The organism is Paludisphaera sp., assembly GCF_037189885.1.
Classification (GTDB): Bacteria; Planctomycetota; Planctomycetia; order Isosphaerales; family Isosphaeraceae; genus Paludisphaera.
Map to the genome: position 1 here is coordinate 1 of NZ_JBBCIR010000019.1, position 54977 is coordinate 54977.

Here is a 54977-nt window from a genome sequence, read left to right on the forward strand (position 1 = left end):
CGTCTCCTCGACGGAGATGTTGGCGGCCTTGGCCGTCTCCTCGATGGTCGGCTCGCGGCCCTTCTCCTGGAGCAGCTTCTTGGAGACGTTCCGCAGCTTGGACATCGTCTCGATCATGTGGACCGGGATGCGGATCGTGCGGGCCTGGTCGGCGATGGCCCGGGTGATCGCCTGGCGGATCCACCACGTCGCGTAGGTGCTGAACTTGTAGCCGCGGCGGTACTCATACTTGTCGACGGCCCGCATCAGCCCGGTGTTCCCCTCCTGGATCAGGTCGAGGAACGACAGCCCGCGGTTGCGATACTTCTTGGCGATCGAGACCACCAGCCGCAGGTTGCCGCCGGACAGCTCCCGCTTGGCCTGCTCGTACTCCTTGAACCGGGCGCTCATGACCTCGACGCGACGCCGGAGGCTCTTGGGGCTCTCCAGCGTGATCCGCATCAGGTCCTTGAGCTCCTTCACCAGGTTGGCCCGGTCCTCCTTGCCCCCCCGGCCGGCGCGGTGCTCGCGGAGCAGGAAGAGCAGCTCGTTCATCCGGACGGCGATCTGCTCCAGCCGCTTCATCAGGGGCTGGACCTTCTGGGTCCGGATCGACAGCTCCTCGACGAGGTTGACGGCCTTGAACCTACGCCGCTTCAGGTCGTTGATCAGCCCCACGCGGGCCGAGTTGTCCCGCTCGCGGACGAACGACTTGAAGTCGCGGACGTTGCACTCCATCAGGTGCGCCAGCGTGGCGAGGTTGTGCGGCATCCGGCCGAGGATCTGGTCCTTCTCCAGGTTCTCCGTGACGGAGACCTTGACCGTCCGGTCGAACGGCAGCTCCCCCTCGGCGACCTTCTTGAGGACGTCGACCACCAGCGCCAGGGCGAAGTGACACTCCAGCACCTTGCGGCGGAACTTCTTGCGCGTGACCTCGATCTTCTTGGCGAGGTTGATCTCCTGCTCGCGGGTGAGCAGGGGGATCTCCCCCATCTGGGTGAGATACATGCGGACGGGGTCGTCGATCCGGCGGGAGATGTCCTCCAGCTCCTCGGCGGTCAGCTCCCCTTCCTCCTCGGCCTCCTCGCCCAGGTCGTCGGAGTCCTCGTCGAGCTCGCCGGAGGCCAGCAGGCGCGCCTCGGCCTCGTCCTCGGTGACCAGCTCGACGCCCAGCTCGTCGAGGGTCTCCAGGAGCCCGTGGATGCGCTCGGGGCCGTTAGGGTCATCGGGCAGGGCGTCGTTGACCTGATCGAAAGTCAGGAATCCACGTCGCTTGCCCAGTTCGAGGAGGGCCTTGACGCCCTCGTCCGGCTTGTCCATCATTCCTCCCTCACGCACGATACGTCGGATCGGGACGCGTATTCTTCTTATCTGGAAGTCCCAGCCCGCTGGGTCAGTAGTCTTCGGTATTCCAGTTGCAAAGCTCGATGTGCATCGGGCTCGGCCAGCTTGTCGGTCTCGTCGAGGGCCTGCTTGAGGTCCCGCAGGCGGGCCAGGCGCTCGCGCTCGGCGAACAGGGCGAGGGCGTCTTCCAGCCGGGTCTCCCAGGAGCCGATGGGGAACTGGACCTCGTCCAGCGGCTGCGGCTCGGGGCGTCCCAGGCCTTCCTGGAGCTCGTTCAGGTGATCCAGGACCGCCAGGGCCCGCGGGTCCTCGAGGTCAGCCTTGAGGGCCTCGAAGTCGGGCGCCTCCCCCCTCCCGTGGATCTCATAGGCGGCGTCAAGGATCATTCGGGCCAGATCGTCTCGGATCAAGGCGGGGGGGACGCGGACGACGAGCGTGGCGACCAGGTCGGGCCGCCCCACCACCGCCGCGACGAACTCGCGATCGATGGGGTCCATCGCCCGCGCCAGCTCGATGGCGGGAGGCGTCGGGGCCGCGTCGAGGGCGGGGGCGGGAACCTCCTCCTTCGTCGCGCCCTTCCGACGCGCCGGCCGCCGTAGCGACTTCAGCCGGGCCTGGAGCGACGCCACCGGCAGCCGAAGCGCCAGCGACAGCTTGTCGAGAGCCTTCTTCAAGGCGACGTCCTGAGCCGACCCCGGCGGGGACGGCGGCACCCGGGCGAGCACGCCCAGCACCCACTCCGAGGCCTGGCGGGCCCCGTCGATCGAGTCCAGGTCGAACCGCGCCCGCGCCCGGCCCAGGATGAAGGACAGCGGGTCTCGGGCCTCGTCGGCCAGCGTCCGGAATGCGTTGGCTCCTTCGCTCAAGAGGAAGTCACAAGGGTCCAGCCCCGAGGGGAGCGACAACACCCGCACGTCAAGTTCATGCCCCAGGAACACCTCGAGCGCCCGCTCCGCCGCGGACTGGCCCGCCTCGTCACCGTCGTAGACCAGGCAAGCCCGGTCGGCCAGCCGCCGCAGCAGGGGGACGTGGTCGTCGCCGAACGCCGTCCCCAACGTCGCCACGACGTTCGTCAGCCCGACCTGGTGAGCCGCCATCACGTCGGTGTACCCTTCCATAACCGCGACCCAGCCCGCCTCGCGACACGCCGCCCTCGCGAGATCCGCGGCGTAGACGAGCCGACGTTTCTGGAAGAGGGGCGTCTCGGGGCTGTTAACATATTTTGCGACACGAAACCCCCGAGACGAAGCCGCCCTCTCCGCTTCCGGCAGGATCCGCCCGCCGAACCCCACCGGACGGCCCCGTTCGTCGTGAATGGGAAAGATCAGCCGACCCCGAAACCTCGCGTGAACCCGCCCCGACGCATCCTCCGCGGAACTCGCCAGGCCGGCCTTCTCCAGCAGGTCCTTCGAGTAGCCCTTCCGCCTCGCCTCCTCGAACAGCCAACCCGGGTCGTCCGGGGCGTACCCCAGGCGGAACCGGGCCGCCGTCTCCGCCGTCAGCCCCCGACCCTCGACATAGCCGCGAGCCGCTTCATCCCTCTCCAGGGCCTTCGAGAACAACTCCTCCGCCCAGACCAGAACCCCCCGGAGATCGGCCTGGGAAGGCCCTTCCGCGCGCCTCGACGCCCCCGGACCTTCCAACGTCACCCCCGCGCGCTCGGCCAACGTCCGCAACGCCTCGGGGAACTCGACGCGATCCATCCTCTGAACGAACTCGAAAACGTCGCCGCCGATGTTGCAGACCCAGCACTTGAAGGTCTGCCGATCCGGGTTGACTTCCAGGGAGGGATGCCGATCGTCATGCCAGGGGCAAATCGCCTTGTAGCGCGAGCCGGCTCGATGGAGGGCCAATCCGTAGTCGCCGACCAATCTCACGATGTCCACCGCGCTCTTGATCGCGGACTTCGCGGCATCGAATGACCTGGGCACCAGACTCTCCTAATCGCTCCGACGCGAGCCCGGATCCATGGTTCGCACCGTCGCCCTCGCCGTGCGAGTTCGAGCGTGCCCTCGCGCCTCGGTCGCCTTCGTGCCCTAACAATCGGCTGCTAGCGGATTCAACGAAATTATAGTCCACGACCAGATACCGTCAAGTTTTCGGACACCCCGGCCGACGGCGATCCAAATTACCCTAACTCGTCACCCATTTGATCCTTAGGCAGACCAGCCCGGGACGGCCAACCAGTATCCATACGGACACCAAATCGAGGCCAGGAGAAGCTCACGGTCCCCCAACCCTCTCCAAAAAGACGCGGGGAACTCAAAATCAAGCAACGCAAGAGTCCCGCAAACCAGGTGTCCAAGTCAAGGGTCGAGGCATGATTGTCGAGGAGGAAGCGAGAACCGAGTGACGCTCACGCGACGCGTGAACGCGCTCGGTTGTCGCTGACTCGAGGAGATCATGGAGCCGTCACGGAAGACCACGGAGTCGAGCACCGGACGGTCGCCGGAACCGCGAGACAGCGACGTCTCACGGTAAAAAGGAATGCCTTGTCGGCTCAGCCCAGCCCGTCGACGATGCGGGAAGCCGTTCGGGCCATGTCGTCGCCCGAATAAGCGTCGCGCGGCCAGGGCCAACGGACCGGATCGCCCGAGAATCGAGGGATCAGGTGCCAGTGGCAGTGGTCGATCTCTTGTCCCGCGACGCGACCACTATTGATCACGACGTTGGTGCCCTCGGCTCCGAGCGCGGAGGCCAGGGAGCGAGTCAGCCGGGGCAGGAGGGAGCCGACGTGGCCGGCAAGGTCATCCGGGAGGTCGCCAACCAGGACGTGGTGAGCCCGGGGGATCACGAGGAGATGACCCTTGACGACCGGGTTGATGTCCAGGATCACGATGGCGTCATCGGTCTCCAGGACCCGGGTCGAGGGGATATCCCCGGCGACGATACGGCAGAAGACGCAGTTCGAGTCGCGGCTCATGCAAGGGTGCCCCGAGGTTCGAACGAAGAAAAGCGTCCGGGCGAGTCCCGGACGCCTTTCGAGAATGTCGGGGCGATCAGGCGTTGGCTTCCGCCACGACGGGGCGGGCCGGGGCCTTGATCGTCTCGTCCTCGCCGAGCAGCATGATGACCGCCATCTCGGCGGCGTCGCCCTGGCGGACCTTGGCGAGCTTGTAGATGCGGGTATAACCGCCCGGACGGTTGGCGAACCGCGGGCCGATCTCGTGGAACAACCTGTAGGCGACGTCCTTGTTGTTCAGGACGGCCAGGCTTCGCCGGAACGGATCGAGCTTGAAGCCCCCCCTCGCGGAAGTGATCAACTTCTCGACGTAGGGCTGGAGTTCCTTCGCCTTGGGGACGGTCGTGGTGATCTTCCCGTGCTCCAGGAGCGCCGTGGCCAGGTTGCGCAGGAGCATGCGGCGGTGTTCGGGGGAACGCTTGAACTTGCGGCCGGCTTTCTTGTGACGCATGGCGGCTTCTTATCTGATCGAGGGGACTTCGGGATACGGGACCGGCCGCCGGGTCGCCGGGGCCGGGGGCCGGAGCACGTCGCGAAGGCCGGTCAGTTCTTGGTGGAGACGTTCATTCCCAGGTCGAGCCCGATTTCGTGGAGCTTGGCCCGGACCTCCTTGAGGGTGGTCTCGCCGAAGTTCCGGACGTTCAGGAGCTGGTCCTCGGAACGGGACACCAGGTGGCGGACGGTGGTGATCCCCTCGCTCTCCAGGCAGTTCGTGGCCCGGACGGAAAGCTCCAGCTCGGCGAGGCTCATGTCGAGCTTGCGCTCGAGCTCGGCGTCGACGGGCGCGTGGGCGTGGCCGTCGTGGGGGCCAGCCTCGCTGGGGAGGCCCGGGCCCGGCTCGTTGTACTGGACGAAGGGATTCAGGTGCTTCCGCAGGATCTTGGAAGCCTCGACCAGGGCCATCTCGGGGTTGATGACGCCGGTCGTCCAGATCCGGAGCAAGAGCTTGTCGTAGTTGGTGCGCTGGCCGACGCGAGTGTTCTCGACGTGGTACTCAACCCGCTGGACGGGGCTGAAGCTGGAGTCGATCGGGATGATGCCGATCTCCAGGTCGTCGGTGTGGCCCTCGGCGGCGGTCTTGTAGCCCCGGCCGTTCTCGACGGTCATCTCCAGGTGGAAGGGGACGTCGTCGGTGAGCGTGCAGAGGATGTGGTCGGGGTTGATGATCTCGATCGACTCGTCGTGCAGGATGTCCGCGGCGGTGACGACGCCGCGGCGGTCGCGGTCGATCCGGATCGTGCGGGGGTGCTCCGAGTGGTTCTTCACCACCAGGAGCTTGATGTTCAGGACCAGGTCGGTGATGTCGTCGACCATGCCCGGGATCGACGAGAACTCGTGCTGGACGCCCTGGATCTTGATCTTCGTGACCGCGCTGCCTTCCAGGCTGGAGAGCAGCACGCGGCGGAGGCTGTTGCCCACGGTGTGGCCGAAGCCGCGTTCGAACGGCTCGACGTGGAACTCGCCGAAGTTATCGGTGAGGGTCTCGCGGTTGCAGACGACGCGACTGGGCAATTCGAGGCCGCGCCAACGGATACGCATCATGAATCCCCCTGGTGGTGCTCTCGCTCCGGGAGTGCTGGGCTCAACGGCTCAGCAACTCGACGATCAACTGGGGCGTGACCGGCAGGCCGATGTCCTGGATGGACGGCAGGCGGCTGACGCGGCCCTCGGGGGGATCGCTGCTGATGCGGTCGAGCCAATCGGGGATCGGGGCGAGGAACTCGGCCTGCGAGCTCTCGAGCGCGAGGTTGCGCGACTGCTCGCGGTTCTTGACCGAGACCTGGTCGCCGGGCTTCACGAGGTAGCTCGGGATGTCGACCTTCTTGCCGTTGACCAGCACGTGCCCATGGCGGATGAACTGCCGGGCCTGGGGGCGGCTGACGGCGAAGTGGAGCCGGGCCACGACGTTGTCGAGGCGACGCTCCAGGAGCGACATCAGCAGGTCGCCGGTGTTGCCCGTCTTGCGGGCGGCCTCGGCGTAGTACTTGCGGAATTGCCGCTCGAAGATGCCGTAGAAACGCTTGACCTTCTGCTTCTCGCGCAGGCGGATGGCGTACTCGCTCGCCTTGCCGCGGCGGAACTGGTGCATGCCCGGCATGCCGTCGCGGCGGACCACGGCGCACTTGTTGGTGTGGCAGCGAGCGCCCTTCAAGAAAAGCTGCAGGCCTTCACGGCGGCAGAGCCGGCAGACGGGTCCTGTATAACGTCCCATGGTGGATCCAGCGAACCTCGAACTTGGATGGTGTATGAGTGGGGCGAAGGCGGCTGCGAGGCGGCGGGGCTACGCCTCGACCGATCAGACGCGACGCTTCTTCGGGGGGCGGCAGCCGTTGTGCGGCAGCGGGGTGACGTCCTCGATCGCCTTGATCGACAGGCCGGAGGCCTGGATGGCGGTGATCGCGCTCTCGCGGCCGGAGCCCGGGCCCTTCACCTTGACCTCGACCTCCCTGACGCCGAACTTCGTCGCCGAGGCGGCGGCCGTCTCGGCGGCGCGCTGGGCGGCGAAGGGCGTGCTCTTGCGGCTCCCCTTGAAGCCGACCGTCCCGGAGGAGGCCCAGCAGAGGGCGTCCCCGTTGGGATCGGTGATCGTCACGGTCGTGTTGTTGAACGTCGCCTTGATGTGCACGACCGCGCGGCTGACATTCCGCCGCGTCTTCCGCTTCTTGGCCTTCGCCACGGGTCCTACGCTCCTCGTCTGCCGGATTCGATTCCCAACGACGCGAACGAGCGCCCCGCGCCCGCCCGACTCGATTATCGCGCGCCTCCGCCCCGCGCCCGTTCAAGGACGCGGCGCCAACTCAGCGCATTTCCTTGACGCCCTTCTTGCCGGCGACCGTCTTGCGCGGACCCTTCCGGGTGCGGGCGTTCGTCCGCGTCCGCTGGCCGCGGACGGGGAGGCCCTTGCGATGCCGCAGGCCGCGGTAGCAGCCGATCTCTCGGAGCCGGCCGATGTTCTGCTGCACCTGGCGCCGAAGCTGGCCTTCCACGGTGTATTCGTTGTCGAGCAGATTCGCCAGCTTGGCGAGCTCGTCCTCGGTCAGGTCGCGGGCGCGCTTCTCGGGGTCGACCCCCGCGCGCTCGCAGATCTGGTCCGCGAGGTACGAACCGATCCCGTAGATATAACGCAGCGAGATCACAGTCCGCTTGTCGTTAGGGATGTCCACGCCCAGGATACGAGGCATTCCGTCGGTCTCCGTCGATCACGCTGGTCCAGGAGGGGGATCGGCCGTCCGCCCGCCGCGTCGGCCCTCATCTCGCCGTCGCGGCCGGGCGTCCTCAGCCCTGGCGCTGCTTGTGCCGGGGGTTGGAGCAGATCACCAGGACCTTGCCCTCGCGCCGGACGATCTTGCAATTCTCGCAAATCCGCTTCACGCTCGATCGTACTTTCATGGCCGTCGCCGCCTTCGTCTCTGTCCGTGCCTGTCGTCTCGCCACCGCCGCCGCCACGCCCGGCGGAGCCGCTGTCGCGGCGACGGCCGGGCAAGCCGGTGGGACGCGACCGGCGCGTCCCGGCGACATATCACGATCGTCGCTCCACGGCCGCGCGTCGATCGGGGGTCACCGAACCGACGACCCTCCCGGACGAGCCGGGAAGACCGGAGCCAAGCGGCGAGGGGGGGCCACGATTCCCGTGGCGACCGACCCAGGCCTCAATGATCGTCCTCGCCTCGCACGTCGAGCGCCCTCGTCTGGAGGGAGTGGGCGTGATCTCGTCGAGCGGGCGACGGGGAATTCGACTATCCTAACGCTCGTCCTCCCGATCCGCAAGGGCCGTCGCGCCCCATTCGTCAAGATTATTCCGGCTTCGAGACCCGGGAATCTCCGTCGCGTCCCTCTCATCCCTCGTGGTCAGGGAAGCGTCAGGACCTGGGGTCCATCCGGGGTCATGGCGATCGTGTGTTCGAAGTGCGCGCTGGGACGTCGGTCCTTGGTCTCGACCGTCCAGCCGTCTTCCAGCGTGCGGACTTCCTTGGTCCCCATCGCGACCATGGGCTCGACGGCCAGCACCACGCCGGGCTCCAGCCGGATGTCGTGCTTCCGGAGCGCCTTGCTCACGAAATTGGGGACCTGGGGCTCCTCGTGCATGTCCTTGCCGATACCATGCCCGACGAAGTTCTCGATTACCGAAAACCCCTGGCTCTTGACATACTGCTCCATGAGCGAGGCGACCTCCGACCAGTATCGGCAGCGGCCCATGGCGCGGATGGCGAGTTGGAGGGTCTCGGCCGTGACGTCGAGGAGCTTCCGAACCTCGGGGGAGACGGCGCCGACGGCCCAGGTGAAGGCGGAGTCGCCACACCAGCCGTTGAGGCGACAGCCGGTGTCCACGGCGACGACATCCCCCTCGCGCAGCGGGCGGTTGTTGGGGATGCCGTGAACCACCTGCTCGTTGACGCTGGAGCAGATGACGGCGGGGAAGGGGGGCTTCCCCTTGGTGGAGCAGGGATAATTCAGGAAGAGCGGGGTGGCGCCGGCCGCTCGAAAAACGTCGGCCACGGCCGCGTCCAGCTCGACCGTGGTGACCCCTGGGACGACAAGTTTGCGGACCTCGTCGTGGGCCTGGGCCACGAGGCGTCCCGCTTCTCGCATCAGGGCGATTTCGCGAGGACTCTTGAGCTGAATCGTCGGCGGCCGCCGGCCCGGCGCCGCGGCGGGCTTCGACCCCGCGGCCCCCTCGGGGCGGCGGACCACCCCGGAGAGGAACGACGGCAGCGAGGGACGGCGACCCGGGCCGCGTTGCGATGTCACGATGCGCGCTCCCTCGGCGTCACTTGCGGTTCACCAGGCCCGCGTAGTTCCGCATGACCAAATGGCTGTCGATCTTCTGCACGAGGTCCAGACAGACGCTCACGACGATCAGCAGGCCCGTCCCTCCGAAGAACTGCGACACGGTGAAGTCGACGTTCAGGAAGTTCTGGACCAGGGAAGGAACCACCGCCACCACGGCGAGGAACGCCGCGCCCACGTAGGTGATCCGGAGCATCACCTTCTCCAGGTAGTCCGCCGTGGGACGGCCGGGACGATAGCCCGGGATGAAGCTGCCGTAATCCTTCAGGTTGTCGGACATGTCCTTCGGGTTGAAGGTGATGGCCGTCCAGAAGTAGCAGAAGAAGTAGATCAGGACGATGTTGCAGACCGTGTACAGATAGCTCTGCCGCTGGAACGAGTCGGCCAGGTCCTGGATTACGGTCGCGAACATGGAGCCGATCGACCAGGCTTCCGTCTTCAAACCGGCCGTCGCCTTCGCGAGCCCGTTGAAGATGAGCGACGGGAAGATCAGCAGGCTAGAGGCGAAGATGATCGGCATGACGCCGCCCTGGTTGACCTTCAGGGGGAGGAACTGCCGGCTCCCGCCGAAAACGCGGCGCCCGCGGACATGCTTCGCCGATTGGGTCGGGATCCGCCGCTGGCTCTCCGTGACCGCGACGACGCCAACGATCACGCCCACGAAGAGGATCGCCAGAAGGGCGAGCTGGATGATGCCCAGCTGGCCAGGCTCGGGGGTCAGACGCGTCGAGGCGCTCTGCCAGAGGCCCTGCAAGGCGACGGGGAACCTAGAAAGGATGCCCGCCATGATGAGCAAGCTGATGCCGTTGCCGATGCCGTACTCGTCGATCTGCTCGCCGACCCACATCAGGAACACCGTGCCGGCGGTCATGATGCAGACGCTTACCAGCCCATGCCAGAAGTCGCGATATTGTGGGAGTACCACTCCCATTTGATCGCTCATCATGTACTGGACCCAGAACGCCGATTGCACCACGCATATCACCACAGTCGAGTATCTTGTATACTCGTTGATCCGTTTCCGGCCGCTCTCTCCTTCCTTCTGCATCGCCTCGAGCGCCGGGACGACGCTCCCGAGGAGCTGGAAGATGATCGAGGCGGAGATGTACGGCATGATGCCCAGGCCGAAGATCGTGCTCATGCCGATCGACGTCCCGCCGAACATGGCGACGGTGCCGAACATCTTGCCGGCGGCGTTGGTGGAGAGTTGCTCCTCCCAGTTCCGCAGTTGGGCCTGATTGACGATCGGCAGGGGGACGTAGAAGCCGATGCGGTAGATGGCCAGCAGCAGGGCGGTGAACAGGATCTTCCGCCGCAGTTCGGGGATCTTGAAGATGGTGATCAGCTTGTCCACGCGCGATCGCTCCGCTGGGGCCGTGGTTCGTCTTCGGGTCCGGTCGGCCGGAACGGGTCCAGTCCGCTCGCGAGGCCCCGGACCCCAAGGTTGGGGGCGGGGCCTCCGCTCAATGCTCTCATAGGACCGCCGCCCGGGCGACCATCGCCGTGCCCGGGTCGGGGGTCGGAGTCAGGAAGTCGCGGCCTCGTCGCCGGCGGTCTTCTTGACCTTGCCGACGTAGGGGACCGTGACGGCCTTGCCCCCAGCGGCCTCGAGCTTCTGGACGGCGGCGGCGCTGAACTTGGAGGCGCGGACCTCGAAGGCCTTGGTCACGTCGCCGTCGGCGAGGATCTTGATCCCGTCGTGATCGTAACCCTTGACCAGCCCGACCGACCGCAGGGCGGCCTCGTCGATGACGCCCGCCTCGGTGAAGACGGCGTCCAGGTCGACCAGGTTGACGGTCGCGAAATGCTTCTTGAACGCGCCGTTCACGAACCCGCGCTTGGGGACGCGCCGGGCCAGGGTGATCTGACCACCCTCGAAGAGGGCGCCGAGCTTGAAGCCCTGGCGGGACGAGTGGCCCTTGTGACCCTTGCTGGACGTCTTGCCGTGGCCGGATCCGACGCCGCGGCCGACGCGCTTGCGCTTTTTACGGCGGTGGATCCCCTGGGTGATGTCGTGGAGCTGCATCAGATCTGGACTCCCCGGAGGCGGGCGATCTCTTCCTTCGTGCGGAGTTGGCCCAGGCCCTGGATGGCGGCCTTGACCAGGTTAAGCTTGTTGGTCGAGCCGAAGCTCTTCGTCAGGACGTCCTTGATCCCGGCGGCCTCGACGACCGAGCGGACGGCGCCGCCGGCGATGACGCCCGTGCCCGGGCTGGCCGGCATCATGAGGACGCTCGCCGCGCCGAAACGGCCGACGACGGCGTGGGGGATGGTCGTCCCGCGGAGTTTCACCGTCTTCATCTGCTTGTGGGCGTCCTTGACGCCCTTCTCGACGGCGGGCGGGACCTCGTTGGCCTTGCCGTAGCCCCAGCTCACCTGGCCGCGGCCGTTGCCGACCACGACCAGCGCGTTGAAGCTGAAGCGACGGCCGCCCTTGACCACGGCCGCGCAGCGGCGGATCGAGACGACGCTCTCCGTCCATTCGCCGCGGTCGCGGTCGCGGTCCCGGCTTCGGCTATCGGTCGACACGGGGGATGCTCCTTACGATCGGATCTCTGCCAGTATGATTTGGGGGGGCCGAAGCCGTGGGGGGACGCTGCCTCAGAACTGGAGGCCGCCCTCGCGAGCGGCCGAGGCCAGGGCCTCGACGCGGCCGTGATACTTGTAGCCGCGGCGGTCGAAGCAGACCTTCTCGACCCCGGCCTTCTTGGCGCGGTCGGCGACGAAGCGGCCGACGATGGCGGCGGCCGCCTTGTTGCCGCCGTACTTCACCTCGGCCTTGACCTCGGGGTCGACCGTGCTGGCCTGGGCCAGGGTCTTGCCGGCGAGGTCGTCGACGATCTGGGCGTAGATGTGCTTCGAGCTGCGGAAGACGGCCAGGCGGGGACGCTCGGGCGTCCCATTGAGCCGCTTGCGGATCCGGCGCTGGCGGCGCAGGCGTCGCGTCTGGACCAGCAGGTGATGGTTGGCGGTGTCCACGTGAACGATCCTCTCGCTGGGGGCGGCCTCCGCCCCGGTCCCGGCCTCGGCTTGTCTCTCTTAAGTCGTCCCGCGCCGCGTTACTTCGAGCCGAACGCCTTGCCCGCCTTGCGACGGACGGCCTCGCCCTCGTAGCGGATGCCCTTGCCCTTGTACGGCTCGGGGGGCCGGACCCGGCGGATCTCGGCGGCGAACTGGCCCACGGCCTGCTTGTCGGCCCCGGTGACGACCACGTGGGTCGCGTCCGGCACGGTCACCGTCACGCCGTCGGGGGCCTCGAGGACGACCTGGTTGGCGAAGCCCACCTGGAGGACGATCGTGTTCGCCTTCTTCAGCTGGGCCTGGTAGCCGACGCCGACGATCTCGAGCTTCCGAGTGTAACCGTTCGCCACGCCCTCGACCATGTTGGCGACGAGGCTGCGGGTCAGGCCGTGCAGGGCCCGGCTCAGCCGCTCGTCGTTCCGGCGGGCGACGGCGATCTCCTTCTTGTCCTCGTCGAAACTCAGGCTGACCTCGGGGCGGTGAGCGTAGCTCAGCTTGCCCTTGGGGCCCTCGACGGCGATCGTCGAGTCGGCGATCGCCACTTTCACGTTGGCCGGCACGACGACCGGCTTGCGACCGATGCGGGACATGGCTCCGTCTTCCTCGTTCTTGCGACCGTGATGGTGGTTCGTACCCGGGGGCGGCCGAGATCAGTAGATCATGGCCAGGACTTCGCCGCCGACCTTCTGGTCGCGGGCGCGGCGGTCGCTGATGACGCCCCGGGGAGTGCTGAGGATCTGGATGCCCATGCCGCCCAGAACCGGCTTAAGCTCCTTGTAGCCGCGATAGACGCGGCGGCCCGGCTTGCTGATGCGGTCGATCTTCGTGATCAGCCTCTCGCCGTTGGGGCCGTACTTCATGTGGAGGCGGAGGGTGCGGGCCGGGGTGGTCTCGATCTCCTCGAAGTCCCAGATGTAGCCCTCGTCCTTCAGCACCTGCGCGATCCCGCGCCTCATGTTGGACGCGGGCATGTCGAGGGACGTGCGCTCGATCCGGACGGCGTTGCGGATCCGGGTCAACATATCGGCGATCGGGTCGGTCATCATGGCGGGGAAGCCTTCCTGAACCGTCGCGGGTAACGACCCCCACGGGGCGTCGGCGCGGCGGGCGACTCGGACGGACGCGGCTGTTCTGTTCGGGGTACGGGGCGTTCCGGGGGGCCCGACGGCGTGGCCCGGCGGTATCTCACCAACTGGCCTTCTTCACGCCGGGGATCAGGCCGCGGCTGGCCAGGTTCCGGAAGCAGATGCGGCAGATGCCGAACTTGCGGTAGTAGCCGCGGGGGCGGCCGCAGAGCCGGCAACGATTGCGGTGCCGCACCTCGAACTTGCGGGGCGTCTCGGACTTGATCTTCTGGGCCTTGGTCGACATGCTCGTCCTTCCGGGACCGTGGAGGGGACGCCTCGCGGCGTCCGGTCAATCCTCGCGTCGGTGGTGTTCGGATCCGGTCACTGGCCGCCGGCGCCGCCGGCGCGGGAGCCGGGCTGGCGGAAGGGGACGCCGAAGAGGCGGAGGAGTTCCCGCGCCTGGTCGTCGTTCTTCGCCGTGGTCACGATCGTCACGTCCATCCCGTGCGTGTGCTGGATCCGGTCGGCGTCGATCTCCGGGAAGACGACCTGCTCGGCCAGGCCCAGGCTGTAATTGCCGTGGCCGTCGAAGCTGTTCGGGTTCAGCCCGCGGAAGTCGCGGATACGGGGCAGGGCGATGGCCACCAGGCGGTCGAGGAACTCGTACATCCTCGCCCCGCGGAGCGTCACCTTGCAGCCGATGTCATTCCCCTCGCGAAGGCGGAAACCCGAGACGGAGACCTTGGCCTTCGTGATCACCGGCCGCTGGCCCGCGATCTTGCCGAGGCTCTCGGCCGCCGACTCAAGGATCGTCTTGTCCTGGGTCGCCTTGCCGACGCCCATGTTGACCACGATCTTCTCCAGGCGGGGGATCGCCATCGGGTTGTCGAGGCTGAACTTGGCGGCGACCGCCTGCTTGATCTCGTTCTTGTACAGTTCTTGGAGGCGAGCCATACCCGTAATCCTGTCAGTTGCGGTCGGCGGGTCGCGGGGTCTCCGCCGTCCCGGGGTCACGCCCCCGGCGGCCGACGGCGCCGGTCCTTGCTCAGCGGGCCTGGGCCTGCGCCTTGGCGTAGGCGTCGGCGTGGGCCTGCTTCTTCGGGCCCAACGCGCCGAGCCCGGTCTGGCACTTGCGGCAGTACCGCTCCTTGACGCCCTCGGCGGTCAGCCGGGCGCCCTGGCGGACGCCTCGCTCGCACTTGGGGCAGTACAGCATGACGTTGGAGACGTCGACGGGCATCTCCTTGGAGAGCCGGCCCCCCTGCGGGTTCTTCTGGCTCGGCTTCAGGTGCTTGTAGACCCGGTTGACCCCCTGGACGACGACCTTGTTCTTCGAGGGGATGGCCCGCAGCACCTTGGCGATGCGGCGGTTCCCGGGGCTCCCCTTGTCGTCGCCGGCGATCACTTCGACCTGGTCGTCTTTCCGGATGTGCATGGTTCGCTCGCTATGGGAGGCGGGACGCCCCGCCGGCGTTCGGGCCAGGGCCGAGGGAGTTCAGACGACCTCGGAGGCCAGGCTGATGATCTTCATGAACTGGCGGTCGCGCAGCTCGCGGGCGATCGCACCGAAGATGCGGGTGCCGCGCGGGCTCTTCTCGTTGTCGATCAGCACGACCGCGTTGCGGTCGAACTTCACGTAGCTGCCGTCGCCCCGGCGGGCCTGGTTCCGCGTCCGGACGATGACGCAGCGGACCACGTCTCCCGCCTTCACGTCGCCGCCCGGCGAGGCCTTCTTGACGCTGGCGATGATGATGTCCCCGAGGCCCGCGACGCGCCGCTTGTAGTGCGAGGCGCTGCCGCCGAGGACCTTGATGCACATCACTTCCTTGGCGCCGGAATTGTCGGCCACGTCGAGCCGGGTCTGCATCTGGATCATGGTACGCGAGCCTTTCGTCGCTCAGGGGGGGCCGTCACTCGGCGGAAGGGGCGGCCGGGGCCTCGCCCTCGCCGGCGAGCGCCTGCTGGGCGCCCTTGCGGATGATGCGCACCAGCCGCCAACGCTTGAGCTTCGAGAGCGGCCGGGTCTCCATGATCTCCACCACGTCCCCGACGTGGGACTCGTCCCCCTCGTCGTGGGTGTGGCAGACGGTCCGCCGCTTCATCAACTTGCCGTACTTTTCGTGGGGGACCAGCCGCTCCACGACGACCCGGCGGGTCTTGCTCATCTTGTCGGAGGCCACCACGCCGACCTCGGTCTTGCGGGGGCTGCGGGCCGGCGCGGGCTTCGCGTTGGCGGGGCTGGGCTGGCTCATCGTGCGTGCTTCGATTCCCTGGGGTGCTGGGGCCGCGCCGGTCGCCGACGCTACCCCGTTGTTCAGGAGGCGGCCGGGGCCGAGGCGGCGGCCCGCTCGCGCTGGATTTGACGCTCGCGGAGGATCGTCTTGGTCCGGGCGATCTCCCGCTTGGCCTTGATGATCTCGCTGGGCGCCTCGAGCCGCTCGGTCTCGCTCTGCAGCCGCAGCCGGAACAGGTTCTTCTGCAAGTCCTTCAGGTGCAGCTCGAGCTGCTCGTCGGACTGGTCGCGGAGTTCGGAGGCCTTGCTCATGGGTCCTTCTCGTCCTTCTCGGTCGTCTCGGCCCGCGGCGGGCCTCCGTCCCGATGTCGTCGCCGGCCGCCGGCTCAGACGGTCGGCCGGCGGGTCACGAAGCGGCAGTTGACGGGCATCTTGTGGGCGACGCGGTTGAACGCGGCGCGGGCCGCGTCCTCGGTGAGGCCGCCGATCTCGTAGAGGATGGTCCCCGGCTTGACCACGGCCGCCCAGAACTCGACCTCGCCCTTGCCCTTGCCCATCCGGGTCTCGGCCGGGATCGCGGTCACGCTCTTGTGGGGGAAGATCCGGATGTAGAGCTTCCCGCCGCCCCGGACGGCCTGGCTGCCGACCACGCGGCCCGCCTCGATCGTCTGGGCGCTGATCCGCCCCGGCTCCAGGGCCTGCAGACCGTACTCGCCGAACGAGACGTAGTTGCCGCGGGTGGCGTTACCTTTTACGCGGCCTTTTTGGCTTTTTCGATACTTGACCCGCTTGGGCATCAGCGCCATCGCCAGCCTCCATCTTCAAATAGTCGCCCTGGTTGACCCACACCTTGACGCCGATGTGGCCCTGCGCCGTCTTCGCCTCGGCGAACCCGTAATCGACCTTCGCCCGCAGCGTGCTGAGGGGCACCGACCCCTGCGCCGCCGCCTCCGTCCGCGACATCTCGGCCCCGCCCAGGCGGCCCGAGAGCTGAATCTTGACGCCCTTCGCGCCGCCGTCCATCGTCTGCTCGAGGGCCCGCTTCATCGTGCGCCGGAAGCTGGACCGCTTCTGGAGCTGCTCGGCGATGTCCTCGCTGATGAGCTGGGCGTCGATCTCCGGCCGGCCGACCTCGACGATCTTGATTTCGATCCGCCGCCCGGTCAGGTTCTGCAGCTCCTCCTGGAGACGCTCGACCTCGGCGCCCTTGCGGCCGATCACCACGCCAGGCCGGGCCGTCGACAGCAGGACGGTCACGGCGTCGCGCGTGCGCTCGATCTCGATCTTGGGGATGCCGGCGAAGCCGTACTTCCCCTTGATGAACTTCCGGATCTTGAAGTCCTCGACCAGCAGGTCGCTGAACTCGTGCTTGGAGGCGTACCAGCGGCTCCGCCAGTCCTCCATCACCCCCACGCGGAACCCGGTCGGCCGCACCTTCTGTCCCATCGCTCAGCGTCCCCCGGCTTGTTGAATCTGCATCGGTCGTCCTCGTGCGTCTGGTCCCCCCGCCCCCGCGGCGTCCGGGCCGGGGGTCGCGGGCGTCAGGCCTCGAGCTTCGAGTAGTCTTCGAGCCCGATCGCGATGTGGCTGCTGCGCCGGCGGACCAGGTAGGCCATGCCCCGGGCCCGCGGCATGAGCCGCTTGAACATCGGCCCGCCGTCGCCGCGGGCGTCCACGATCACCAGGTCGCCGACGTGGCGGACGCCCTGGTCCTCGGCGTTGGCCATGGCGCTGCGGAGCACCCGCTCGACCAGCCGGGCCCCGCGGTGGGGCATGTACTTCAGGATGTCCAGCGCGTCGTCGGCGTACTTGCCGCGGATCAGGTCCAGCAGGGGCCGGACCTTCCGCGCCGAGATGCGGGCGAAGCGGTGGCTGGCCGTGTATTCGGCGGTGGTGCTCATGACCGGGGTCTCTTTTGAATTCCGCCGGGGCCCCGTCGGGGGCCCCGTCCGTCTCGTCCTTCGAGCGTCCTGGGGTCGGGCGGCGGGGCCGGCCCGCCTGGGGGCCCGCCGCCGCGGCTCACTTGCGGGAGCCCTTCGCCGCCTTGCCGCCGTGGCTGCGGAAGGTCCGCGTGGGGGCGAACTCCCCCAGCTTGTGGCCGACCATGTCCTCGGTCACGTACAGCTTGATGAAGTTCTTGCCGTTGTGGATCGCGAAGTTCTTGCCGATGAACTCGGGCACGATGGTGCAGGACCGGGCCCACGTCTTGATCGGCTCGCGGCTGCCGGTGGCGTCGACCTTGGCGGCCTTCTCCAGCAGCCGCTCGACGACGTACGGGCCTTTCTTGAGCGAACGTCCCATTGCTTCGGCTTCCTTCGGGATACGGTGTCCAGGGGGCGGTGCGGCGGCGTGGTCAGATCTTCAGCTGGCCGTAGCGGACGCTGGTCCGGCGGCGGATGATCGCCTTGTTCGAGGGCTTGCGGCGGCGGCGGGTCTTGCCCCCCTTCGCCAGCACGCCGGTCGGCGACTGCGGGGTGTGGCCCTTCGACCGGCCCTCGCCGCCCCCCATCGGGTGGTCGACCGGGTTCATCGCCATGCCGCGGACGTGCGGCCGGCGGCCCAGCCACCGGCGGCGGCCCGCCTTGCCCAGGCGGATGTTCATGTGATCGGCGTTGCCGACCGTCCCAATCGTCGCGCGGCAGGCCGACGGGATTCGCCGAACCTCGCCCGAGGGCAGGGTGATCTGGGCCCAGTTCCCCTCGCGGGCGGTGAGCGTGGCGGAGACGCCGGCCGACCGGCAGAGCTTGGCCCCGCCGCCGGGCTGCATCTCGATGTTGTGGATCGACATCCCGGTGGGGATGCGGCTCAGCGGGATGCAGTTGCCGACCTTCGGCTCGGCTTCCGGGCCCGAGTTGACGCTCATGCCGGCCTTGAGCCCCTCGGGGGCCACGATGTACCGCTTCTGGCCGTCGGGGTAGACGATCAGGGCGATGCGGGCCGAGCGATTCGGGTCGTACTCGATGTGCGTCACCTGCGCGACCTGGCCGTCGCGGTCGTTGCGCCGGAAGTCGATGACCCGGTACATCCGCTTGTGGCCGCCGCCGCGGTGGCGGACGGTGATGAAGCCCTGGTTGTTCCGCCCGCCGGTCTTCTTCAGCGGCTCGGTGAGCGACTTCTCCGGCTTCTTGTTCTTGTCCGTCAGCTCCGAGAAGTCGCTGACCGACGCGTTGCGGCGGCCCGGACTGGTCGGCTTGTAGTAGCGGATGCCCATCGCTTCATCTCTCCGCGGGCGCCCCGGCTCTGGGCGTCGCCCCGTGTCGTCTCGGTGATCGGTCCCGGGGGGCGGGCCCCGGGCCCGCCGCGCCCCATCCTGTCCGGCCCGGCGCGGCCCTGGTCGTCAATAGAAGTCGATGCGGTAGTCGTCGTGCAGCTTCACGATCGCCTTCTTCCAGCTCCGGGTGCGGCCCTGCTGGAGCCGGACGCGACGGAGCTTGCCCTTGCGATTCTGGGTCCGGACGTCGCGGACCTTGACGTCGAACAGCGCCTCGACGGCCGCCTTGATCTCGGTCTTGCCGACGAGCGGGTTGACCTCGAAGGTGTAGGCGTTGTGCCGCTCCGAGAGGTGGGTCGCCTTCTCGGTGATCAGCGGCCGGACGACCACCTGGTGGGGTTCGAGCGTGGGGCCCTTGCGGCTGTAGGCCGGGGCGCGGCGGAGAGTAACCATGGATCAGGCCTCCACGGCGCGGCGCGCCGGCTGGGTCTTGACGCGCTCGATCAGGGCCGTCAACGCCTCCCTGGTCAGGACCAGGTAACGCTGCTTGAGCACGTCGTAGGTGTTGAACTCGGAGACCGGGGCCACCTGGACGCCGTCGATGTTCCGGGCGCTGCGGTAGAGGGCCTGGTCGGCGGCGGGGAGCCCCAGGAGGATGGTCCGCCCTTCCAGCGTGCGGCGGGAGGCGGCGGCCTTGGTCTCGCCGACGACCTCGGCCGACTCGGCCTCGGTAATGTCGGGGCGCCGGATGGCCTTGAGCGCCCTGGCCACGACCTGGGTCTTGGGGGCGTCGAGCGTCAGCCCGTCGAGCACCAGGACCTGATTGTCTTGGAACTTCGACAGCACGGCCATTTTGACGGCGGCCCGGACGGCCCGCTTGGGGATCGAGTAGCGGTAGTCGCGGTTGCGGCGGGCGAATGCGACGCCGCCGCCCTTCCGCTTGTTGGTCCGCTTGGAGCCGGCGCGGGCGTTGCCGGTCCCCTTCTGGCGGAACAGCTTCTTCGTCGAACCGGCGACGTCCGAGCGGCCGCGGGTGTTGACCGTGCCGACCCGGCGGGCGGCCAGGTGCATCAGGACGACGTCGTGCAGGAGCTGCTTGTTGACCTCGACGCCGAACGCCGCGGGGTCGACCTGCTCCTCGCTCACCTTGGCGCCGTCGGGGTTGTATACGGGAATCGTCAGCATGGCGATCGCTTCCATTTCCGAGGGTCCGCGAACCCGGCTCAGGCCTTATTCGTCTGACGGACGGTCAGGTAGCCGCCGTTGGGGCCGGGGACGGCGCCGCGGAGCAGCAGGAGGTTGTTGGCCGGGTCGACCCGGACGATCTCGAGGTTCCGCACCGTCACCTTGACGTTGCCGTACTGGCCGGGCTTGCGGATGCCCTTGCGGGTCCGCGACGGGTCGGCGCTGGGGCCGGAGGAGCCGGGATGGCGATGCATCCGCTTGACGCCGTGGGTCGCACGCAGGCCGCGGAAGCCGTGACGCTTGATGACGCCGGAGAAGCCGCGGCCCTTGCTGGTGCCGGTGACGTCGACGTTCTTGATCTCGTTGAAGACCTCGACCGTCAGCCGGGCGCCGGGCTGGACCTCGACGGGGCCCTGCTGGCGGATCTCGCGGATGTACCGCTGGGGCTCGGCGTCCACCTTCTTGGCGTGCCCGCGCTCCGCCTGGGTGGCGTTCTTGCGCTTCTTGTCGTCGAACCCGAGCTGGACCGCGTGGTAGCCGTCGACCTCGTCGGTGCGGACCTGCAGGACGGTGCAGGGGCCGCATTCGAGAACCGTGACCGGCACGGCGGTGCCGTTTTCCTGGAAGATCTGGGTCATCCCGACCTTCCGTCCCAGCAGTCCCACTCGCATCGTCGAACTCCGTGTGCAACCGGTGGCGGCGCTACCGCCGGCCGATGCCGGGACGGACCCGGGGGACCGGGGCGCCGGCGGGCCTCGCGGCGAGGCGTGTTCCAATCAACCTGGGATGGGGGCGGGCTTCGGCGGGGGGTCGCGGCCAGGCTTTTCGGCGATCCCTATCTCCCGGCGGCGGGGCTGTCTCTCGACGCGAGGCCGATTGAGGCGTCCGACGCGTCCGGACGTACACGCACCAGTCGTGCGCGGTCCGGGAAGCCAATCATACCCAGGGCGACGACTTTAACAGCCGACGCCGGGGCTTGCAAGGGTCGTGTCGCTTGTTCTCGCGAAATCGGGCTCAGGAGCCCGATTGCGAGGCCTTGATCTTGATGTCCACCCCGGCGGGCAGGCTCAGCTTGTTCAAGGCGTCGATGGTCTTGTTCGTCGGCTGGACGATGTCGATCAGGCGCTTGTGCGTCCGGATCTCGAACTGCTCCCGCGACTTCTTGTCGATGTGCGGGCTACGCAACACGGTGTACCGCTCGATCCGCGTGGGCAGGGGGATCGGCCCGTGAACGATTGCCTCGGTCCGCTTCGCCGTGTCGACGATGTCCTTGGCCGACTGGTCCAGGATGGTATGGTCGTAGGCCTCCATCCGGATTCGAATCCGCTCGTTGCTGATTCCCGCCACCGAAAACCCGTCCTTCCCAGTACCCGGCTGATCCGACGGCGGGTCCGTCCCGCCAGCTCGCCCATCACGCAGGAAAGTAAGAGTGTAAAGGCGACCTCGCCGAGCGTCAACCTTTCGCCCCGGCGTTTTTGCGCGATTTCTCGTCCCAACCCCACCGGGGGGCTGTTCGCGGCCCGTGCTTGGCCTTCCATTAATCGTCGGGATCGGCCCCGCCCTCCAGCGCTGCCTCGTCGGCCGCGGCTCCCGTCGGCGTGGCGAGGCTGCTCGGCTGGGGGAGGCGGCCGTGGCGGACGACGTGCGTCAGCATGGCCTTGGCGCGATCGGGCCAGGGGGATGACCCGATCGCGGCGACGGTCTCCTCGATGGGGTAGGGGACTCGCTTCAGCTCGATGCGGCCGTCCTCGATGATTGCATAGGCGGCGCGGGGGTCGCCGTCGCGGGGGAGGCCGACGCTGCCGGGGTTGAGGACGATCTTGCCGCCGGCCCTGAGGCTGAACTGCATGTGCGAGTGCCCCACGCAGACGACGTCGGCGTCGACGCCTTCCAGCCGTCGCGTCCAGGCGGCCTCGTCGCGGAGGAGATATTCGTCCAGGGGGTCGCGCGGCGTGGCGTGGACGAGGAGGAACCGCACGTCGCCGATCGTCACGCGCCTGGTCACGGGGAGTTGCAGGAGGTACTTGCGCTCGTCGGCGTCGAGGGCCTCCCACATGTCGGGGCGGGTGACGCGGGTGAGGTAGCGGAAGCCGGCGTCGCCGGCGACGGGGACTTCCTGGGCGACGCCGTGGTCGTGGTTCCCGCGCACGGCGTGGTCGGCGTGGGCCATGGCCCATCGGATGCAGGCGGCGGGCTCGGGCCCGTAGTCGACCAGGTCGCCCAGGCAGAAGCAGACGTCGTGCGGCTCGCGGACGGCCTCGATGGCCGCGCGGTTGCCGTGGAGGTCGGAGACGACGAGGATCCTCATCCTATCCCTTGCTGCTATCGAAGGCGCGACGCCCGCCGCGGGGGCGATGCGTCAGAGGCAACTCTGGTCGAAGGGCAGGTCCAGGGCGACCCGGCCGGCGAACTCCCCCGCATAGCCGTCGGCCCTGGCGTCGAGGACGTCGACGGCGATGACGCCCCAGTCGCCGGGGCTGTACGCCTCCCAGTCGACCTTGCCGTCGGCCCCGGACTCCGGGGGGGGCCAGAGGTCGACGCCGTGGACGTCCTTCACCTGCTCGCACAGGTAGGCGCAGAGCTGGGCCGCGGCCGAGCCCGCGTCGTACATGCACATCCGGGGGGCCGCCCCTCGGATCAGGTCGAAAGCCCGCTCCCCGCCCAGGTGCAGATAGATCCCGGGGCTCCACGCTTCCCCGTTTTCGTGGCAGACGAAGACGACGCGGCTCGCCATTGCATCACACTCCGTTCATGGGGCTTCGATCACCCCTCGATCCATCGCTCGTGCCAGAGTTGGAACATCAGGAGCGTCCAGAGCGGCTTGCGGTGGTCGCGGACCCCCTCGCGATGCTCGCGGATCCGCCGGGCGACCTCCTCGGGGCGGAACAGGCCCTGTCGCCGCAGGCGGTCGGGGGCGAGCAGCCGGTCGAGCAGGGGGGCGAGCGGGCCGCGGAGCCAGCGGGCGACGGGGATGCCGAAGCCCTTTTTAGGCCGCTTCAGGATGGAGGCCGGCAGCCGATCGGCGACGGCCCGCTTGAGCAGGCGCTTGGTCGTCCCCGCGCCGTACTTGTAGCCCGAGGGCAGCGAGCGCACCTCGTCGACCAGCAGGGCGTCGAGGAACGGCGCGCGGACTTCCAGGCCTCGGGCCATGCTCGCGCGGTCGACCTTGGTGAGGATGTCCTCGGGGAGATACGTCTCCTGGTAGAGCTCCAGCGAGCGGCCGAGCGCGTCGCCGGGGATCTCGGCGGCCAGGCGCTCGGCGAGGGCGGCGTGCTCGGCCTCGACGTCGGGGGGAGGGTCGACGAACAGCCGGGCCAGCTCGGGGCCGGAGAACGAGCCCAGCCAGCGCTGATGGGCGAGGGGGGGGGCCTCGGCGGCGCCGCGGAGGAACTGCTTGAGCTTGAAGTCGAACGAGAAGTTGCGATGGTCGACCGGCAGCCGGCCGGCGACCGCCGCGGCGAGCGCGCGGGCCGGGCGGGGGAGGCCCCGGAAGATCCGCGCGGCGCGCTCGGCCTCGAAGGTGGGGTAGCCGGCCATCAGTTCGTCGGCGCCATCGCCACCGAGGGCCACCGTGACGTGCTCGCGGGCGAACCGGCTGAGGAGGTGGGTCGGCAAGATGGAGGCGTCGCCGAAAGGCTCGTCCAGCCAGCCGGCGACGCCCGGCAGCAGCTCCATGACGGTCTCGACGGAGAAGGTCCGCTGGTGGTGGGTCGTGCCGAGGAATTCGGCGACGGCCCGCGCGTGGGCGCTCTCGTCGAAGCTGGGGTCCTCGAAGCCGATGGAGAAGGTGTGGACGCCCGCCGCCGGCTCGATCTCGCAGAGGGCCGCGGCGACGCTCGACGAGTCGACCCCGCCGGAGAGGAAGACGCCGAGGGGGACGTCGGAGCGCCGGTGCCGGGCGACGGCGTCGCGGAACGAGCCCCAGAAGCGGGCGGCGGCCTCGTCGAACGGCGGCGGGGAAGGGTCGCGAGGGTCGCCGGGCCTGGGGAAGAAGCGGGAGACGCGGACACGGCCGTCCTCCCACGTCAGGACGTGCCCCCGCGGCAGCTTGCGGACGCCCCGCCAGATGGAATGGGGCGCGGGCACATATTCATAGAAGAGGTAGCGGGCGAGGCCGTCGCGGTCGAGGCCGCGGGGGACGTCGGGGTGCTTGAGGAGGGCCTTGGGTTCGGAGGCGAAGGCCAGGCCGCCGCCGGGGAGTTCGGCGTAGTAGAGCGGCTTCTGCCCCATGCGGTCGCGCGCCAGGATCAGACGACGCCGGAGGCCGTCCCAGATCGCCAGGGCGAACATGCCGTTGAGCTGGTCGACGAACGACTCGCCTTCTTCCTCGTAGAGGTGGACGAGGGTCTCGGTGTCGCTGCGGGTGCGGTAGCGGTGGCCCCCGGCCTGGAGGGCCGGCTTGAGGTCGGGCTCGTTGTACAGCTCGCCGTTGTAGACGATCCAGATGGATTCGTCCTCGTTGGCGAGGGGCTGCGCGCCCCCCTCGACGTCGATGATGGAGAGGCGTCGATGCCCCAGCGCGACGGGCCCGCGGGCGTACGCGCCGGTGCCGTCGGGCCCGCGGTGGGCGAGGCTGGCGGTCATGGCCTCGACCGTGTCGCGGTCGGCCTCGCGACCGTCGCCGTTGACGAACCCCGCGATGCCGCACATGCCGCCGCCGACTCCTTCGTCCGCTGGTCCGGGACCCTTCGCGCCGCCGGATCAGCGTAACGCACCGCCCGGGTTCCGCGATAGCCCACGATCCGCCGGCCCCGCCTCCTGGACAACGCCCCCGGCGCGTCTTACAACGTGGTGACGCGGCCCGTCCAAATCGGCGAGCGGGAGCAGACGGCCCGACCGCGGCCGCGACCCCCATCTCCAAGGAGCCACCTCCATGCGATCCCTCCTCCCCGCCGCGTTCGTCGGCGCCCTGTTCATCGGCTACCAGGCGGCCCGTTCGCAGCAGCCCGCCGAGGCCAAGGACCACCGGTCGGCCTCCCAGGCGGCCGCGACGACCTACGAGCACCTGGCGACGGCGATCATCGAGATCGAGGCGACCGAGGACCAGTTGGTGAGGAGCATCCTCATCGGCTACGAGATGGGCGCTCAGGAGCACTTGAAGGCCGCCGCCAGGGACGCCGGGCGTCGGGTGGCCCACCTCGAGGCCGCCGCGGCCGAGGTCACGAACATCGCCAACGAGGGGGACAAGGCCATCCAGGCCATCCGCCAGCGCCTCGCCAAGGCCGGACACACCCACAACACCGACGTCGAGACCAAGGAAGACTACATCTGGGTGACCAACCGCGAGAAAAAGGCCCTCCTCGACGTCGCCGCCAGGATCGCCCGCGCCGACGAGCAGGCCGACCTGGCCGCCCTCGGCGCCGAGCTGACGAAGGCCTTCGACGCCGCCGTCGCTCCGGAGTGAGGCGGGCCGAGGAAGGCCCAGGAATCTTCTGAAAGTCTTCCCCCCTCGCGGGGGAGGACAGACCGCGGAGCGGTCAGGTGAGGGGGACGACACGCGCGAGGGCCGACGGGATCCGGAAACCCGCCCGACCGGTTATCGCGAATCCCGACGCACGACCCGCTTGTCCTCCCCCTCATCCGGCCCTCCGGGCCACCTTCCCCCGCCAGGGGGGAAGGCCGTTATGACCATGCTTTCTGGACGCGGCCCCCCGCTTCCGCCCCGGACGCCATCCCAATCCCACGCCCGAGGGAGCCGCGACGTGCGCCGCCTCTTCTTCCTGGTCCCGTCGCTCGCCTGCCTCGGCTGCGGGGAATCCGCGCCCCCGTCGCCCGCGTCGCCCCCCGCGCCGAAGGCGGAAGCCCCCGCGCCGGCACCGCCCCCCGGGCCGCCGACGCCGCGGTTCGTGGAGGTCGCGGAGGCGGCGGGGCTGACGACCGTCCTTTATAGCGGCGGGCCGGACAAGGACCACATCCTGGAATCGACGGGGACCGGCTGCGCGTTCGTGGACTTCGACGGCGACGGCCGGCTCGACGTCTACCTCGTCAACGCCTGGGCGCTCGACGAGGATCCGTCGCAAGTCCGGCTGAAGGGTCGCAACGCCCTTTACCGCAACAAGGGGGATGGCACGTTCGAGGACGTGACGGAGAAGGCCGGCGTGGGGGACGACTCGTGGGGCTGCGGCGTCTCCGCCGCCGACTACGACGGCGACGGCCTGGTCGACCTCTACGTCACCAACTTCGGCCCCAACCGCCTCTACCGCAACCGGGGGGACGGCACGTTCGAGGAGGTGGCGGAGCAGGCCGGCGTCGCCGATCCCGGCTGGGGCGCGGGCTCGGCCTTCTTCGACGCCGACGGCGATGGCGACCTCGACCTGTACGTCGCCAACTACATCGAATGCACGCTGGAGGATGTACTCGCCGCGCGACGGACGACTACCTGGCGCGACATGGTGAAGGTCCTCGACGGCCCGTTCGGCCTCCGGGGGGGGCGGGACCGCTTCTACCGCAACGACGGCGACGGCACGTTCACCGACGCCACGGACGAGGCCGGCATGACCGACACGGCCGAGTCCTACGGCCTGGGGGTGCTGGCCTCCGACCTGGACGGCGACGGCGACGTCGACGTCTTCGTCGCCAACGACTCCAACCCCAACTTCCTCTACCGCAACGAGGGGAACGGCACGTTCACCGAGGTCGGCACCTGGAGCGGCATCGGCGTCAACGGCCGCGGCTCGGCCCAGGCCGACATGGGCGTCGACGCCGCCGACTTCGACGGAGACCTGCGGCAGGACGTCCTCGTCACCACCTTCGCCCAGGACACGGCCACCATCTACCGCAACGAGGGAGACCTGGCGTTCCAGGACGTGGCCGAGCCGACCGGGCTGAAGACCATCACCCACCACGCCCTGAAATGGGGATGCGCCTTCCTGGATTACGACCACGACGCCGACGTGGACATCGTCATCGTCAACGGCCACATCTATCCCCAGGTCGACCAGTCGGCCGATTTGAAGGAGACCTACCGACAGCTCCCGTTCCTGCTCCGCAACGACGGCGGCCGGTTCGTCGACGTCTCCCGCGAGGCCGGCCCCGGCTTCCAGGTCGCCGCGTCCGCCCGGGGGCTGGCCGTGGGGGATTACGACGACGACGGCGACCTCGACCTGCTCCTCACCGCGATGGACTCCCCGCCGCTCCTCCTCCGCAACGACACCCCGCGCGTCGGGCGTTGGCTCAAGCTCCGCCCGCTGAACCGGGCGGGAGCCCCGGCGATCAACGCGATCGCCACGGTCGCCGCCGGGGGCAGGACGCAGCTTCGCGAGGTCCGAAGCGGCTCCACCCACCAGTCCCAGAACGCCTTCGACCTCCACTTCGGCCTCGGCGACTCCGCCACCGCCGACCGGGTCGAGATCACCTGGCCCGGCGGCGAGAAGACCACGCTCCACGACGTGAAGGCCGACCAGACGCTGACCGTCCGGCAGCCCTGACCCGCGCGGGCCGAAGTTGGCTTCGTTCGCGCGCCGGCGATTTCCGACATTGGCACGCAAGTCTTCTCGATACAGCGACTTGCTCCTCGGACAAGTTGGCTTCGTTCGTCGTTGGCGTATGTGTTTTCTCGCCAACGAGCGTGAAACGCGCGTCCCCTCTCCCGCCGGGCGAGGGTGGCCCGACGCTTTCTCGCGGACGGCTCCACGGACGCGCTCCCTCCTTCTACCCTCGTGGGAGAAGGGGCCCCGGAGGGGCGGATGAGGGGGCGCGCCACCGACAGCCAGGACCTTCCCCCACAGCCGGCCTTCGGCCACCTTCTCCCACGAGGGGAGAAGGGAGGGTCTGTTCGCGCGGCCGTCGCGGAGAAAGCGTCGGGCCGTCAGCCCGCCGGTACAGGGGACGAGATCGGGCCGACCGCCCTCCTTTCATCGTGGCGAGGGCGACGCTCTCGGGGATCGTCCCCCGATGCTCGACTGCTTCCGGGATGTCAAAGAACCGTGGCACGATCAACCGCATGGTCCGCGGCGGGCCTGTCGAGATTTCAGGAATCTTGAAATCTTTCCGCGGCGAGGCGTCCCTGGGGGTGCCCGACGCCGAAATCCGACTGCTCGACGGACATACAGATCATCATGGGTCGCGGTTCCGGATAGAATGTTTAGGCGGGGTCGAAGGATGAGGTCGAGTCGAGGGCGACGGAGGGCCGGCGGGGCCGACGCGATGATCACGGAGCGCATCAGGGCCATGCTGGAGGCGTGCGAGACCGGCCGACCGGTCTTCCCGCCGTCGACCCTCTTCAACGAGGGCTGGCTGCTGCGCCTGGTCCTCGACTGGTTCGAGCGGCACGGCGGGGACCGCTACCCGCTCTCGCCCCGGCCGGGCGCCCGGTGGTTCTCCGAGCCGTGGCTCCCCTCGGCGTTCCTCCCGCGCTACCGGGGCGACCGGCTGGCCGAGGCCCGCTCGCACGCCGACGCCGTGCTGGGCCACTTCACCGTCGGCGACCCCGGCACCGCCGGCCTGGCGCTCCAGGACGACGCCGACCAGCTCGTCGTCATCGAGGCCAAGCTCTACGCCCGGCTCTCGACGGGGGTGAAGAACGCCCCGTACTACGACCAGGCCGCCCGCACCGTCGCCTGCATGGCCGAGATCCTCCGGCGCGCCGACCGCCGGCCGGAGTCGATGGAGGATCTCGCGCTGGTGATCCTCGCGCCGCAAGCCCGGCTGGATGACGGCGTCTTCGCCTGGGACGCCGCGCCCGACGCGATCCGTCGCAAGGTCCGCCGCCGGGTGGAGGACTACGCCGGCGAGCGCGACGACTGGTTCCGCGACTGGTTCGAGCCGACATGCCGGCGCGTCGACGTCCGTTGCCTGGCGTGGGAGGAGGTCGTCGAGGTCATCGCCTTCCACCGCCCGGAGGAGGGGCAGGTGATCGACAGCTTCTACGGCCGCTGCCTCCACCACAACCGCCCCCAGGTCCGCGCCGCGTTCCCCGGCCCCCGCAAGGGCGCGTCCGGCGACCGCGCCCGAGCCGATGCCTTCGGCCTGGCCGTCCCGGCGCCCCGGCCCCCGCGACGCCGCCCCGCGCGGGTCGCGCCGAACGGCCGGGCCTGAATCGAGCGGGCGTCGCTCTCGATCATGGAGATCGACCGGGCACCCTGGCCATCGGGCCGGGCATCATGACGCCCTTCCCCCCTCGCGGGGGAAGGTGGCCCGCGGGGCCGGATGAGGGGGAGGACACGCGAGACGGCCGCCGGGCTCCCGAGCCGGTCGGGCGGGCCTTCGGACTCCAAGAGCGCCCGTGCTCGTCGTCCCCCCCGCCTGACCGCTTCACGGTCTGTCCGCCCCCGCGCGGGGGGAAGACCGTCGTCGACGAATCTCCGGGATCGAGAGCGACTCCCGATTCGAGCCGGGGCACTGGCCATCCGTCGACCCGCGCCTAGAATGGGTCGATGAACGCCGACGACCTGCTGAAGCCGACCGACGCGGGCCTCTATTGCGAGGCGGGGGGCTTTTACGTCGATCCCTGGCGGCCCGTGCCGCGGGCCGTGGTGACGCACGCCCACGCCGACCATGCTTGCTGGGGCTGCGGGCGATACCTCGGCTCGGAGGAGGGGGAGCGGGTCTTACGGGTCCGCATGGGGGCGGAGGCGGTCATCGACGCCCTGCCTTACGGCGAGCCGATCGACGTCAACGGCGTGCGGGTCTCGCTCCACCCGGCGGGCCACATCCTGGGCTCGGCGCAGGTTCGCCTGGAGCATCGGGGGCGGGTCTGGGTCGTCTCGGGAGACTACAAGGTGGAGCCGGACGCCACCTGCTCGCCGTTCGAGCCGGTGCGGTGCGACGTGTTCGTCACCGAGTCGACGTTCGGCCTGCCGATCTACCGCTGGCCGTCGCAGGCGTCGGTCTTCGACGAGATCAACGCCTGGTGGCGGGCCAACCGCGACGCCGGCCGGGCCAGCCTGCTCCTGGCGTACGCGCTGGGGAAGTCGCAACGGCTCCTCTCCGGGCTCGATCCCTCCATCGGGCCGATCTACACGCATGGGGCCGTCGAGAAGCTGACCCGGGCGTACCGCGAGGGGGGCGTCGACCTGCCGCCGACGTCTTACGCCGGGGCGGCGACGCGGGGCAAGAGCTGGGCCGGGGCGATGATCGTCGCGCCGCCGTCGGCGCAGGGGACGCCGTGGGCCCGCAAGTTCGCGCCGCTGTCCACCGGGATCGCCTCGGGCTGGATGACGATCCGGGGGACGCGGCGGCGGAAGGCCGCGGATCGCGGCTTCGTCCTGTCCGACCACGTCGACTGGCCCGGGCTTCTCGGCGCCGTCGAGGCCACCGGGGCGCGCCGGGTTCTGGTGACGCACGGCTACACGGCGGTCGTGGTCCGATACCTGCGCGAGCGTGGCGTCGAGGCCGAGGTCCTCGCCACCCGGTACGTCGGGGAGGGGGACGCCCAGGAGGGGGCCGAGGCCGAGGCGATGGAAGCGGACGAGGCCGAGGCCGCCGAGTCCGGGGAGGCGATCGGATGAGGGACTTCGCCCGGCTCTACGCGGCGCTCGACGAGACGACCCGGACGGGGGAGAAGGTCGAGGCGCTGACGCGGTACTTCGAGCAGGCGCCGCCGGCCGACGCCGCGTGGGCGGTGTACTTCCTGATCGGCCGCAAGCCGAGGCAGGTGGTCCCGTCGAGGAAGATCCGCGAGTGGGCGGCGGCCGAGGCGGGCGTCCCGGACTGGCTGTTCCAGGAGTCGTACGACGCCGTGGGGGACGTGGCCGAGACGGTCGCGCTGCTGCTCCCCCCGTCCGAGCATTCCACCGACCGGCCGCTCGCCGAGTGGGTGGAGGAACGCCTCCTCCCCCTTCGCGGGGCGGACGAGGAGGCCCAGCGCGCCGCGATGCTCGACGCCTGGCGGGCGATGGACCGGCCCCAGCAGTTCGTCTGGAACAAGCTCATCAGCGGGAGTTTTCGCGTCGGGGTCTCGCAGCAGCTCGTCACCCGGGCGCTGGCGAAGGTGGGGGGGGTCGACGCGGCGGTCGTGGCGCATCGCCTGATGGGGGACTGGGAGCCGGGCCCGCGATTCCTCGAACGCCTGCTCGCCGCCGACGCGACCGACGCCGACCACAGCCGCCCCTATCCCTTCTGCCTGGCGTACGGCGTGGAGGGGGATGTCGCCGCGCTCGGGCCGGTCGACGACTGGGTCGCCGAGTGGAAGTGGGACGGCATCCGGTCGCAGCTCATCCGCCGTGGGGGTGACACCTTCCTCTGGTCGCGCGGGGAGGAGCTGGTGACCGACCGCTACCCGGAGATCGCCACCGTCGGCGCCATGCTCCCCGAGGGGACGGCGATCGACGGCGAGATCCTGCCGTATCGCGACGGCGTCCCGCTGCCGTTCGCCCAGCTCCAGCGGCGGATCGGCCGGAAGGCCGTCGGCAAGGCGATCCTGGCCGAGGTCCCCGTCGTCCTGATCGCGTATGACCTGATGGAGGCCGGTGGCCGCGACCTCCGCGCCGAGCCCTTCGAGGCCCGCCGCGCCAGGCTGGCCGAGGTCGTCGCCCGCGTCGGCCGGCCCGATCGGCTGGTCCTCTCGCCGACGGTCGTCGCCGACTCGTGGGAGGCGATGGCCGCCGCCCGCGACGAGGCCCGCTCCCGCCAGGCCGAGGGGCTGATGCTGAAGCGGAAGGACTCGCCGTACCACGTCGGCCGCAAGCGGGGCGACTGGTGGAAGTGGAAGGTCGACCCGTTCACCGTGGACGCCGTCCTCACCGCCGCCCAGCGCGGCAGCGGCAAGCGGGCGAGCCTCTACACCGACTACACCTTCAGCGTCTGGGACGACGACCGGCGGCTGGTCCCCTTCGCCAAGGCCTATTCCGGCCTCACCGACGCCGAGATCGCGCGGGTCGACGCCTTCATCCGCCGCAACATGGTGGAGAAATTCGGGCCGGTCCGCACCGTCAAGCCGGAGTTGGTCTTCGAGCTGGCCTTCGAAGGAATCCAACGCTCCCCCCGCCACAAGTCCGGCATCGCCGTCCGCTTCCCCCGCATCCTCCGCTGGCGCGACGACAAGCCCGCCGAGGAGGCCGACACCCTGGACTCCATCCGGGGTATGCTCCCGGACTGACCGGGGATTAGGATGAATCCCATGGAGAAGACCTCGCACATCACGGACATCACGACCGCGCCCCCGCCCGACCGCGTCCGCGTCGTGGCGACGCCCGGCGTCCGCGGGGGCAAGCCGCGCGTCGACGGCCATCGCGTGACCGTCGCCGACGTCGCCGTCTGGCACGAGCGCCAGGGGTTGAGCCCCGATGAGATCGTCGATCGGCATCCCAGCCTGACGCTCTCGGACGTGTACGCGGCGCTGGCCTACTACTTCGAAAACCGCGAGCGGATCGACGCGGACATCCGCGAAGGCGAGCGCCTCGCCGATCAACTCCGAGCCGACCGGCCGTCCCTCCTGGACAGGGCCCGCGGGAGGGCGGCCGATGCCCAGGACGATTCGCTTCGTCTCCTTCCAAACGGCGAAGGCGAGGCTGACGTCCTTCCCCCCTGGAGGGGGAAGACAGACCGCGAAGCGGTCAGATGAGGGGGAGCTTGCCCGCGGGGCTTCGGATTTCGAGGAATCCAGTCCAGGCCGACGGTCTCGGAGGGCCCATCGAACACTCCAAAGGTCGTCGTGCCCGCCCCCCCTCATCCGGCCCTCCGGGCCACCTTCCCCCACCAGGGGGGAAGGCCGCTAGGATGGCTCCCGAAACGGATCTACGCGGTTCCTCTCACAACACCGGCGGCAGCAGCCACCAGGTCCGGCGGCGGTACTCGGGCCAGCCGGGGTGGCGGGAGAGGCTGGCTTCCTTCATGGCCATGTTGGTCGCGAAGACCAGCGACCAGACGCAGGCCAGGACGACGAACGGCAGCCAGTGCCAGACCATCAGGGCGAAGCTGCCGTAGATCATCATCTCGCCGAGGTAGTTCGGGTGCCGGACGTACCGGAACATGCCGTCGGTGATGAGGCCCTTGCGCTCGCGGAGGGTGAAGTACTTCTGGGCGTCGGCCGCCACCATCACGGCGGAGCCGACCAGGCACAGGCTGACGCACAGGCAGAACCAGGCCGGTCCCGGCAGGGGATAGACGGGCCGCGATGTCCCGGAGATCAGCAGCCAGCCGAACGCCCAGTACCACCCCAGCACGCCGAGGAAGACGTTGATCCCCCCCAGGATCGTGATCCGACGCCGCCATGCGGGGTCGGGGAACGCCAGATCCTTCATCAGCCAGATCAGCCCGTAGCCGCCGTGCATCGCCAGGTAGATCCACGCCGCCGTCGACGTCTGGCCGTACCAGGCCATCAACGCCCCCAGGAAGGGGAACGTCCCCCCCTTCTGGAAGTTGATGACCGTCGCGAACGTCCACGGCCTCGGCCCGCCGCCCACTTCGACCGTCAGGAAGTCGGACCAGCGCCGGAGCGTCGCCGCCCAGGCCGGCGGGCTGGTCGCGGCGGACTCCTCGATCCCGACGCCCGGCCGCGATTCCCCCATCGTTCGCCCCTTCCTCTGACCGCCGACAAGTTGGCTTCGTTCGTCGCGCCACGATTCCCCGCTCGCAGCCGAAACGATGATACGCGACAAAGCTTTGCGTCGAAAACAAGTTGGCTTTGTTCGTCATTTTCGAATGCGTTTCGCGATGATTCCCCGCGAGCCGTCGCGACCCGTGGCTCGTCATGATCCGGCGGGGTCGCGCGACACGGCGGCCGTCCATGCAAGCCCGCGAATGGTGAGCCTTCCGGCCCTCATCCTCGATCCTCGCGAATTTCCAAGGAGCATCCCGACTCTGGGATGATCGCGAGAGGTCTCGGCGAGGTTTCATGTTTTCGAAAGGATTTGGCGGCGTGGCATTTCGGGGAGGCCATCATAACGTCCTTCCCCCCTTGCGGGGGAAGGTGGCCCGGAGGGCCGGATGAGGGGGGGACGAGCGAGACCACCGTCGCGGTTCGGAAGGGCCCCCCAAAGCCGTCGGCCGGGCCGAGGTTCCGAACCCCGAGGCCCGGCGGGCAGGCTCCCCCTCATCTGACCGCTTCGCGGTCTGTCTTCCCTCTCCAGGGGGGAAGAGCGTGGTTGATCAACGCCATCCAGCAATGCCCGCGGCTCAGCCGACGACGACGCGACCGGGTTGGTCCTCGGCGAGGGGTTCCTCGACCTCAATGGGGCGGTCGAGGAAGGCGCGGATGGTGAGGGCGTTGGTGCGCAGGTGCTCGGTGACGGCGGAGACGGTGTAAATCGAGCGACCTTCCGCCAGGGCGAGGGGGAGGAGGATCTGGTCGGCCGAATGGTGGTCGACGGCGGCGTCGGGGACGCCCAGGAATCCGAGCAGCTCGTCGACGGCCTCGTCGGCGACCCGTTCGGCGGGCTTACCGCGCTCGCCGACGCCGACGAACGTGGCGGGGGGGGTCCCGGCGTGCTCGGCGGCCAGGCTAATGGCCGCGCCCTGGCCGATGCTGGGCCAGGCGGCCGTCTCGATGTCCACGTCGACGTTCAGTCCGGCGTCGGCGAGCCGCGCGAGGGCGCGGTCCCGCATCCGTTCAGCGACGTGGTCGGGGAGGTTGGCCGAGCCGGCAACGCCGCGGACGCGCGTCAGGTCGCCGCGGGTGGTGCGCACCCAGGGCTTCGGCGAGGCGGGCTCGATCCAGGCTTCCAGCCGGCCGCCCCCCCGGGGGTAGAAGCCGGCCGCGGGCATCGCCAGGGCGACGGGCAGGCCCAGGTTCGCCAGGTGGGCGCGCCAGGTCCGGTCCAGGAAGGGGAAGGGGGGGGCCTTGGGGTTGAACGTCCCGCCGATCAGCGTCAGGCGGCGGGCGGTCTCGGAGCGCATGGCCAGGGGGAGGTGCAGCGTCTGGAGGACCATCCCTGTCGCGCCGGCGGTGCCGATGTCGATGGTCAGGTCGCGGGGCTCGACGCGGCCGGGGCGGAAGACCAGGTCGCGCGATCCGACCTCGCAGCCCAGGACCTCGGCGCGTCCCAGCATCGCGGCGGCGTCGACGGCGGCCTTGTGCTGGGGGCGGAGGCCCGGCTTGTCGCGGTTGGCGCGGATCTTGGAGACGCGGAATGGCCGACCGGTCAGCAGCGAGAGCGTCAGCGCGGTGCGGAGGATCTGGCCCCCGCCCTCGCCGCGCGAGCCGTCGAGCGTGACGAGCGGTTCCGACGAGGGGCGGGTGGACGACACGGCGCGCGCTCCCCTGGAGGGTCGGGGACGGGGGATGGAGGGCAGCGAGATGCCCTTCGGCCCCGAGGCGTGGACGTGCCCCGCGTGGCCGAACCATCGCCTTCGACACGCGCCGGCGGGCCCGGGTTCGATGCCCGTCGCCCGCGGTCGCCGCCCGTCCTCGGATCCGATCCGGCCTTCCATGGTCGCGCTCCTTCGCGGTCGGGTCAACGGGACGGCGGCCCGATCAGCGGGCGAATTCGTCGCCGGCCGGGGTGAGGCCGACGTCGTCGGCGGGGCTGGCGGCGGGCTTCCGGTCCTCGATCACGCCGAGCTGGTTGCGGTCGGCCCAGATCAGGACCGCGCGCTGGGTGCGCTGGTCGACGTGGTCGGCGGAGGCCATGAACAGGAAGGCGCCGAGGCTCCGCTCCTGGTCCGGGATGCAGCCGATGGCGATGACCTGCCCCGGCTCGACGAGCAGCCGGGCGGTCAGGTCGCGGAAGGATTCCTGCCGCTGGGCGTCGGCGATCTTGAATTCCTGCGGGGCGTAGGGGGTGGCCTGCTGCAACGGCTCGTACGATCGCTGGACCCGGCCGTGGTGGATCTCCGGCGTCAGCCGCAGGGAGACGGCGTTGCCGCCGTAATGCTCGGGCGTGACGCGGTAGTGGCCGCGGGCGCGGTCGTAGTCCTTGCCGGTGACGCGGCCGTCGACGTTGAGGATCATGCTGGCCTGGTCCACCTCCTCGCTGAGGGAGAGCAGCTCCTGCGTCCCCTCGGGGACCAGGAACGTGACCGGCTCCAGCTTGTCGGGCGGCTCGGCGGAGAAGAGGGCCTCCACCTCGCGCGGGAGGTCGCCGACGATGCGGCCGAGGCGGATGCCGTTGGCCTGGAGCGCCCGGCGTTCCTCCGGGGAGATGGCCTGCTCGTCGGCGGCGCGCCAGATGGCCTCGTTGACGACGGGGTCGCGGTGGGGCCGGCTGATGACGGCCATCCTCAGGGCGACCTTCTTGGGCTCGATCAGCTCCCCCCGCGGACGGCCGATGCGCCCCAGCAGGTTGTCGGGGCGGATCTGCTCCTTGAGCGGGTTGCAGCCCCAGACCCCCGCGAGGCCCGCGGCGACGCCGCCGAGCGCGACCCGCCGGGTGACGGCCGAACTAGCCTGCCTCTCGCCCATGGGGCGGAATCCTTTCCGCATGGAACCAGCCTCCCGCCAGACCCTTCACCGTCCTCGGGGCGCGAGTGTAGGCCCGTCGCGGGATCTCGTCAACCGCGGTCGGGCGCGGGGCGGCGCGGCCCGTATACACAGGTTCCGGTTGCCCCCTCTCGCGCGAGACGGGTATACCAGGGTCGATCGCGGTCCCCGGCGGGGGAGGCGGGGCGGGGCGGGGCCTCCTCAGCCGGCGCGTCGGGCCTGGAGGGGCGACTTCGACCGTCACTGTATGTTCGCGGACCGATGAGGGGGGCTTGCCGCGACGCTCCGGGATTCGGGACCCGGCTCGCGGGCGGTCGGCGGCTCGAGGCCCCTTCAATCTCCAGGGCTGGCGCCGCTCGTCCTCCCCACATCCGGATCCGGCCTTTAGGGCCACCTCCCCCCGCGGGGAAGGCCATCATGAAGCACGGACAGGCGGGCAATATCTCGTGGTTGCACGGACGGACGCCATGAATCGACGCGGAAGGTCTCCACGTTGAGCGCGCTGGTGACGACTCGCATGGCGGTCGCGATCGTCGCGGCCTGGCTGGCCTGCGCGGCGGTGCTGGCGAGGGGTCGCCGGCGGGGGGCGCCGGCCGGCGCGCTGGCGGCGTTCGCGGGGCTGACGGCCGTCGACTCGCTGGCGACCGCGCTGGGCTGGCCGTCGGGGGGGGGGCCGCGGCTGGCCCTGGTCGCGGGGCAGGCTGCGGCGGCGTGCCTCGCGGCGGCCGGCATGTCGGCCCGGCCGCGACGGCCGGCCGCCTCGTCGCGGGCCGACGGCCCGGACGCCCGCTGGCTCCAGGTGCTCGCCGACCGGACGGAGGAGGCGATCATCGTCACCGACGCCCGCATGCGGATCGAGTGGGTCAACGCGGGCTTCGAACGGATCACCGGCCACGGGCCGGACGACGTGCTGGGCCGGACCCCGGCGTCGGTCCTGCACGGCCCCGAGACCGACCCGGCCGTCCGCGCCTACATCGGCCAGCGGCTGAAGGCGGGGGAGCCGGCGCGGGCGGAGGTCGTCAACTACACCAGGAGCGGCCGGCCCTACTGGGCGGCGGTGGAGATCCGCCCGCTCCACGACGCCGCCGGGCGCGTGGTCAACTTCCTGTCGGTCCAGTCGGACGTGACCGAGCGGAAGCGGGCCGAGCGCCGGCTGGAGGCGCAGTACGCCGTGATGCGGATCCTCGGCGACTGCTCGCGGGTGGACGAGGCGATGCCGCACCTGCTGGCGACGATCGGCCGCACGCTCGACTTCGACGTGGCGGCGTTCTGGGCGTGGGACCGGCAGGCGAAGGCCCCGAAGCTCGCGGGGCGCCCCTGGGCGTCGGCGCGGGTGGAGTCGTCGTGGGGGGAAGACGTCCCCTTCGCGCCGCCGCCGGCCGTCGCCGGGCCGATGGAGCGGGTCTGGGCGACCGGCGCGCCGTCGTGGGTCTCCGAGATCGTGCCGCCGCGGGCCGAGGGGGGCGCCCCCCGCGCGGCGGAGGCGCCTCGCGACCTGCGAGGCGTGGTGGTCATCCCGGTGGCCGACTCGGAGAAGAGCCCGCTGGTGGGCGTGCTGACCCTGTTCAGCCGCGAGCCGATGGAGCGCGACGAGCCGCTGTTGCAGGTTCTCATGGCGCTGGGGCGTCAGATCGGCCTGTTCGCCGAGCGCCGCCGGGCCGTGCGCGAGCAGGCCGAGATCAACGCGCGGCTCAACGCCATGCTCGACGCCTCCACCCAGTCGGCGATCGTGGCGACCGAGCCGGGGGGGCTGATCACGATCTTCAACACGGGCGCCGAGAGGATGCTGGGGTACGCCGCGGGCGAGATGATCGGCCGGGCGACGCCGCTGATCCTGCACGACCCGGCCGAGATCGCCGCCCGCGGCGCGGAGGCCTCGGCGGCCGGGCGGCCCGTCCAGGGCTTCGAGGCGCTGGTCCACCGCGCCCGGCGCGACGGGCACGACGTCTCGGAGTGGTCGCTGGTGCGCAAGGACGGGGCGCGGATCGCGGTGCTGCTGGCCGTGACGGCGGTGCGCGACCCGGAGGGGACGCTGCGGGGCTTCCTCGCCATCGCCACCGACCTGAGCCAGCGCCAGGCGGCCGAGCGGCAGCTCCGCGACAGCGAGTCCCGGCTGCGGCGGCTGGTGGAGGCCAACATCTTCGGCGTGGCGTTCGGCGAGATGACCGGGGCGCTGACCGACGCCAACGACGCCTTCCTCGACATGGTGGGCTACTCGCGCGACGACCTGATCGACGGCGGCGTCCACTGGATGGGCCTGGCGGCCGACGCCCCCCCCCGCTGGGTGCGCCGCCGCCGCGTCCAGCTCCTGCGCCACGGGAGCTGCCCGCCGTTCGAGATCGAGGTCCGCCGCAAGGACGGCCGCGTCGTGCCGATCCTGCTGGGGCTCGCGCGGCTGGACGACGCGAGGACCGACGTCCGCGCGCCGGTCGTCGCCTTCTGCCTGGACCTCACCGAGCGGCGGGTGCTGGAGGACGAGCTGCGCCGCCACGCCGCGGACCTGGCCGAGGCCGACCGCCGCAAGAACCAGTTCATCGCCATGCTGGGGCACGAGCTGCGCAACCCCCTGACGCCGATCCGCAACGCCGTGACGGTGATGAAGCAGCGCGGCGACGACCGCGCGACGGCCGCCTGGGCGCGCGAGGTGATCGGCCGGCAGGTGGCGCAGCTGGCGCACCTCGTGGGCGACCTGCTGGAGATCGCGCGGATCGACCGGGGGATGATCGCCCTGAAGCTCGAGCCGATCGACGTCGCCGCGGTGGTCGCCGCCGCCGTGGAGACGACCCGGCCGGAGATCGACGCCCGCGGCCACGCGCTGACGGTCGTCGTCCCGACGGCGCGGACGCTGGTCTCGGCCGACCCGATCCGGATGGCCCAGGTCCTCTCGAACCTGCTGCACAACGCGGCCAAGTACACCGACGACGGCGGCTCGATCCGGATCTCCGCCGGCGTGGAGGGGGGCGTCGTCGCCTTCCGGGTCCGCGACGACGGCATCGGCATCCCCGTCGAGATGCTCACCCGCGTCTTCGAGGTCTTCACCCAGGTCGACCGGACCCTCGCCCGCTCCGAGGGGGGGCTGGGTCTGGGGCTCAACCTGGTCCGCCGCCTGGTGGAGATGCACTCCGGGACCGTCGAGGCGCTCAGCGAGGGGCCCGGGAGCGGCGCCGAGTTCGTCGTCCGCCTGCCGCTCCTGCGGGTCGTCGAGGAGGAGCCCCCGGCCGCGCCCGCCGCCGTCGCCGGGGCCAACGGCCACGGCGCCGCGCCCTCGCCGACTCCCCCCCCCTCGCGGCGGATCCTCGTCGTCGACGACAACGTCGGCGCGGCCGAGAGCCTGGCGATGATCCTGGAATACGAGGGGCACTCCGTCCGCGTGGCGCACGACGGCCCGTCGGCGCTCGAGGCCGCCGGCTCGGAGCGGTTCGACGTGGTGCTGATGGACATCGGCCTGCCCGGCATGACCGGCTACGAGGTCGCCCGCCAGCTCCGCGCGCGGCCGGACCTGGCCCGCCTGCCGCTGGTGGCCGTCACCGGCTACGCCGAGGACGAGGCCCGCCGCCTCTCCCACGAGGCCGGCTTCGACCACCACCTCGTCAAGCCGGTCCCCCCCGACGCCATCCTGGCCGTCGTCGCCTCCATGGGCGGCGTCGAAGCCGCCGCGACCTAGCCCGCGCCCTCGGCCCGCGGGCGAGGGCCGTTCAGCAAGCGGCCCACCCAGGCGTGGCGCACCATCCCCTGGTAAGTCAGCAGCAGGAAGGCCGTCGAGGCGACGACGATGATGGTGAACTTCGCCCAGGCCGGGGCCGGCCAGTCCCGCGCCGCGTGCTGCGCGGCGATGACCAGGGGCACGTGGGCCAGGTACAGCCAGTAGGCCGAATCCGACAGGTACCTCATCGTCCGGCCCTCGGCCGGGCAGAGCCGCCGGAACAGCCCCATCAGGCCGAAGGTCATCAGCCACGGATAGGCGGCCTGCGACGCGACCGCGATCGCCCGCCTCGCCGTCGGGTCGAGCCCCGCGAGGGCGTCGGCCAGCGGCGCGGGCCAGCCCATCGTCAGGGCCATCCCCAACGGGAAGGCGACCAGCAGGGCGATCGACAGCGGCGCCCACCATCGCGAGCCGACCCGCCCGGCGCGGGCGTCGAGGCGGTAGCCGAGCGCGCCGAAGGCGAAGAAGATCGCGTAATAGGCCATGACGCGCGGCATCGGCAGGAGGCCCGTCGAGGTATCCGGCCCGAACAGCGGCGAGGCGCCGCCGTCCCCCATGAACATCTGCGGGAGCATCGTCAGCGCGATCGGCCAGACGTAACAGGCCGGCGGGGCGACCAACCACGCCGGGACGCGAAGGCGCGGCAGCCTGCCGGCGACCGCGACGACGGCCGCGAGCCCCAGCGCGAACCACCACAGGAACCACAGGAACCACAGGTGCCCGAAGACGGGGATTTGCGTGAGCAGGTCGATCACGCTGGCCTGTCGCCCCGGCCCCGCGTCCCTGGCCCTCAGCGTCTCGGCGATCTCTGCCTTCCTGGGGCCGAGGTTCTCCTCGTCCAGCGGCAGCTTGAGGAGGGAGGCGAAGTAGACGGTCATCGGCGCGTCGACGACCGCGTTGTCCAGCGGGGTGGCCCCGCGCCGGTTCACGGCGTTCACGTCCGCGCCATGCTCGACGAGGGCGGAGACGGCCGCGACCTCGCCGACGAACGCCGCCGCGTGCAGGGGAGTTCCGCCGTCGACCGCCTGGGCGTCCACCGTTGCGCCGCGGCGGATCAGAAGGTCGACGGCCTCGGCCCGGCCCGCGATCGCCGCGCGATGCAGCGGGGTCATCCGGAAATCCCCGCCCGGAGCGTCCACGTCATCCCCGCTCGCGAGGTGGCTCTCGATCGCGTCCAGGTCGCCCGCGGCGGCGGCGTCCCCGAGCGTGGTCGCCCCATCGGCCTCGGGACGGCCGCCGACCGTCGAGCCCGAGGCGGCATCCGACATGGCGACCGAGGAGACCCAGTTCGTGAGCGGGACGATGGTCACCAGCCCCAGGAGCATCGGCAGCAGCACGCGCCGGGCCCGATGCTTCACCATCCCGCCGGGACCCCGGCGTTGAACGAGCATGGCGGCGAAGAAGCCGCTCATGACGAAGAACGTCGGCATGCGGAAGCCGTGGAGCGCGGAGAAGAGCACGCCGATCGAGCCGTCTTGCCGGCTGTCAGCCACCATCCACATGGACGGGAAGAACGACAGCGAGGCATGGACGGCGATCCCGAGCAGCATCGCGACGGCCCGCAGGGCGTCGAGGTCGGCCATGCGGGCGGGCGGCGGCGGGGGAGGGGGCGTCGGCGTGTTCATGCGATGGCATTCGCGCGAGCGAGCCCGCTATTGGATCGTGCCGGGCGAGGGCCGGCGGTTTCGTCCGGCGTCAAAGATATCCGAGGTCGGCCAGCCGGGCCTGGATGGCGGCCTCGTCCTCCTCGGCGTAGGAGGGGGCGTCCCCCGCGCCTGGGGAGTCGTCGCGGTCTTCCCGGCGCTCGGCCGTGGCGGCGAGTTCGGGCGTCAGGACTTCCGAGAGGACGCGGCCGTCCATGTCGGCGGGGATGGGCAGGTCCAGCAGGCGCAGGACCGTCGGGGCGATGTCGAGCAGGTTCGCCCCCTGGGGCGCGGCGCCGGGGCGGATGCCGGGGCCGCCGGCGATCAGCACGCCTTCCATGCGGTGGTCGCCGGTCGGGCCGAACGCGGGGGAGACGACCTCGTGCGTCGTGAAGTCGTGGAGGCCGATCGTCCGGTACTTCCAGTCCTTCAGCACGACGGTCAGGTCCGGCGCGCGGTCGGCGTGGGGGCCGTGGTAGAGGTCGGCCGCCTCGTGGACATGCTCCACCAGCCGCTCGCCGGTTTTCGGGTCGACGATCTCCATCAGGCCGGCCTTGATCTCGTCCAGCAGCGCCCGGGCGTCCTTCGGGTCGACGCAGCCTTGCGGCTGGCGGCCCTTGAGGTTCAGGAAGATCTGGCCGAAGTTCCCCTGCGCGTAGGCCCGGGTGCGCGACCAGTCGATGTGCTCGCGCGAGAGGAACGCCTTCTCGCCCAGGCGGTCGATCCAGCTATCCTGCTTGCCGCGGAACCGGGTGACGCGATGGTTCGCCATCCCCCACTTGCTCATCAGGCCGTAGAACCACTGGGGAGTCACGCCGCGACGGTAGAACCAGTGCTTCTGCTTGACGTAGAGGCCCGGCTTCAGCGCGATGTACCCCTTCTCCAGCAGCCAGACGTTGAAGTTGACGTAATGCTCGATCGGCCCGAAGCCGTGGTCGCTCATCAGCAGGAACGTCGTGTCGGCGTCGGCCTTGTCGAAGATGGCGCCCAGGCCGCGGTCGAGCGTCTTCCAGAACTCCAGCAGCTTGGGCCGCAGGGCATCCAGGCGCTTCTCGTCCCCCTTCGCGGCGGCGTGGGCGGTGTCCCAGGCGTGCCAGAGTTCATGGCCGAAGCGGTCGGTGGCCATGAGGTCGAACATCAGCAGGTCCCAGGGGACCCGGCCCATGAGGAACGCGATGGTCTTGAGGTGCTGGTCGAGGAACGCCGTGAGGTCGTCGACGACGGCCTCCTCGTTCTTGCCGTCGTGGATCGACGTCGACCACGCGCGATAGGGGCCGACGGCCTGTTCCAGCTCGGCGAACAGGGCGGGGTCGCTGGCGAAGTCGGGGGCGTCCTCCGGGCTGAGGAAGTCGCCCAGGTAGAAGCCGGGGAAGTCCTTCGCCGGGCGCGGGGGGTAGCTCATGGGGACGCCGCCGGCGATGGTCCGCTTGCCGTGGCGGGCGAGGATCTCCCAGAGCAGCTCGGACCGGATCGCGCGCGAGGAGTTGACCTTCCCCTTCATGGGGTCGTGGTCGTGCTCCAGGAACTCGAAGACGCCGTGCTTGCCCGAGTTCTTCCCGGTCATCACGCCCGTCCAGGCGACGGGGCTCAACGGCGGGAAGACCGACCGCAACTCTCCCGAGGCGCCCCGGTTCCGCAGGCGTTCGATATTGGGCAGGAGCCCCTCGGCGGCCAGCGGCCCCAGGATGTCCCAGGTCGCGCCGTCCAGCCCCAGCACCATGACCTTCATCGCCGCCCGGTCCTTTCGCTCGCGCCCAAACCGATCCCCGGAAAGCCCATGCGTCTTCCCCAGCTTCCGGCATACCGGCCGGGTCCGTCAACGGCGGTTTCTCGGCGGGGAGATGGGGCGATCGATCGAAGTAGGGGGTGGGGCGCGGTATAATTCGCACGGCGACCCTGATCTCGGTTTTCAAGGAATCGATCTTGCCGCCTCGCGTCATCGACCATTCCGATTATCACAGGACCGTGATCGGGTTCCACGGCACCGACATGGCGACGGCGGATCGGCTGGCCTCCCGTCCACGCACCGATCGCTAGGAGGCCTCCCGGTGGCATCCGACATCCCTCAACGCTGGCCGACGACCGCCGCGCGAATGTCGCTCGCCCGCCGCCTTGGCCTCCCCTACGAACATTCGATGCAGGATTGGGAATGGGAAGTAGCCGACGCCTCGCGGTTCGGTGAGTTTCTCGACGCCTATTCGTCCGGATCACTCGACGAGGACGAGCGGTTCTCGCTCATGGAGGTGCTCATCCAATGCGTCGAGGACATGAATCTGCCCTCGGTCGGGGCGACGCCGCGGTGGCGATCCCTCGCCGCCCTCCTGACGGCCAATCCCTGGCTCCATGCCAGCTCGGTGCGATACTGGTCGTGCCTGGACGATCGCGACCTTGAGGACTGCTTCTCCGTGTCCGGCCCGATGCGCGCCATCTGGGAGGTCATCCGCCAGACTTGGGAAAGTGGCGGCGGGATGGCTGACCGCTAGAAAACCCTGGAAGTGCGGCATGTCTGGGAACACGCCTTCAAACCGGCCTGGTGTCGGGCGCGCGACAACAAGCATCCGCCCGCCGGGCTCGCCCGCCCAGGCCGACCCGGCGACCCTGGGTGAGTTCGACGAGGCGTTGGCGCTTGCCAGGGCCGACAAGTCGCAGGACCAGGCTCGACGCAGCCTCGTCGAATTGGGGCTGATCACCCCGGAAGGGGCCCTCGCCGCCCCCTACGAGGCACAGCCGGGGGACGAGCCGATCATCCCCAGGCAGCGAAGGGCCGGGGCACGGGGGTAATTCCCCTGGTCGACGGCGCGGGGCTTGCTAGGATCGGCCTCCTTTCGCGCCCGGCGGGGACGGAGCGGGGGCTTCGTCGGCGAGGGCTCCCCGATCCCAGGCAGGGTTGATGATCACGGATTTCGGAAGTGCCATCGCGATGATCGTGGCCGTGGGGGCGGCCTCGGTCATCGTCGCCGATCGGGTCGGGCTCCCCTCGATCGTGCTCTTGCTGGGCGCGGGGCTGGTGCTCGGGCCGGCGACGGGGCTGCTCGACCCGGACGCGCTGTTCGGGCCGATGCTGCTGCCGATCGTCTCGGTCTCGATCGCGGTCGTGATGTTCGAGGGGGGGCTGGGGCTGCGGCTGAGGGAGGTCCGGGCCGCCGGGGACGTCGTGATCCGGCTGACGACGATCGGCGTGCTGATCACGTTCGCCCTCGTCGGCCTGCTCGGCTACTACCTGCTGGATCTGAGCGGGCCGCTGGCGGCCGTGCTGGGCGCGATCTTCACCGTGACCGGGCCCACCGTGATCCTGCCGCTGGTCCGCTTCCTCCGGCTCCGAGGCCAGTCGCCGGTCATCGCGAAGTGGGAGGGGATCATCGTCGACCCCGTCGGCGTGCTGTTCGCGGCGCTGGTCTTCTCCGCGCTCGCCGCCCCGACGACCGCGTCGGCCATCACGTCGATCGTCGCCTTCAGCGCCCGGGTGTTCCTCCTGGGCGTATTGATGGGGATGGCTTGCGGGTCGGCGTACCGCCGGGCGGCGCGCGGGGGTTTGCTCCCCTACCATCTCCAGCCGCTCGCGGCGCTGGGGGCGGCGGTGGGGATCAGCGGGCTTTCGGAGGCGCTCCAGCCGGAGTCGGGGATCGTCGCCGCGACGGTGTTCGGCATCCGGCTGGCGAACTCCCGGGACGTCTCGATCCGGCACGTGCTGGAGTTCAAGGAGTACTTCGTCCAGCTGATCCTCGCGTGCCTGTTCATCGTGCTCGCCGCGCGGCTCGACTGGGCCGAGCTGCGGGCCGAGCTGGACCTGAAGCTCCTGATGTTCGTGGCCCTGCTCATCGGTGTCGTCCGGCCGCTGGCGGTGGCGGCGGCGACGGTGGGCTCCGCGCTGGAGACTCGCGACCGGCTGATGCTCTGCCTGCTGGCGCCGCGGGGGATCGTGGCGGCGTCGATCGCGTCGGTCTTCTCGCTGCAACTGGTCGCGGCGGGCTACCCCGACGGCCAGCGGATCGTGCCGATCGCGTTCACGGTCATCATCGGCACGGTCGTCTTCTACGGCCTCGCCGCGCCGCTGGGGGCCCGCCTGATGGGCCTCCGGATCGCGAACCCGCAAGGGGTGATCTTCTTCAACGCGCGGCCCGGCCTGGTGGCGCTGGCGAAGGAGCTGGCCGACCTGGGGGTGGACGTGCTGGTGGTGGACGCCAACCCCGGGCCGATCGCCAGGGCTCGGCTGGCCGGGGTCCCGGCGCACCGGGGCAACGTGGTCTCGCGCGAGTTCTTCGAGCGGATCGACCTCGCGCCGTTCCGCCGCCTCGTCGCCGCGAGCCCGAACGACGAGGCGAACGCGCTGGCCTGCCTCACGTTGCAGGAGCGGCTGGGGCCGGAGAACGTGTACCAGGCGCCGCCGGAGAAGCAGGACTCCACGGACCAGTCCGCCGGCGCGAGGCAGGGGGGGCGTCGGTTCGGCTCGACGACGATCCGGCGGTGGCTCGACGAATACCCCGAGCGCGCGAGGCGGGAGAAGTGCATCCGGGTGACGAAGCTCACGGAGCAGTTCAAGCTGGACGACCTGCGGACGAGCCCCGAGCCGTTGACGCCGGTCTTCGTCGTCCGCGCGAACGGCGATGTGCACACCCAGCACGACGACGCGACGCTCCAGGCCGCGACCGGGGACACCGTCATCTGCCTCAAGACGGCCGAGCCGCCGCCGGCCACCTGACGGCCCCCGGCGCGCCTCAGTTGTACGCGAACGAGGCGGTCGCCCGGCAGGCGCGGTCGGCGCGGACGCGGACCCAGTGGGCGCTGTAGGCGTCGGGGAATTCGTGGTGCGCGTAGCCGTCGGCGGGGACGGCGATCGTCTTGTACGGCTTCCATGATCCCGAGCCGAGGAAGTCGACCTCCACGGTGAAGGTGACTTCCTCGTCGGCCGAGTGCGTCAGGTGGAGCACCTTCTTGTCGAAGCCGGTCATCAGGAACGGGTCGGAGGGGGCGTCGGCCTCGACGGGCTCTTCCCACCAGACGGCGCCCCAGCCGCTGGGCTTGCCCCACCGCCAGAGGTCGTCGACGTTGCCGAACCAGAAGCCCGACTGCGGCTGGCCGACGGCGTTGTCGACCTGATCGCCGGCCAGCACCAGCAACCCCCGCCAGTAGGTCATGTCCGGGCAGATGCGCAGGTGCTTGCAGATGGGGCGGATCCCCCAGACGTGGTCGTTGTAGACCATCGACGGCAGCTCGTAGAAGATGCCGAAGGCGTCCATGAGGTAGCGCTCGGTCTGGACCTCGCGGATGCGCATCCATTCGGTGTTCCAGGTGTGGTCCCAGGACTGCGATCCCCGGGGCAGGCGATACCGCTTCCACCGGCCGTCGTGCAGGACGCGCAAGATGACCGACGCGCGATCCCAGCCGACGGCGTAGAGCGTGTTGCCGTACCGCCGGCCGATGGCGGGGTTCTGCTTGCCGGAGACCTCGATGAACGGGTTCTCCTCCAGGACGGTCCAGGTCTCGCCGTCCCACTCGGCCAGCCGCCCGCCGGCGCGCTCGCCGAGGAACTCCGGCTCCTCATACGTGTTGTTGGCGACCACCAGCCGCCCTTGCGCGGTGTGCGCCCCCTTGAAGTGCGGCTGCGCCCCCTTGGGGATGTTCAGCTCGGCGACGAGGTCGGCCAGTTGCCGCGCCTCCAGCGTGCGGACGTCGGCCTCGAACAGCAGGCCCTCCATCGTCAGGAAGTAGACCTTGTTCGCCGGGTCGACGAGATGCCGCGCCGTGGCGGTCAGCCGGTGCTTCTTCAACTCCGGGAAGGTCCGGACGTTCCCCTCCGGGTCGATGACGTGGGGGCCGATGATCGCCTGCTTCGAATCCCAGTGGACGAGCCGGTTGGCGAACGTGCCCGTGACGGACTCGGGATGCATCCGGAACGACAGATCCTCGCCGATCTCGTACAGGCCGATGCCGTCTCCCTTGATGTGCGCGACGTAGCCGACGGCCCAGAGGCGATCGGCCCAGGGGATCATCGCGCCGATGCCGGTCTCGCTCTCGCTCCCCACGCCGGGCGCCTTCACGGTCATGTGTGGGAATACGTTCCCCACCAGCACCGGCCGTTCGGGTCGACCGGGCGCGTCCGGCGGCGGATCGTCGGCCGTCGCCGCCGGGCCGGCGGCCGAAAGCATGAGGGCGACGAGGGCGGATATCCGGGGCATGTTCATGGGTACGTCCTCTTCTCGGCGCGGCGGGGCTCGTCCGGAAAGCCGACGAGCCTGTCGCCCCGAGCGTACCCTCCCCGACCGCCGTCGGCGAGGAGCCTCCGACGAGGGGTGAGCCTTCCCGTGATGGCGAATCGGGATTGAGCGGAGCGGAGGAGGGTTCACTTTCGGTCTTCCCCCCTGGAGGGGGAAGACAGACCGCGAAGCGGTCAGATGAGGGGGGGGTTGCCCGCGACGCTTCGGAATTCGGGACTCGACACGCGGGCAGTCGGCCGTTGGGGAAGCCCTCGCGCGCTCCGTCCGCCACCCTGCTCGTCCCCCCCTCATCCGGCCCTTCGGGCCACCTTCCCCCTCCAGGGGGGAAGGGCGTTCATGAACGTCTTCCCCCTCGCGGGGTGGGATCGCTTGCCGGCCGTCCGGTCAGGACTTCTCCAACTCCTTGCCGCAGCAATGGAAGTGGACGTGGCCCGGGTCCTTGCAGCCGCAGTCGGTCGTGACCTGGAGCTCCATCCCGCAGGACGAGCAACGGAACTTGTCGCCCTTCTTCGGCGGGTCGATACCGACGTCGGCGCTGGAATCCGACATCTTCTCGGTCATCTTGTTGGCGGCCATGATTCGCCTCCCGTTGGGGTTACTCGGATCGATTGAACGCGTCGTGATCTTGTCGAGGCAATCCGCGCGCCGCCGCCCGGCCGGGTCGAGGCCCGAGGTTTGCTACCTCGTAGGCCGAAGGCTCGCGTTCCAACATGAAGAGCAAGGAGACGGACGATGGATGAGATGAAGGTGGCGAGGGCGATGGGGTGGTTCAGCATCGGGCTCGGGGTCGTCGAGGCGGTCGCCGGGAAGCAGGTGGGCCGGGCGCTCGGGATGCCGGACCAGGCGCTGGTGTTCCGGGCCTTCGGCGCGCGCGAGATCGCGACCGGCGTGGCGGTGCTCGCCTCGGACCGGCCCACCGCCGGGATGTGGGCGCGCGTCGCCGGAGACGCGCTCGACCTGGCGGCGCTCGGCTCGGGCATGACGCCGAGCAACCCCAGGAAGGGGAACCTCGCCGCGGCCATCGCGGTCGTCGCCGGCATCACGGCGGTCGACTACTGGTGCGCCCGGCGTCTGTCCGAAGGCCGGTCCCACGGCCGGGCGACGGGCCGCCCCGAGGGCGTCGACCGCGGGGCGACGAGCGGGCTGGCGTCGCGGGTCTCCTGAAATCGTCGCGGCCGCCGGCCGGCACGGCGCCCGGCCGGTGGCCGCGTGGGGAAGGAGGGGGGCCGGCGTGCTCAGTCGCGCCCCTCGGCCTCGTTCTGGATCGCCTCGTCGACGGCCTTGTCCCCCTTCACGCCCGCGACGTTGCCGCCGGAGTAGTCCTTCTGGCCCCGACCGCTCGCGCCGGGGACGGGGCCGGTGCCGCCGCCGCGATCGTCATCGAGCTTGCCGCCGCCGCTCCTGGCGTCCCTCGGGTCGTCGGACGGCTGGCCGCCCATCCCCAGCGCCCCCTGGCCGCTGCTCGTCGAATCGTTCCGGTTCTTGGCGTCGGACATGGCGTCGACTCCCTGATGTCGTCGGTTGTCGGTCATGCCGAGCCTCGGCCCGGCCCGCCGGTAATCCCAGCAAGGCCCGCGCCCGTCGCGTCGGGATCGTCGAATCAGGCCGGGGCGGGGGCGTTGGACTGCTCGACGGTCGACAGGGGCTCGGCGATGTCCTCCAGCGAGGCGCCCTCGGCCTTCACCCCGAAGAGGGCCACCACCACGGCCGCCGCCAGGAGGATCGCCGCCGCGAGGAGGTCGCCGTAGAAGACGTAGATCCGCTGGCCGTGATCGATCAGGTACCCGAACAGCCAGGAGGCCATCGGCCCCCCGAGCGCCGTGCCGGTCGAGTAGAACAGGGCGATCGCCATCCCGCGCAGCTCCAGCGGGAAGATCTCGCTGACGGTCAGGTAGGCCGAGCTGGCGGCGGCCGAGGCGAAGAAGAAGATCACTCCCCAGATGAGCGTCTGGGTCTCGGCCGTGAGCGCGCCTCGATCGAAGAGGAAACCGGAGACGACCAGCAGCGCGGCCGAGACCGTGTAGGTCCCGATGATCATCGGCTTGCGGCCCACGGTGTCGAAGAATCGTCCCAGGAGGAGCGGCCCCAGGAAGTTCCCCAGCGCGAAGGGGATCAGGTACAGGCCGACGCGCTGCTCCGGGATGCCGTAGAACTTCGCGAGGATCATGGCGAAGGCGAACGAGACGCCGTTGTAGAGGAACGCCTGCGACATGATCATCGCCAGGCCCAGCACGCTGCGCTTGGGGTACTTGCGGAGCATGGTGGAGGCGATCGTGCGGAAGCCGACCGGGCCGTGGGGGCGGATCGTGATCGTGCGGTCGACCGCCGGGAGCTTGCCGACGGCCGGGTCGGCCTCGATGCGGCGCTCGATGTCGGCGACGATCCGCTCGGCCTCGTCCTTGCGCCCGCGCGTCATCAGCCATCGCGGGCTCTCGGGGATGGAGTTGCGGAAGAAGATGACGACCAGGCCGAGCAGGGCGCCGATCGCGAAGCCCATGCGCCAGCCGACGTTGATCGGGAAGTAGGCCGGGTCCAGCAGGACGATGGTCGCCAGCGACCCGCCGGCGGCGCCCAGCCAGAAGGTGCCGTTGATCGCCAGGTCGACGCGGCCGCGCACCCGCGCCGGGATCAGCTCGTCGATGGCCGAGTTGATCGCCGAATACTCGCCGCCGATCCCCGCGCCGGTGAAGAATCGGAAGAAGGCGAAGCTCCAGAAGTCCCAGGAGAAGGCCGTCAGGAACGCGGCGGTCAGGTAGATGGCCAGCGTCAGCGTGAACAGCTTCTTGCGGCCCCACAGGTCCGTCAGGTAGCCGAAGACCAGCGACCCGGAGACGGCCCCGACGAGGTACGCCGTGTTCAGCAGGCCGTTCTGCGTGCTGCTGAACCCCAGGGTCTCGCGACGTTCCAGGATCGGGGCGACGGCGCCGACGAGCGTGACCTCCAGGCCGTCGATGATCCAGGTGACGCCCAACGCCAGGACGACGCGCCAGTGCCACCGGCTCCAGGGCAGGCGGTCCATCCGCGCGGGGACGTCGGTCTGGAACGTCTCCCGCTCGATCGCGCTCGCGGCTCCCATGCGCCCTCCTCCCCGTCGTCCCCCGGCCCGATCGACCTGGCGGCGCGCGCCGCTCCATTGGGCGTGACGGGCCAACAAATCTTGTGCCGACGACGGCGTCCGTCGGGGTCGTCGGCCGATCGGGGCGGCACGGGGGATGCCTCCGTCCCGGGCGTGCCTTCAGGAGGATCGCCAGGAGTCGCGACGGATTACCCGAACATGATCGACGCCCGCGCCTGCTTCGCCCCCGTCCTCGCGTTCTTCCTCGGCTTGCCGCCGGGCCAGATCCTCCCGGCCGCCGAGTCGAAGGCCGGGCCGAGCGACCAATCGAACTACACCGAGGTGGAACGCCTCAACGCCGGGCTGCCGGACACCGAGGGGGTGGACCTGGGCACGCCCCAGGCCGCGCTGGAGACGTTCATCGACGCGTGCGAGCGCGGCGATTACGGGGCCGCGGCGCACGCCCTCAACCTGAACGCGACCCCGATCGATCGCCAGGCGCTGGAGGGGGCGGCCCTGGCCCGACGGCTCAAGGACGTGATGGACCGTCAGGTCTGGTTCCGCTGGGACGCGATCCCGGACCGCCCCGACGGCCAGCTCGACGAGGCGAGCCTCAAGCGCATGTCCGAGGGGGCCGACGGGCCGCGCTCGAACATCAAGCTGGGGGCGCTGTTCATCGGCGACCGCGACTACGAGATCCGGCTGGAGCGCCTCAAGCCGGCCGACGGCGACCCCGCCTGGGTCTTCTCCGGCCAGACGGTCAAGCACATCCCGGCCCTGCACGCCGAATTCGGCCCCTCGCGGATCGAGCGGTACATCCCCACGGCGCTGAAGCGCGTGAGGGTCGCCAAGGTCTGGCTCTGGCAGTGGATCGGCTTCGCGATCTTCCTGGTCGCGGGGGCGCTGCTCGGCTGGCTGACCGAGAAGGTGCTGGCCCTGCTGGCCCGCATCGACGCCCCCTGGCTGCGGACGATCATCGAGGCCCTGCAGGGGCCCGGGTCGATGGTCCTGGGGCTCTGGACGTTCTACTTCCTCGCGAGGTCGTCGCTGGGCCTCTCCGGGCCCATCATGACCGTGCTCGACCCGCTGTGCATCGCGGTGCTGGTGGTGAGCCTGGTCTGGTTCCTGCGGCGGCTGATCGCGTTCCTCTCCGAGCGGATCTGCTCGCGATACTCGGGCTTGCAGACCGACGAGGCGAACGTCCTGATCACGCGGATCGAGGTGGTCCGCCACGTCCTCACGTTCGCCGTCTTCCTCGTCGGGGGGATCTTCGCCCTCAGCCGGTTCGAGTGGTTCCGCCAGGTCGGCGTGATGGTGCTGGCCTCGGCGGGGGTCGCGGGGCTGATCCTGGGGATCGCCGCCCAGCGCGTGCTGGGGAACCTGTTCGCCGGCCTCTTGCTGGCCCTGACCCAGCCGGTGAAGTCGGGCGACGCGGTGATCTTCGAGGGGGAGTTCGGCTGGGTGGAGGAGATCACGCTGATCTACCTGGTGGTGCGGACGTGGGACGGGCGGCGGATCGTGGCGCCGATCGCCTACTTCCTGGACAACCCGGTCCAGAACTGGTCGCGCAAGACCCAGCAATTGATCCAGCCGCTGATGATCCACGCCGACTACCGCGTCGACGTCGAGGCCGTGCGCGAGGAATTCCGTCGGCTGATGGAGGAGTCGGAGGAATGGGACCGCGCCGTGCCGCCGATCCTCCAGGTGACCGACTGCAAGGAGGGCTCGGTCGAGCTGCGCGCCCTGTGCAGCTCGGCCAACCCGAGCGACAACTGGAACCTGCGATGCCGCGTCCGCGAGGGCCTCGTCGCCTTCCTCCAGCGCCACGAGGGGGGCCGCTTCCTCCCCCGGAGCCGCGTCCTCCTCAACGACACCGGCGACGGCGAAGGCAGTGGCGACGGGCGGCCTCCCGCGGGATGACGGCGCACGGATCGGTCAAAGCTCGCCGTCGAGGCCCAGCTTGTGGAAGTAGTGCTCCACCTTGTCCTGATTCTCCAGCAGCCAGTCGATGGAGGGCTCGCGGCGCAGGGCCTTGCGGATCACCTTGAGCGTGGCCTCGCGATGGACGTCGAACAGGGCCTTGTGGTCGACCGTCTGGACGTCCAGCACCGACGGGTCGAGCCAGACCGAGTAGATGATGCCCAGGTCGTCGGCCTTCTCCCTGGGGATGTCGCCGGCGCGGACGGCGTCGAGGACCCCGTGGGCGATGGCGGCCTGGACGGTGCCCATCAGGATGTTGGTGTACTTCGCGTCCTTGACCGTGACCTTGCTGACCATGAGGGTCGCCGGGCGGACCTGGACGTCGCTGTTGAGGATGGCGAAGACCTTCGTGTGCCCCTTCACCTGGTCCCCCATCAGGGTCGCCAGCGCCGTGCCGACCGGCCCGTCCAGCTCGCCGATGACGACCTCCGGCTCGGCGCACAGATAATCCTCGGCCCCCTCCACCAGCGCCTCGCCCGTCCGCATCACGATCCGCTCGCTCATCGTCGACGTCTCCCGGTTGTTCCCGCCTATCGCGAGCCCAAAGGATAGCCGATCGGGCCGCATCGGGACGAGGGAAGAAGACCGTTCCTTCCGACGTCTTCCCCCCTCGCGGGGGAGGACAGACCGCGAAGCGGTCAGGAGAGGGGGACGACCAGCACGGGCGCTAGTGGAAATTCGAAGGCCCGCCCGGTTGACCTCCGCGAACACCAGAGGCCGTCTCGCTTGTCTTCCCCCTCATCCGGCCCTTCGGGCCACCTTCCCCCGCGAGGGGGGAAGGACGTTATGATGGACCGTCCAAAACGATCCATGACCGGGGGCATATCCCGATGTCTCGACTCCTCGACGAAGCCATCGACAAGGCTCGACGCCTTCCGGAGCCCGACCAGGAGGCCCTGGCCGCGATCATGCTCCAGGCGATCGAGTCCGATCACCGCTGGGACGAGCTGTTCGCGCGGCCGGAGTCCCGGGCGCTCCTGGAGCGCATGGCGGATGGCGCGATGACCGAGATCAGGGCCGGGGGGCAAGGCGGCCGTCGACCGGCAATCCTTGATGGATGTCCGGGAGGAATCCCATGCCCCGTCGCGAGCGGATCGTCTGGGTCGTGATGCACTACGAGATCATGGGGCCGTCGCACTCGTCACGGGTCGATTCGGTCCAGTTCCACGTCGCCTCGTCGCTGGAGAAGGCCGAAGCGTACATCCGGAGTCACTGGGTGGAGTCGCATTCCTGGTGGCAGGTCCATCCCCACGTCGTCGACTCGGACGAGTCCGACGAGGGGGACGAAGTCCACTATTACAGCCATCGGGGGACTCGGCTGAAGGCGGCGCCGATCAAGCGGGCCGTGGCGGCCTATCAGAAGTACGCGGAACGCCACCCGGAGCGATTCCCGCCGCGAACCCCCTGAGAAGGCGGCCGGCTCGCCCGTCGGCTCCGTTGATTTCGCCGCCCGCGCCCCCCACAATGGCTTACCGCGGCGGGGCTTGCTCGCCTCGGGGGATCCTGGAGCGGGGGCGCGTGGGGCATGGCGTCGGACGAATTGCCGGATGATGGGTACGGGTACGACGCTCCGCCGCCGAGGCCGACGACGCCGCCGCTGCGCCGCGGGTTCGCCATGATCCTGGCGCTGTTGAGCCTGGCGGTGCTGGCGGTGTACGGCGTGCCGTTCGTCGCCGAGCGAGCCGGGAGGGCCTGGGAGGCCGGGCGCGCCGAGGCGGCCTCGGCGGCGCTCGCCAAGCTGGACGACCAGGGGGCGGTGGGCCAGGCGTCGCGGCTGTTCCGGCTGGCGACGGCGGCCGTCTCTCCGGCGGTGGTCAACGTCCGGTCGTTCCGGGGGGGCGGCGGCCTGGGCCGTCACGGCCTGCCGCTGGGGGCGCCCCCGACGCACGAGGGGGGCCGCAGCGAGCTTGGGTCGGGCGTGGTGATCGACGCCGAGAACGGCTACATCGTCACCAACAACCACGTCATCCAGGACGCCGAGACGATCATCGTCCGCCTCGGCCCCCGCGACGACGTGCAGGCGCGGCTGGTCGGCGCCGACCCGAAGACGGACCTCGCCGTGCTCCAGGTCAAGACCGAGCTGAAGACCGCGGCGAGCTGGGGCGACTCCGACAAGCTGGACATCGGCGACTGGGTGCTGGCGATCGGCAGCCCGATGGGGTTCGACCACTCGGTCACGGTCGGCATCGTCTCGGCCACCGAGCGCAACGACCTGCGGATCGCCGAGTACGAGTCGTTCATCCAGACCGACGCCGCCATCAACCCGGGCAACTCCGGCGGGCCGCTCGTCGACC

Annotated in this window: 58 protein-coding genes (1 of these 58 running past the window's edge); 14 read left to right on the forward strand and 44 right to left on the reverse strand. The window is 70.1% G+C overall.

Features of this window, described 5'->3' with window-relative positions; all coding sequences use genetic code 11:
* The 34 genes from WG209_RS07700 to asnB all read right to left on the reverse strand — a co-directional run.
* Positions 1–1302, reverse strand: a 1302-nt coding sequence (locus WG209_RS07700; RefSeq protein ID WP_337174445.1) for a sigma-70 family RNA polymerase sigma factor, incomplete at its 3' end; no start/stop codon positions are given.
* Between the two features lie 44 nt (positions 1303–1346).
* The gene (gene dnaG, locus WG209_RS07705) at positions 1347–3254 is read right to left on the reverse strand and encodes a DNA primase (protein WP_337174446.1); all 1908 of its coding nucleotides are present in this window, start codon (positions 3252–3254) and stop codon (positions 1347–1349) included.
* A gap of 569 nt (positions 3255–3823) precedes the next feature.
* Entirely contained in the window at positions 3824–4246 is a 423-nt protein-coding gene (locus WG209_RS07710; protein ID WP_337174447.1) for an HIT family protein, read from the reverse strand.
* Between the two features lie 76 nt (positions 4247–4322).
* Positions 4323–4736: a 50S ribosomal protein L17 gene (gene rplQ, locus WG209_RS07715; protein ID WP_337174448.1), complete on the reverse strand. Its 414-nt coding sequence runs from the start codon at positions 4734–4736 to the stop codon at positions 4323–4325.
* A gap of 92 nt (positions 4737–4828) precedes the next feature.
* Positions 4829–5824 (reverse strand): DNA-directed RNA polymerase subunit alpha, encoded by a 996-nt coding sequence (locus WG209_RS07720; RefSeq protein WP_337174515.1) that lies wholly within the window; start codon positions 5822–5824, stop codon positions 4829–4831.
* A gap of 43 nt (positions 5825–5867) precedes the next feature.
* Positions 5868–6497: a 30S ribosomal protein S4 gene (gene rpsD / locus WG209_RS07725; protein WP_337174449.1), complete on the reverse strand. Its 630-nt coding sequence runs from the start codon at positions 6495–6497 to the stop codon at positions 5868–5870.
* An 84-nt stretch (positions 6498–6581) separates the two neighbouring features.
* The gene (gene rpsK, locus WG209_RS07730) at positions 6582–6962 is read right to left on the reverse strand and encodes a 30S ribosomal protein S11 (RefSeq protein ID WP_337174450.1); all 381 of its coding nucleotides are present in this window, start codon (positions 6960–6962) and stop codon (positions 6582–6584) included.
* Positions 6963–7083: 121 nt separating this feature from the next.
* Positions 7084–7467 (reverse strand): 30S ribosomal protein S13, encoded by a 384-nt coding sequence (gene rpsM, locus WG209_RS07735; RefSeq protein WP_337174451.1) that lies wholly within the window; start codon positions 7465–7467, stop codon positions 7084–7086.
* Positions 7468–7561: 94 nt separating this feature from the next.
* The gene (gene rpmJ, locus WG209_RS07740) at positions 7562–7675 is read right to left on the reverse strand and encodes a 50S ribosomal protein L36 (RefSeq protein ID WP_165247416.1); all 114 of its coding nucleotides are present in this window, start codon (positions 7673–7675) and stop codon (positions 7562–7564) included.
* A gap of 459 nt (positions 7676–8134) precedes the next feature.
* Positions 8135–9034, reverse strand: a complete 900-nt coding sequence (map, locus tag WG209_RS07745) for a type I methionyl aminopeptidase (protein ID WP_337174452.1) — start codon at positions 9032–9034, stop codon at positions 8135–8137.
* A gap of 19 nt (positions 9035–9053) precedes the next feature.
* Complete coding sequence (gene secY / locus WG209_RS07750; RefSeq protein ID WP_337174453.1) at positions 9054–10427, reverse strand: preprotein translocase subunit SecY; 1374 nt, start codon at positions 10425–10427, stop codon at positions 9054–9056.
* 171 nt (positions 10428–10598) lie between these two features.
* Positions 10599–11099, reverse strand: coding sequence for a 50S ribosomal protein L15 (rplO, locus tag WG209_RS07755; RefSeq protein WP_337174454.1), 501 nt, complete (start codon positions 11097–11099; stop codon positions 10599–10601).
* Positions 11099–11602, reverse strand: coding sequence for a 30S ribosomal protein S5 (rpsE, locus tag WG209_RS07760; RefSeq protein ID WP_337174455.1), 504 nt, complete (start codon positions 11600–11602; stop codon positions 11099–11101). The genes rplO and rpsE overlap by 1 nt, the downstream gene beginning before the upstream one ends.
* A gap of 72 nt (positions 11603–11674) precedes the next feature.
* The gene (gene rplR / locus WG209_RS07765; RefSeq protein WP_337174456.1) at positions 11675–12052 is read right to left on the reverse strand and encodes a 50S ribosomal protein L18; all 378 of its coding nucleotides are present in this window, start codon (positions 12050–12052) and stop codon (positions 11675–11677) included.
* A gap of 80 nt (positions 12053–12132) precedes the next feature.
* Positions 12133–12684 carry a 50S ribosomal protein L6 gene (rplF, locus tag WG209_RS07770; protein ID WP_337174457.1) on the reverse strand — a complete coding sequence of 184 codons (552 nt, stop codon included), beginning with the start codon at positions 12682–12684 and terminating at the stop codon, positions 12133–12135.
* A 60-nt stretch (positions 12685–12744) separates the two neighbouring features.
* The gene (rpsH, locus tag WG209_RS07775; protein ID WP_337174458.1) at positions 12745–13140 is read right to left on the reverse strand and encodes a 30S ribosomal protein S8; all 396 of its coding nucleotides are present in this window, start codon (positions 13138–13140) and stop codon (positions 12745–12747) included.
* A 139-nt stretch (positions 13141–13279) separates the two neighbouring features.
* On the reverse strand, positions 13280–13465 hold the full coding sequence (locus tag WG209_RS07780; protein WP_337174459.1) for a type Z 30S ribosomal protein S14: 186 nt from the start codon (positions 13463–13465) through the stop codon (positions 13280–13282).
* 77 nt (positions 13466–13542) lie between these two features.
* Entirely contained in the window at positions 13543–14115 is a 573-nt protein-coding gene (gene rplE, locus WG209_RS07785) for a 50S ribosomal protein L5 (protein WP_337174460.1), read from the reverse strand.
* A 91-nt stretch (positions 14116–14206) separates the two neighbouring features.
* Positions 14207–14596, reverse strand: a complete 390-nt coding sequence (gene rplX, locus WG209_RS07790; RefSeq protein WP_337174461.1) for a 50S ribosomal protein L24 — start codon at positions 14594–14596, stop codon at positions 14207–14209.
* 60 nt (positions 14597–14656) lie between these two features.
* Positions 14657–15037, reverse strand: coding sequence for a 50S ribosomal protein L14 (rplN, locus tag WG209_RS07795; protein ID WP_337174462.1), 381 nt, complete (start codon positions 15035–15037; stop codon positions 14657–14659).
* 34 nt (positions 15038–15071) lie between these two features.
* On the reverse strand, positions 15072–15413 hold the full coding sequence (rpsQ, locus tag WG209_RS07800; protein WP_337174463.1) for a 30S ribosomal protein S17: 342 nt from the start codon (positions 15411–15413) through the stop codon (positions 15072–15074).
* Positions 15414–15475: 62 nt separating this feature from the next.
* On the reverse strand, positions 15476–15706 hold the full coding sequence (gene rpmC, locus WG209_RS07805) for a 50S ribosomal protein L29 (RefSeq protein ID WP_337174464.1): 231 nt from the start codon (positions 15704–15706) through the stop codon (positions 15476–15478).
* A gap of 74 nt (positions 15707–15780) precedes the next feature.
* Positions 15781–16200, reverse strand: coding sequence for a 50S ribosomal protein L16 (gene rplP, locus WG209_RS07810; protein WP_337174465.1), 420 nt, complete (start codon positions 16198–16200; stop codon positions 15781–15783).
* Entirely contained in the window at positions 16139–16840 is a 702-nt protein-coding gene (rpsC, locus tag WG209_RS07815) for a 30S ribosomal protein S3 (RefSeq protein ID WP_337174466.1), read from the reverse strand. The genes rplP and rpsC overlap by 62 nt, the downstream gene beginning before the upstream one ends.
* A 95-nt stretch (positions 16841–16935) precedes the next feature.
* Positions 16936–17295 (reverse strand): 50S ribosomal protein L22, encoded by a 360-nt coding sequence (gene rplV / locus WG209_RS07820; protein ID WP_337174467.1) that lies wholly within the window; start codon positions 17293–17295, stop codon positions 16936–16938.
* A gap of 118 nt (positions 17296–17413) precedes the next feature.
* On the reverse strand, positions 17414–17695 hold the full coding sequence (rpsS, locus tag WG209_RS07825; protein ID WP_337174468.1) for a 30S ribosomal protein S19: 282 nt from the start codon (positions 17693–17695) through the stop codon (positions 17414–17416).
* A 52-nt stretch (positions 17696–17747) separates the two neighbouring features.
* Complete coding sequence (gene rplB / locus WG209_RS07830) at positions 17748–18605, reverse strand: 50S ribosomal protein L2 (RefSeq protein WP_337174469.1); 858 nt, start codon at positions 18603–18605, stop codon at positions 17748–17750.
* Positions 18606–18731: 126 nt separating this feature from the next.
* Complete coding sequence (gene rplW / locus WG209_RS07835) at positions 18732–19058, reverse strand: 50S ribosomal protein L23 (protein ID WP_337174470.1); 327 nt, start codon at positions 19056–19058, stop codon at positions 18732–18734.
* A gap of 3 nt (positions 19059–19061) precedes the next feature.
* A complete protein-coding gene (rplD, locus tag WG209_RS07840) occupies positions 19062–19790 on the reverse strand; it encodes a 50S ribosomal protein L4 (protein WP_337174471.1) in 729 nt (242 codons plus the stop codon).
* 38 nt (positions 19791–19828) lie between these two features.
* The gene (rplC, locus tag WG209_RS07845) at positions 19829–20461 is read right to left on the reverse strand and encodes a 50S ribosomal protein L3 (RefSeq protein ID WP_337174472.1); all 633 of its coding nucleotides are present in this window, start codon (positions 20459–20461) and stop codon (positions 19829–19831) included.
* Positions 20462–20804: 343 nt separating this feature from the next.
* A complete protein-coding gene (gene rpsJ, locus WG209_RS07850) occupies positions 20805–21128 on the reverse strand; it encodes a 30S ribosomal protein S10 (RefSeq protein ID WP_337174516.1) in 324 nt (107 codons plus the stop codon).
* Between the two features lie 199 nt (positions 21129–21327).
* Complete coding sequence (locus WG209_RS07855; RefSeq protein WP_337174473.1) at positions 21328–22098, reverse strand: metallophosphoesterase family protein; 771 nt, start codon at positions 22096–22098, stop codon at positions 21328–21330.
* Between the two features lie 51 nt (positions 22099–22149).
* Positions 22150–22524: a hypothetical protein gene (locus WG209_RS07860; protein ID WP_337174474.1), complete on the reverse strand. Its 375-nt coding sequence runs from the start codon at positions 22522–22524 to the stop codon at positions 22150–22152.
* Positions 22525–22553: 29 nt separating this feature from the next.
* Entirely contained in the window at positions 22554–24440 is a 1887-nt protein-coding gene (gene asnB / locus WG209_RS07865; RefSeq protein WP_337174475.1) for an asparagine synthase (glutamine-hydrolyzing), read from the reverse strand.
* 223 nt (positions 24441–24663) lie between these two features.
* Here asnB and WG209_RS07870 point away from each other — a divergent pair, with 223 nt between their 5' ends.
* The 6 genes from WG209_RS07870 (at position 24664) to WG209_RS07895 (ending at position 32292) form a co-directional block, all read left to right on the forward strand.
* Positions 24664–25194 carry a hypothetical protein gene (locus WG209_RS07870; RefSeq protein WP_337174476.1) on the forward strand — a complete coding sequence of 177 codons (531 nt, stop codon included), beginning with the start codon at positions 24664–24666 and terminating at the stop codon, positions 25192–25194.
* A gap of 298 nt (positions 25195–25492) precedes the next feature.
* Positions 25493–27217, forward strand: coding sequence for a CRTAC1 family protein (locus WG209_RS07875; protein WP_337174477.1), 1725 nt, complete (start codon positions 25493–25495; stop codon positions 27215–27217).
* A gap of 718 nt (positions 27218–27935) precedes the next feature.
* The gene (locus tag WG209_RS07880; RefSeq protein WP_337174478.1) at positions 27936–28826 is read left to right on the forward strand and encodes a hypothetical protein; all 891 of its coding nucleotides are present in this window, start codon (positions 27936–27938) and stop codon (positions 28824–28826) included.
* Positions 28827–29164: 338 nt separating this feature from the next.
* Positions 29165–30238: a ligase-associated DNA damage response exonuclease gene (locus tag WG209_RS07885; RefSeq protein ID WP_337174479.1), complete on the forward strand. Its 1074-nt coding sequence runs from the start codon at positions 29165–29167 to the stop codon at positions 30236–30238.
* On the forward strand, positions 30235–31827 hold the full coding sequence (locus WG209_RS07890; RefSeq protein ID WP_337174480.1) for an ATP-dependent DNA ligase: 1593 nt from the start codon (positions 30235–30237) through the stop codon (positions 31825–31827). Before WG209_RS07885 ends, WG209_RS07890 begins: the two co-directional genes overlap by 4 nt.
* A 21-nt stretch (positions 31828–31848) precedes the next feature.
* A complete protein-coding gene (locus WG209_RS07895) occupies positions 31849–32292 on the forward strand; it encodes a DUF433 domain-containing protein (protein ID WP_337174481.1) in 444 nt (147 codons plus the stop codon).
* Between the two features lie 187 nt (positions 32293–32479).
* Here WG209_RS07895 and WG209_RS07900 read toward each other — a convergent pair whose 3' ends face one another.
* The 3 genes from WG209_RS07900 to WG209_RS07910 all read right to left on the reverse strand — a co-directional run bounded on the left by WG209_RS07900 (position 32480) and on the right by WG209_RS07910 (position 36090).
* The gene (locus tag WG209_RS07900; RefSeq protein ID WP_337174482.1) at positions 32480–33238 is read right to left on the reverse strand and encodes a DUF1295 domain-containing protein; all 759 of its coding nucleotides are present in this window, start codon (positions 33236–33238) and stop codon (positions 32480–32482) included.
* A gap of 607 nt (positions 33239–33845) precedes the next feature.
* Positions 33846–34916 carry an RNA 3'-terminal phosphate cyclase gene (gene rtcA / locus WG209_RS07905; RefSeq protein WP_337174483.1) on the reverse strand — a complete coding sequence of 357 codons (1071 nt, stop codon included), beginning with the start codon at positions 34914–34916 and terminating at the stop codon, positions 33846–33848.
* A 226-nt stretch (positions 34917–35142) separates the two neighbouring features.
* A complete protein-coding gene (locus tag WG209_RS07910; protein WP_337174484.1) occupies positions 35143–36090 on the reverse strand; it encodes a hypothetical protein in 948 nt (315 codons plus the stop codon).
* Positions 36091–36580: 490 nt separating this feature from the next.
* Here WG209_RS07910 and WG209_RS07915 point away from each other — a divergent pair, with 490 nt between their 5' ends.
* On the forward strand, positions 36581–39751 hold the full coding sequence (locus WG209_RS07915) for a PAS domain S-box protein (RefSeq protein ID WP_337174485.1): 3171 nt from the start codon (positions 36581–36583) through the stop codon (positions 39749–39751).
* On the opposite strand, the gene WG209_RS07920 is transcribed toward WG209_RS07915, so the two are convergent.
* Positions 39748–41415 (reverse strand): acyltransferase family protein, encoded by a 1668-nt coding sequence (locus tag WG209_RS07920; protein WP_337174486.1) that lies wholly within the window; start codon positions 41413–41415, stop codon positions 39748–39750. The genes WG209_RS07915 and WG209_RS07920 overlap by 4 nt on opposite strands.
* A gap of 70 nt (positions 41416–41485) precedes the next feature.
* Positions 41486–43162: an alkaline phosphatase family protein gene (locus WG209_RS07925; protein WP_337174487.1), complete on the reverse strand. Its 1677-nt coding sequence runs from the start codon at positions 43160–43162 to the stop codon at positions 41486–41488.
* Positions 43163–43481: 319 nt separating this feature from the next.
* Here WG209_RS07925 and WG209_RS07930 point away from each other — a divergent pair, with 319 nt between their 5' ends.
* The 3 genes from WG209_RS07930 (at position 43482) to WG209_RS07940 (ending at position 46132) form a co-directional block, all read left to right on the forward strand.
* On the forward strand, positions 43482–43916 hold the full coding sequence (locus WG209_RS07930; RefSeq protein WP_337174488.1) for a hypothetical protein: 435 nt from the start codon (positions 43482–43484) through the stop codon (positions 43914–43916).
* 19 nt (positions 43917–43935) lie between these two features.
* Positions 43936–44214: a hypothetical protein gene (locus WG209_RS07935; RefSeq protein WP_337174489.1), complete on the forward strand. Its 279-nt coding sequence runs from the start codon at positions 43936–43938 to the stop codon at positions 44212–44214.
* Between the two features lie 139 nt (positions 44215–44353).
* Positions 44354–46132 (forward strand): cation:proton antiporter, encoded by a 1779-nt coding sequence (locus WG209_RS07940; RefSeq protein ID WP_337174490.1) that lies wholly within the window; start codon positions 44354–44356, stop codon positions 46130–46132.
* A gap of 16 nt (positions 46133–46148) precedes the next feature.
* Here WG209_RS07940 and WG209_RS07945 read toward each other — a convergent pair whose 3' ends face one another.
* Together WG209_RS07945 and WG209_RS07950 are read right to left on the reverse strand one after the other, a co-directional pair.
* Positions 46149–47615 carry a hypothetical protein gene (locus tag WG209_RS07945; RefSeq protein WP_337174491.1) on the reverse strand — a complete coding sequence of 489 codons (1467 nt, stop codon included), beginning with the start codon at positions 47613–47615 and terminating at the stop codon, positions 46149–46151.
* A 417-nt stretch (positions 47616–48032) separates the two neighbouring features.
* Entirely contained in the window at positions 48033–48224 is a 192-nt protein-coding gene (locus tag WG209_RS07950) for a hypothetical protein (RefSeq protein ID WP_337174492.1), read from the reverse strand.
* Positions 48225–48380: 156 nt separating this feature from the next.
* Between WG209_RS07950 and WG209_RS07955 the strand changes: the two genes are divergently transcribed.
* Positions 48381–48812 (forward strand): hypothetical protein, encoded by a 432-nt coding sequence (locus tag WG209_RS07955; RefSeq protein ID WP_337174493.1) that lies wholly within the window; start codon positions 48381–48383, stop codon positions 48810–48812.
* A 71-nt stretch (positions 48813–48883) separates the two neighbouring features.
* On the opposite strand, the gene WG209_RS07960 is transcribed toward WG209_RS07955, so the two are convergent.
* On the reverse strand, positions 48884–49144 hold the full coding sequence (locus tag WG209_RS07960; protein WP_337174494.1) for a hypothetical protein: 261 nt from the start codon (positions 49142–49144) through the stop codon (positions 48884–48886).
* 104 nt (positions 49145–49248) lie between these two features.
* Positions 49249–50724 carry an MFS transporter gene (locus WG209_RS07965; protein WP_337174495.1) on the reverse strand — a complete coding sequence of 492 codons (1476 nt, stop codon included), beginning with the start codon at positions 50722–50724 and terminating at the stop codon, positions 49249–49251.
* Between the two features lie 198 nt (positions 50725–50922).
* Between WG209_RS07965 and WG209_RS07970 the strand changes: the two genes are divergently transcribed.
* Positions 50923–52623, forward strand: coding sequence for a mechanosensitive ion channel family protein (locus WG209_RS07970; protein WP_337174496.1), 1701 nt, complete (start codon positions 50923–50925; stop codon positions 52621–52623).
* A gap of 15 nt (positions 52624–52638) precedes the next feature.
* On the opposite strand, the gene fae is transcribed toward WG209_RS07970, so the two are convergent.
* Positions 52639–53187 (reverse strand): formaldehyde-activating enzyme, encoded by a 549-nt coding sequence (gene fae, locus WG209_RS07975; RefSeq protein ID WP_337174497.1) that lies wholly within the window; start codon positions 53185–53187, stop codon positions 52639–52641.
* A 571-nt stretch (positions 53188–53758) separates the two neighbouring features.
* Here fae and WG209_RS07980 point away from each other — a divergent pair.
* Both WG209_RS07980 and WG209_RS07985 read left to right on the forward strand, forming a co-directional pair.
* Positions 53759–54091, forward strand: a complete 333-nt coding sequence (locus WG209_RS07980; RefSeq protein ID WP_337174498.1) for a hypothetical protein — start codon at positions 53759–53761, stop codon at positions 54089–54091.
* Between the two features lie 117 nt (positions 54092–54208).
* On the forward strand, positions 54209–54977 hold the 5' portion of the coding sequence (locus WG209_RS07985) for a trypsin-like peptidase domain-containing protein (RefSeq protein ID WP_337174499.1). 764 nt of this gene lie beyond the right edge of the window; only the first 769 of its 1533 coding nucleotides appear in the window; the start codon lies at positions 54209–54211; its stop codon lies off the right edge, out of view.

What these genes read in the sequence shown, in the direction of transcription:
- rplC (WP_337174472.1), bottom strand. Translation starts at nt 20,461, where the DNA reads ATGCGAGTGGGACTGCTGGGACGGAAGGTCGGGATGACCCAGATCTTC.
- WG209_RS07870 (WP_337174476.1), top strand. Translation starts at nt 24,664, where the DNA reads ATGCGATCCCTCCTCCCCGCCGCGTTCGTCGGCGCCCTGTTCATCGGC.
- WG209_RS07940 (WP_337174490.1), top strand. Translation starts at nt 44,354, where the DNA reads ATGATCGTGGCCGTGGGGGCGGCCTCGGTCATCGTCGCCGATCGGGTC.
- rpsM (WP_337174451.1), bottom strand. Translation starts at nt 7,467, where the DNA reads ATGCCTCGTATCCTGGGCGTGGACATCCCTAACGACAAGCGGACTGTG.
- rplE (WP_337174460.1), bottom strand. Translation starts at nt 14,115, where the DNA reads ATGGCTCGCCTCCAAGAACTGTACAAGAACGAGATCAAGCAGGCGGTC.
- WG209_RS07900 (WP_337174482.1), bottom strand. Translation starts at nt 33,238, where the DNA reads ATGGGGGAATCGCGGCCGGGCGTCGGGATCGAGGAGTCCGCCGCGACC.
- WG209_RS07920 (WP_337174486.1), bottom strand. Translation starts at nt 41,415, where the DNA reads ATGAACACGCCGACGCCCCCTCCCCCGCCGCCGCCCGCCCGCATGGCC.
- rpsC (WP_337174466.1), bottom strand. Translation starts at nt 16,840, where the DNA reads ATGGGACAGAAGGTGCGGCCGACCGGGTTCCGCGTGGGGGTGATGGAG.
- asnB (WP_337174475.1), bottom strand. Translation starts at nt 24,440, where the DNA reads ATGTGCGGCATCGCGGGGTTCGTCAACGGCGACGGTCGCGAGGCCGAC.
- WG209_RS07960 (WP_337174494.1), bottom strand. Translation starts at nt 49,144, where the DNA reads ATGTCCGACGCCAAGAACCGGAACGATTCGACGAGCAGCGGCCAGGGG.
- rplW (WP_337174470.1), bottom strand. Translation starts at nt 19,058, where the DNA reads ATGGTTACTCTCCGCCGCGCCCCGGCCTACAGCCGCAAGGGCCCCACG.
- WG209_RS07955 (WP_337174493.1), top strand. Translation starts at nt 48,381, where the DNA reads ATGGATGAGATGAAGGTGGCGAGGGCGATGGGGTGGTTCAGCATCGGG.
- WG209_RS07935 (WP_337174489.1), top strand. Translation starts at nt 43,936, where the DNA reads ATGTCTGGGAACACGCCTTCAAACCGGCCTGGTGTCGGGCGCGCGACA.
- WG209_RS07895 (WP_337174481.1), top strand. Translation starts at nt 31,849, where the DNA reads ATGGAGAAGACCTCGCACATCACGGACATCACGACCGCGCCCCCGCCC.
- WG209_RS07720 (WP_337174515.1), bottom strand. Translation starts at nt 5,824, where the DNA reads ATGCGTATCCGTTGGCGCGGCCTCGAATTGCCCAGTCGCGTCGTCTGC.
- rplD (WP_337174471.1), bottom strand. Translation starts at nt 19,790, where the DNA reads ATGCTGACGATTCCCGTATACAACCCCGACGGCGCCAAGGTGAGCGAG.
- rplF (WP_337174457.1), bottom strand. Translation starts at nt 12,684, where the DNA reads ATGTCCCGCATCGGTCGCAAGCCGGTCGTCGTGCCGGCCAACGTGAAA.
- WG209_RS07950 (WP_337174492.1), bottom strand. Translation starts at nt 48,224, where the DNA reads ATGGCCGCCAACAAGATGACCGAGAAGATGTCGGATTCCAGCGCCGAC.
- WG209_RS07780 (WP_337174459.1), bottom strand. Translation starts at nt 13,465, where the DNA reads ATGTCGACCAAGGCCCAGAAGATCAAGTCCGAGACGCCCCGCAAGTTC.
- fae (WP_337174497.1), bottom strand. Translation starts at nt 53,187, where the DNA reads ATGAGCGAGCGGATCGTGATGCGGACGGGCGAGGCGCTGGTGGAGGGG.
- rplO (WP_337174454.1), bottom strand. Translation starts at nt 11,099, where the DNA reads ATGCAGCTCCACGACATCACCCAGGGGATCCACCGCCGTAAAAAGCGC.
- rplB (WP_337174469.1), bottom strand. Translation starts at nt 18,605, where the DNA reads ATGGGCATCCGCTACTACAAGCCGACCAGTCCGGGCCGCCGCAACGCG.
- rplN (WP_337174462.1), bottom strand. Translation starts at nt 15,037, where the DNA reads ATGATCCAGATGCAGACCCGGCTCGACGTGGCCGACAATTCCGGCGCC.
- rplV (WP_337174467.1), bottom strand. Translation starts at nt 17,295, where the DNA reads ATGAGCACCACCGCCGAATACACGGCCAGCCACCGCTTCGCCCGCATC.
- WG209_RS07980 (WP_337174498.1), top strand. Translation starts at nt 53,759, where the DNA reads ATGCCCCGTCGCGAGCGGATCGTCTGGGTCGTGATGCACTACGAGATC.
- WG209_RS07970 (WP_337174496.1), top strand. Translation starts at nt 50,923, where the DNA reads ATGATCGACGCCCGCGCCTGCTTCGCCCCCGTCCTCGCGTTCTTCCTC.
- WG209_RS07885 (WP_337174479.1), top strand. Translation starts at nt 29,165, where the DNA reads ATGAACGCCGACGACCTGCTGAAGCCGACCGACGCGGGCCTCTATTGC.
- WG209_RS07880 (WP_337174478.1), top strand. Translation starts at nt 27,936, where the DNA reads ATGATCACGGAGCGCATCAGGGCCATGCTGGAGGCGTGCGAGACCGGC.
- WG209_RS07910 (WP_337174484.1), bottom strand. Translation starts at nt 36,090, where the DNA reads ATGCGGAAAGGATTCCGCCCCATGGGCGAGAGGCAGGCTAGTTCGGCC.
- rplX (WP_337174461.1), bottom strand. Translation starts at nt 14,596, where the DNA reads ATGCACATCCGGAAAGACGACCAGGTCGAAGTGATCGCCGGCGACGAC.
- WG209_RS07925 (WP_337174487.1), bottom strand. Translation starts at nt 43,162, where the DNA reads ATGAAGGTCATGGTGCTGGGGCTGGACGGCGCGACCTGGGACATCCTG.
- rplQ (WP_337174448.1), bottom strand. Translation starts at nt 4,736, where the DNA reads ATGCGTCACAAGAAAGCCGGCCGCAAGTTCAAGCGTTCCCCCGAACAC.
- rpmJ (WP_165247416.1), bottom strand. Translation starts at nt 7,675, where the DNA reads ATGAAAGTACGATCGAGCGTGAAGCGGATTTGCGAGAATTGCAAGATC.
- rpsS (WP_337174468.1), bottom strand. Translation starts at nt 17,695, where the DNA reads ATGGGACGTTCGCTCAAGAAAGGCCCGTACGTCGTCGAGCGGCTGCTG.
- rpsH (WP_337174458.1), bottom strand. Translation starts at nt 13,140, where the DNA reads ATGATGACCGACCCGATCGCCGATATGTTGACCCGGATCCGCAACGCC.
- rpsD (WP_337174449.1), bottom strand. Translation starts at nt 6,497, where the DNA reads ATGGGACGTTATACAGGACCCGTCTGCCGGCTCTGCCGCCGTGAAGGC.
- rpsQ (WP_337174463.1), bottom strand. Translation starts at nt 15,413, where the DNA reads ATGAGCCAGCCCAGCCCCGCCAACGCGAAGCCCGCGCCGGCCCGCAGC.
- rplP (WP_337174465.1), bottom strand. Translation starts at nt 16,200, where the DNA reads ATGGCGCTGATGCCCAAGCGGGTCAAGTATCGAAAAAGCCAAAAAGGC.
- WG209_RS07855 (WP_337174473.1), bottom strand. Translation starts at nt 22,098, where the DNA reads ATGAGGATCCTCGTCGTCTCCGACCTCCACGGCAACCGCGCGGCCATC.
- WG209_RS07945 (WP_337174491.1), bottom strand. Translation starts at nt 47,615, where the DNA reads ATGAACATGCCCCGGATATCCGCCCTCGTCGCCCTCATGCTTTCGGCC.
- WG209_RS07860 (WP_337174474.1), bottom strand. Translation starts at nt 22,524, where the DNA reads ATGGCGAGCCGCGTCGTCTTCGTCTGCCACGAAAACGGGGAAGCGTGG.
- rpmC (WP_337174464.1), bottom strand. Translation starts at nt 15,706, where the DNA reads ATGAGCAAGGCCTCCGAACTCCGCGACCAGTCCGACGAGCAGCTCGAG.
- WG209_RS07965 (WP_337174495.1), bottom strand. Translation starts at nt 50,724, where the DNA reads ATGGGAGCCGCGAGCGCGATCGAGCGGGAGACGTTCCAGACCGACGTC.
- WG209_RS07710 (WP_337174447.1), bottom strand. Translation starts at nt 4,246, where the DNA reads ATGAGCCGCGACTCGAACTGCGTCTTCTGCCGTATCGTCGCCGGGGAT.
- WG209_RS07890 (WP_337174480.1), top strand. Translation starts at nt 30,235, where the DNA reads ATGAGGGACTTCGCCCGGCTCTACGCGGCGCTCGACGAGACGACCCGG.